The 46,561-nt window shown below is 52.3% G+C and carries 43 protein-coding genes, 1 other RNA gene and 1 other annotated feature; of the genes, 27 read left to right on the forward strand and 17 right to left on the reverse strand.

All coding sequences use genetic code 11. From position 1 onward, the window contains the following. The first annotated feature begins 1,100 nt into the window (after positions 1-1,100). The 6 genes from WCC56_RS12165 (at position 1,101) to spy (ending at position 8,117) form a co-directional block, all read left to right on the forward strand. Positions 1,101-2,321, forward strand: coding sequence for an aspartate aminotransferase family protein (locus WCC56_RS12165; RefSeq protein ID WP_424692615.1), 1,221 nt, complete (start codon positions 1,101-1,103; stop codon positions 2,319-2,321). After that, positions 2,318-3,349, forward strand: a complete 1,032-nt coding sequence (gene astA / locus WCC56_RS12170; protein WP_424692616.1) for an arginine N-succinyltransferase — start codon at positions 2,318-2,320, stop codon at positions 3,347-3,349. The genes WCC56_RS12165 and astA overlap by 4 nt, the downstream gene beginning before the upstream one ends. Continuing rightward, a complete protein-coding gene (astD, locus tag WCC56_RS12175) occupies positions 3,346-4,815 on the forward strand; it encodes a succinylglutamate-semialdehyde dehydrogenase (RefSeq protein WP_424692617.1) in 1,470 nt (489 codons plus the stop codon). Before astA ends, astD begins: the two co-directional genes overlap by 4 nt. Then, a complete protein-coding gene (gene astB / locus WCC56_RS12180) occupies positions 4,812-6,140 on the forward strand; it encodes an N-succinylarginine dihydrolase (RefSeq protein ID WP_424692618.1) in 1,329 nt (442 codons plus the stop codon). Before astD ends, astB begins: the two co-directional genes overlap by 4 nt. A gap of 85 nt (positions 6,141-6,225) precedes the next feature. Further along, positions 6,226-7,227, forward strand: coding sequence for a succinylglutamate desuccinylase (astE, locus tag WCC56_RS12185; protein ID WP_424692619.1), 1,002 nt, complete (start codon positions 6,226-6,228; stop codon positions 7,225-7,227). Between the two features lie 392 nt (positions 7,228-7,619). Then, positions 7,620-8,117: an ATP-independent periplasmic protein-refolding chaperone Spy gene (gene spy, locus WCC56_RS12190; protein WP_424692620.1), complete on the forward strand. Its 498-nt coding sequence runs from the start codon at positions 7,620-7,622 to the stop codon at positions 8,115-8,117. A 91-nt stretch (positions 8,118-8,208) separates the two neighbouring features. On the opposite strand, the gene cho is transcribed toward spy, so the two are convergent. From cho to WCC56_RS12215, 5 genes are all read right to left on the reverse strand, one after another. Beyond that, positions 8,209-9,072: an excinuclease Cho gene (gene cho, locus WCC56_RS12195; protein WP_424692621.1), complete on the reverse strand. Its 864-nt coding sequence runs from the start codon at positions 9,070-9,072 to the stop codon at positions 8,209-8,211. Positions 9,073-9,137: 65 nt separating this feature from the next. Then, positions 9,138-10,022, reverse strand: a complete 885-nt coding sequence (gene yddG / locus WCC56_RS12200) for an aromatic amino acid DMT transporter YddG (protein WP_424692622.1) — start codon at positions 10,020-10,022, stop codon at positions 9,138-9,140. Between the two features lie 59 nt (positions 10,023-10,081). After that, on the reverse strand, positions 10,082-10,909 hold the full coding sequence (gene nadE / locus WCC56_RS12205; protein ID WP_424692623.1) for an ammonia-dependent NAD(+) synthetase: 828 nt from the start codon (positions 10,907-10,909) through the stop codon (positions 10,082-10,084). Positions 10,910-11,031: 122 nt separating this feature from the next. Further along, positions 11,032-12,225, reverse strand: coding sequence for a multidrug effflux MFS transporter (locus tag WCC56_RS12210; protein WP_424692624.1), 1,194 nt, complete (start codon positions 12,223-12,225; stop codon positions 11,032-11,034). Then, positions 12,222-12,806, reverse strand: coding sequence for a TetR/AcrR family transcriptional regulator (locus tag WCC56_RS12215; protein WP_424692625.1), 585 nt, complete (start codon positions 12,804-12,806; stop codon positions 12,222-12,224). Before WCC56_RS12215 ends, WCC56_RS12210 begins: the two co-directional genes overlap by 4 nt. A gap of 210 nt (positions 12,807-13,016) precedes the next feature. Here WCC56_RS12215 and osmE point away from each other — a divergent pair, with 210 nt between their 5' ends. Next, positions 13,017-13,352, forward strand: a complete 336-nt coding sequence (gene osmE, locus WCC56_RS12220) for an osmotically-inducible lipoprotein OsmE (RefSeq protein WP_424692626.1) — start codon at positions 13,017-13,019, stop codon at positions 13,350-13,352. Between the two features lie 114 nt (positions 13,353-13,466). On the opposite strand, the gene WCC56_RS12225 is transcribed toward osmE, so the two are convergent. From WCC56_RS12225 to hxpB, 6 genes are all read right to left on the reverse strand, one after another. Continuing rightward, positions 13,467-13,868 (reverse strand): DUF6515 family protein, encoded by a 402-nt coding sequence (locus WCC56_RS12225; protein ID WP_424692627.1) that lies wholly within the window; start codon positions 13,866-13,868, stop codon positions 13,467-13,469. A gap of 129 nt (positions 13,869-13,997) precedes the next feature. Next, positions 13,998-15,332, reverse strand: coding sequence for an MFS transporter (locus WCC56_RS12230; RefSeq protein WP_424692628.1), 1,335 nt, complete (start codon positions 15,330-15,332; stop codon positions 13,998-14,000). Positions 15,333-15,523: 191 nt separating this feature from the next. Further along, positions 15,524-17,788 carry a catalase HPII gene (gene katE / locus WCC56_RS12235; protein WP_424692629.1) on the reverse strand — a complete coding sequence of 755 codons (2,265 nt, stop codon included), beginning with the start codon at positions 17,786-17,788 and terminating at the stop codon, positions 15,524-15,526. 155 nt (positions 17,789-17,943) lie between these two features. Next, positions 17,944-19,341, reverse strand: a complete 1,398-nt coding sequence (locus WCC56_RS12240) for an L-cystine transporter (protein ID WP_424692630.1) — start codon at positions 19,339-19,341, stop codon at positions 17,944-17,946. Between the two features lie 164 nt (positions 19,342-19,505). Then, positions 19,506-20,096: a metal-dependent hydrolase gene (locus WCC56_RS12245; protein ID WP_424692631.1), complete on the reverse strand. Its 591-nt coding sequence runs from the start codon at positions 20,094-20,096 to the stop codon at positions 19,506-19,508. 877 nt (positions 20,097-20,973) lie between these two features. After that, the gene (gene hxpB / locus WCC56_RS12250) at positions 20,974-21,645 is read right to left on the reverse strand and encodes a hexitol phosphatase HxpB (protein ID WP_424692632.1); all 672 of its coding nucleotides are present in this window, start codon (positions 21,643-21,645) and stop codon (positions 20,974-20,976) included. 170 nt (positions 21,646-21,815) lie between these two features. Between hxpB and WCC56_RS12255 the strand changes: the two genes are divergently transcribed. Continuing rightward, positions 21,816-22,355 carry a YniB family protein gene (locus WCC56_RS12255; RefSeq protein WP_424692633.1) on the forward strand — a complete coding sequence of 180 codons (540 nt, stop codon included), beginning with the start codon at positions 21,816-21,818 and terminating at the stop codon, positions 22,353-22,355. Positions 22,356-22,376: 21 nt separating this feature from the next. On the opposite strand, the gene WCC56_RS12260 is transcribed toward WCC56_RS12255, so the two are convergent. Both WCC56_RS12260 and ghoS read right to left on the reverse strand, forming a co-directional pair. Beyond that, complete coding sequence (locus WCC56_RS12260; protein WP_424692634.1) at positions 22,377-23,270, reverse strand: fructosamine kinase family protein; 894 nt, start codon at positions 23,268-23,270, stop codon at positions 22,377-22,379. Positions 23,271-23,377: 107 nt separating this feature from the next. Then, the gene (ghoS, locus tag WCC56_RS12265) at positions 23,378-23,671 is read right to left on the reverse strand and encodes a type V toxin-antitoxin system endoribonuclease antitoxin GhoS (protein WP_424692635.1); all 294 of its coding nucleotides are present in this window, start codon (positions 23,669-23,671) and stop codon (positions 23,378-23,380) included. A gap of 147 nt (positions 23,672-23,818) precedes the next feature. Between ghoS and WCC56_RS12270 the strand changes: the two genes are divergently transcribed. From WCC56_RS12270 to WCC56_RS12345, 16 genes are all read left to right on the forward strand, one after another. Continuing rightward, the gene (locus WCC56_RS12270) at positions 23,819-24,952 is read left to right on the forward strand and encodes an ABC transporter substrate-binding protein (protein WP_424692651.1); all 1,134 of its coding nucleotides are present in this window, start codon (positions 23,819-23,821) and stop codon (positions 24,950-24,952) included. 375 nt (positions 24,953-25,327) lie between these two features. Continuing rightward, entirely contained in the window at positions 25,328-26,083 is a 756-nt protein-coding gene (locus tag WCC56_RS12275; protein ID WP_424692636.1) for a DUF481 domain-containing protein, read from the forward strand. Positions 26,084-26,416: 333 nt separating this feature from the next. Next, a complete protein-coding gene (gene thrS, locus WCC56_RS12280; RefSeq protein ID WP_424692637.1) occupies positions 26,417-28,345 on the forward strand; it encodes a threonine--tRNA ligase in 1,929 nt (642 codons plus the stop codon). A gap of 3 nt (positions 28,346-28,348) precedes the next feature. Then, positions 28,349-28,900 carry a translation initiation factor IF-3 gene (infC, locus tag WCC56_RS12285; RefSeq protein WP_071822113.1) on the forward strand — a complete coding sequence of 184 codons (552 nt, stop codon included), beginning with the start codon at positions 28,349-28,351 and terminating at the stop codon, positions 28,898-28,900. Positions 28,901-28,990: 90 nt separating this feature from the next. After that, positions 28,991-29,188, forward strand: coding sequence for a 50S ribosomal protein L35 (rpmI, locus tag WCC56_RS12290; protein WP_424692638.1), 198 nt, complete (start codon positions 28,991-28,993; stop codon positions 29,186-29,188). A gap of 39 nt (positions 29,189-29,227) precedes the next feature. Beyond that, positions 29,228-29,584 carry a 50S ribosomal protein L20 gene (gene rplT / locus WCC56_RS12295; protein ID WP_338563233.1) on the forward strand — a complete coding sequence of 119 codons (357 nt, stop codon included), beginning with the start codon at positions 29,228-29,230 and terminating at the stop codon, positions 29,582-29,584. A gap of 80 nt (positions 29,585-29,664) precedes the next feature. Beyond that, positions 29,665-29,788: a sequence feature (Phe leader region), on the forward strand. Beyond that, positions 29,670-29,714 carry a pheST operon leader peptide PheM gene (gene pheM, locus WCC56_RS12300; RefSeq protein ID WP_001386830.1) on the forward strand — a complete coding sequence of 15 codons (45 nt, stop codon included), beginning with the start codon at positions 29,670-29,672 and terminating at the stop codon, positions 29,712-29,714. It overlaps the preceding feature by 45 nt. A gap of 80 nt (positions 29,789-29,868) precedes the next feature. Further along, on the forward strand, positions 29,869-30,852 hold the full coding sequence (pheS, locus tag WCC56_RS12305) for a phenylalanine--tRNA ligase subunit alpha (RefSeq protein WP_424692639.1): 984 nt from the start codon (positions 29,869-29,871) through the stop codon (positions 30,850-30,852). 15 nt (positions 30,853-30,867) lie between these two features. After that, a complete protein-coding gene (gene pheT, locus WCC56_RS12310) occupies positions 30,868-33,255 on the forward strand; it encodes a phenylalanine--tRNA ligase subunit beta (RefSeq protein WP_424692640.1) in 2,388 nt (795 codons plus the stop codon). A gap of 4 nt (positions 33,256-33,259) precedes the next feature. Next, positions 33,260-33,559: an integration host factor subunit alpha gene (gene ihfA / locus WCC56_RS12315; protein WP_004157378.1), complete on the forward strand. Its 300-nt coding sequence runs from the start codon at positions 33,260-33,262 to the stop codon at positions 33,557-33,559. 53 nt (positions 33,560-33,612) lie between these two features. Continuing rightward, on the forward strand, positions 33,613-34,596 hold the full coding sequence (gene btuC / locus WCC56_RS12320) for a vitamin B12 ABC transporter permease BtuC (RefSeq protein WP_424692641.1): 984 nt from the start codon (positions 33,613-33,615) through the stop codon (positions 34,594-34,596). Between the two features lie 42 nt (positions 34,597-34,638). Then, on the forward strand, positions 34,639-35,184 hold the full coding sequence (locus tag WCC56_RS12325) for a glutathione peroxidase (protein ID WP_424692642.1): 546 nt from the start codon (positions 34,639-34,641) through the stop codon (positions 35,182-35,184). Further along, positions 35,185-35,925 carry a vitamin B12 ABC transporter ATP-binding protein BtuD gene (gene btuD / locus WCC56_RS12330; protein WP_424692643.1) on the forward strand — a complete coding sequence of 247 codons (741 nt, stop codon included), beginning with the start codon at positions 35,185-35,187 and terminating at the stop codon, positions 35,923-35,925. It abuts the gene before it with no gap. Between the two features lie 72 nt (positions 35,926-35,997). Then, positions 35,998-36,456: an NlpC/P60 family protein gene (locus WCC56_RS12335; protein ID WP_424692644.1), complete on the forward strand. Its 459-nt coding sequence runs from the start codon at positions 35,998-36,000 to the stop codon at positions 36,454-36,456. A 388-nt stretch (positions 36,457-36,844) separates the two neighbouring features. After that, positions 36,845-37,585 (forward strand): EAL domain-containing protein, encoded by a 741-nt coding sequence (locus tag WCC56_RS12340; protein ID WP_424692645.1) that lies wholly within the window; start codon positions 36,845-36,847, stop codon positions 37,583-37,585. A 107-nt stretch (positions 37,586-37,692) separates the two neighbouring features. Further along, positions 37,693-39,132, forward strand: coding sequence for a protein adenylyltransferase SelO (locus tag WCC56_RS12345; RefSeq protein ID WP_424692646.1), 1,440 nt, complete (start codon positions 37,693-37,695; stop codon positions 39,130-39,132). Between the two features lie 674 nt (positions 39,133-39,806). On the opposite strand, the gene WCC56_RS12350 is transcribed toward WCC56_RS12345, so the two are convergent. After that, complete coding sequence (locus WCC56_RS12350) at positions 39,807-40,853, reverse strand: 3-deoxy-7-phosphoheptulonate synthase (RefSeq protein WP_424692647.1); 1,047 nt, start codon at positions 40,851-40,853, stop codon at positions 39,807-39,809. Between the two features lie 131 nt (positions 40,854-40,984). Next, positions 40,985-41,818, reverse strand: a complete 834-nt coding sequence (gene ppsR / locus WCC56_RS12355) for a posphoenolpyruvate synthetase regulatory kinase/phosphorylase PpsR (protein WP_424692648.1) — start codon at positions 41,816-41,818, stop codon at positions 40,985-40,987. A gap of 472 nt (positions 41,819-42,290) precedes the next feature. On the opposite strand from ppsR, the gene ppsA reads away from it, so the two are divergent. Continuing rightward, entirely contained in the window at positions 42,291-44,672 is a 2,382-nt protein-coding gene (ppsA, locus tag WCC56_RS12360; protein ID WP_424692649.1) for a phosphoenolpyruvate synthase, read from the forward strand. Positions 44,673-44,731: 59 nt separating this feature from the next. Here ppsA and rprA read toward each other — a convergent pair. Then, positions 44,732-44,841, reverse strand: an RNA gene (gene rprA / locus WCC56_RS12365) — antisense sRNA RprA. Between the two features lie 108 nt (positions 44,842-44,949). Here rprA and WCC56_RS12370 point away from each other — a divergent pair. Then, entirely contained in the window at positions 44,950-45,114 is a 165-nt protein-coding gene (locus WCC56_RS12370) for a hypothetical protein (protein ID WP_424692650.1), read from the forward strand. Here WCC56_RS12370 and ydiK read toward each other — a convergent pair. Continuing rightward, a complete protein-coding gene (gene ydiK / locus WCC56_RS12375; protein ID WP_424692652.1) occupies positions 45,099-46,220 on the reverse strand; it encodes an AI-2E family transporter YdiK in 1,122 nt (373 codons plus the stop codon). The two genes, WCC56_RS12370 and ydiK, sit on opposite strands and share 16 nt — an antisense overlap. A 221-nt stretch (positions 46,221-46,441) precedes the next feature. Between ydiK and WCC56_RS12380 the strand changes: the two genes are divergently transcribed. Then, a partial coding sequence (locus WCC56_RS12380) for a hypothetical protein (RefSeq protein WP_424692653.1) occupies positions 46,442-46,561 on the forward strand: 120 nt, incomplete at its 3' end.

Genomic DNA, 46,561 nt, shown 5'->3' on the forward strand with positions numbered 1-46,561 from the left:
ATGTAAATGGTAATTTTAGGTCGCTTGTTTGATGTTGTATTCTCTATTTATTGATTAGTATATATCTTATATTTGGTGCGATTTTTACGTAGTGAATTCAATTAAATAACTGATTTAATTGGTTTTAATGGGCTGTGGTTATCTGGGGTTTGATTGATCTTTTGGGATGACATCAGAATTATAAATTTGAGGAGTTCATCTCATTTTTAGGTGGTTAATATTTTTTGTTTTTACGTTACTGGAAACGGTTAATGGTTCGTTTAAATTAAGTAGGTAATAAGGCGACGGGAATGCCTCTTGAACATTCAGATAACTTCAATGTAGTGTTTTACACGTATACACCGGAAGACAGAAGATTGTCGAGTTTATATTGCCGCCTCATTACCCGAGAAAAATATAGAGGGTTAACTCTGGATGAGGGTCTTGAGCCCAAAGGCTACGGACAACGAGGTTTTATGGATAGGCAGCTATTCGCCTACGATGCCCGTCATCATCGCATGATCCCGGTTGAGCGTTAGCTCGAAATACAAAAGGGCTTTACAGGCCCTTTCCTGATTAACCTTCCTTCCACACAGCCAGAAGGTGATGAGGATTCAACCTGTTGATCAGAACGGGTAAGGCATACCTATTAGGGTAATGCCATTATCCATCGTCATCGTCATCGTCATCGCCATTGTTACCGTCATCATCTGAACAAAACTGGCTAACATCACATTTATATGAAAATCAGTGCAACAACCGGTCGGCGCGTTGCCGCATATTGGTGCTTAAAGCCCGATTTTGGTGCGCTAAATGCCTCTTTTTAAAACCTAATCCCGGCTTTGATCACAAAAGCGATATTTTATTTTCTCCTTGCATAATTCTTCTCTTTTTTATTCGGCAAAGCCACTGCAATCAGAATGTTATTCACTTTATATGCATTAAGTGTGCATAGGGTGGTGATGTAACTTGTTGATATTGGGTGCCTGAGATCGGTTTATGCATTTTTATCGCTGGCTGGCACGCTGCGTGCAATCTACAGTAGAGCCGCAATGAATCATTTCATTAACATTATTTAAACTTTTAAGTTACCTGCCAGTGAGCAGTAAACAGAGGCCGTTATGAACCCGTCAGTATCTCGCGAGAATTTTGATCAGTGGATTGTGCCAACTTATGCGCCAGCCAGCTTTGTGCCAGTGCGTGCGGAAGGCTCAACACTTTGGGATCAGCAGGGCAAGTCGTATATCGATTTCGCCGGCGGTATTGCGGTTAATGCGCTGGGTCATGCCCATCCGGATTTGCAAAAGGCGTTACAACAGCAGGCAGCCAAACTCTGGCATACCGGTAATGGCTATACCAACGAGCCGATTTTGCGTCTGGCTAAGCAACTGATTGATGCCACATTTGCCGACCGGGTGTTTTTCTGTAACTCCGGTGCGGAGGCCAATGAAGCTGCACTGAAACTGGCGCGTAAATACGCCCACGACCAGGCTGGCGAGCAGAAAAGCGGGATCGTAGCGTTCAAAAATGCCTTCCATGGTCGCACCTTATTTACCGTCTCTGCGGGCGGCCAACCGGCTTATTCTAAAGACTTCGCTCCGCTTCCTGGCGGCATTGAACATGCGGTTTATAACGATCTGGCCTCTGCTGCTGCGCTGATCAATGACCAGACCTGTGCGGTGATTGTTGAGCCGATTCAGGGCGAAGGCGGCGTGGTTCCCGCTGAACCTGCATTCCTTCGTGGGCTGCGTGAACTCTGCGACAAACATCAGGCGCTGCTGATTTTTGATGAAGTACAAAGCGGAGTGGGCCGTACCGGTTCCCTCTATGCCTATATGCATTACGGCGTGACGCCTGACGTGCTCACCACCGCTAAAGCGCTGGGCGGCGGTTTCCCAATGGGTGCGATGCTGACTATCGACACACTGGCTGCGGTGATGGGTGTTGGCACCCACGGCACCACGTACGGCGGCAACCCGCTGGCTGGGGCTGTCGGCGGCAAAGTGATGGAGTTGATTAACACCCCGGAAGTGATGGCAGGCGTGGCGCTTCGTCATCAGTGGTTTGTTGAGGGTCTGAATGAGATTAACCAACGTCTGCATCTGTTCAGTGAAATCCGTGGGCTTGGTTTGCTGATTGGCTGCGTGCTGAATCAGGACTTCAACGGCCAGGCAAAACTGTTTAATCAGGCTGCGGCGCAGGAAGGATTGATGGTGCTGATTGCCGGGGCCAGCGTCATTCGCTTTGCGCCTTCACTGATTATCTCCGAGGCGGAAGTGAAAGAGGGCCTGGCCCGTTTTGAAACGGCCTGCCGTAAAGTCATCGAAGGAGCCGCAAAATGATGGTCATCCGTCCTGTTGAACGTGACGATCTCGCTCAACTGATGGCCCTTGCCAGCAAAACGGGCGGGGGATTGACTTCATTGCCTGCTGACAGCGACACGCTGTCAGCCCGTATCGATCGCTCTATTCAGACCTGGCAGAACGAACTGCCGAAGGCGGAACAGGGCTATGTGTTTGTGCTGGAAGACAGTGACACTGGCAAAGCGGTGGGGATCTGCGCCATTGAAGTGGCCGTGGGATTACAGGATCCCTGGTATAACTTCCGCGTGGGCACCCAGGTTCATGCGTCTAAGGAACTGAACGTTTACAACATGCTGCCCACGCTGTCACTCAGCAACGATCATACCGGCAGCAGCGAGCTGTGTACGCTGTTCCTCGACCCGGATTACCGCAACGGCAAAAATGGCTATCTGTTATCTAAATCCCGCTTCCTGTTTATGGCTGCCTTCCGCGACCGTTTTATGCAGAAGGTGGTGGCTGAAATGCGTGGTGTGATCGACGAGGTCGGTCACTCACCGTTCTGGGAAAGTGTCGGCAGCCGATTCTTCTCCATGTCGTTCAGTGAAGCAGATTACCTGTGCGGCACCGGGCAAAAGGCGTTTATCGCTGAGCTGATGCCGAAGCATCCGTTATATCTCGACTATTTGTCTGAAGAAGCCAAAGCCGTCATCGGCAAAACCCATCCGCAAACGGCACCGGCGCGCGCTGTGCTGGAAGCGGAAGGGTTTGAGTACAGGAACTACGTCGATATTTTTGACGGTGGCCCAACGCTTGAGTGCGATATCGATCGCGTTCGCGCCATCCGTAAAAGTCGACTGATTGAAGTCAGCCTCGGTGAGCAGCTGGATGACTCACTGCCGTTATGCCTGGTGGCTAACGACAGTTACGAAGATTTCCGCTCCATCCTGCTAAACGTCGATCCTAACGGCGACAGAATTATCCTCAGCGCGGAACAAGCTGAAATTTTACGCTGCGGGCAGGGCGATGCGCTGCGCGTGGTGACACTGAATGCGGAGAGTAAAGCATGACGCACTGTATTGAAGGTCAATGGCTGACTGGCGCGGGCGAAAATTTCAGCAAGCTGGATCCGGTGACCGGTGAGCTGCTGTGGCAGGGGAAAGCGGCCAGTGTTGGTCAGGTTTCGGCGGCGGTTGAAGCTGCCCGCGCTGCCTTTACGGCATGGGCGCGTCGCCCCTTCGCTGAGCGCCAGGCTATTGCCGAGAAATTTGCCGCTCTGCTGGAAAAAAACAAAGAAGAGCTGACGGTGACTATTGCCACAGAAACCGGCAAACCGCGTTGGGAATCCGCCACTGAAATTCAGGCGATGATCAACAAAGTCGCTATCTCTGTGAAGGCTTATCACACCCGCACAGGGACGACGGTTGAAGCTGAAAGTTCGCTGCGCCACCGCCCGCACGGTGTGATGGCTGTGTTCGGTCCTTACAACTTCCCTGGTCATCTCCCGAACGGTCATATCGTGCCTGCCTTGCTGGCCGGAAATACTGTGGTCTTTAAACCCAGCGAACTGACGCCAATGATTGCCGAAAAGACCGTCAAATTGTGGCAAAGCGCTGGCTTACCGGATGGCGTGCTGAATATGGTGCAGGGCGGTCGCGAAACCGGGCAGGCCCTGTCGAAGGAACCTCTGGTTGATGGTGTGCTGTTCACGGGCAGCGCGGCGACGGGCTATCAGTTGCACAGCCAGTTTGCCGGACGTCCCGATAAAATGCTGGCTCTGGAGATGGGCGGCAATAACGCGCTGATCGTGGAAGACCCGGATGATATTGACGCCGCGGTGAACCTTGCCATTCAGTCGGCCTTTATTACGGCTGGACAGCGTTGTACCTGCGCACGCCGGATGCTGGTGAAACGTGGAGAGGCCGGCGATGCGTTTCTTGCCCGGCTGAGCGAAGTGGCGGCCAGGATTAAGCCCGGTGGCTGGGACGATCAACCGCAGCCTTTTATGGGCAGCGTGATTTCACTGCAAGCGGCGGAGCGCATTTTTACAGAATGGCAGGCGCGGGTGGACGCAGGCGGCACAGTTCTGTTGCCTATGCACTGGCCAGCCCGTGACAGTGCGATCCTGACGCCAGGTATTATTGATATTACGGCCCTGAAAAACGTCCCGGATGAAGAAGTGTTCGGGCCGCTGCTTACGGTTATTCGCTATGACGATTTTGATCAGGCCATTCACCTGGCCAATAACACCCGTTATGGCCTCTCCTGTGGGTTGATCTCGCCGAAGCGTGAGCTGTTTGAACGCCTGCTGATTGAGTGTCGTGCCGGTATCGTTAACTGGAACAAACCGCTGACTGGTGCCGCCAGCAGCGCACCTTTTGGCGGTATTGGCGCTTCAGGGAATCATCGTGCCAGTGCTTTCTATGCGGCTGATTACTGTGCCTGGCCGATGGCTTCGCTGGAGTCGGCTGACTTATCGCTGCCCGTGACGTTGTCACCTGGTCTGGACTTCAGCCCGGCGGGAGGAGAGCGATGAGCGCACGTGAAGCGAACTTTGATGGCCTGCCGGGTCTTACGCATCATTACGCCGGGTTGTCTTTCGGCAATGAAGCCTCGACCCGTCACCAGCATCAGGTGTCCAATCCTAAACTGGCCGCGCTTCAGGGCTTAATGAAGATGAAAGCTCTGGCCGATATGGGCTATGTTCAGGGCGTTATTCCTCCTCATGAACGTCCTAACGTGACCGCCTTGCGCCAGATTGGCTTCAGTGGCACAGATGCCGAAGTTGTTGCGAAAGCGGCCAAACAGGCTCCTCAGCTGTTGTCTGCCGCGAGTTCAGCTTCCGCTATGTGGGTGGCTAACGCGGCAACCGTTTCCCCCTCTGCCGACAGTGCAGATGGGCGCGTGCATTTGACCGTGGCCAACCTGAACAACAAATTTCACCGTGCGATGGAGGCCCCGACAACAGGTGCTTTGCTGAGAGCTATTTTCCGCGATCCGCAGCATTTCAGCGTGCATGATGCTCTGCCGCAGGTCGGCATGTTTGGCGATGAAGGGGCGGCAAACCATAACCGCTTCAGCCAGTCTCACGGCGATGCGGGCGTGCAGCTTTTTGTTTATGGACGTGAAGAAGGCAAAACCAGCGCGGCACCCGCGCGTTATCCAGCCCGTCAGACCCTGGAAGCGAGCCAGGCTGTCGCCAGACTTCACCAACTTGATCTGCAGCGGACTGTGTTTGCTCAGCAGAACCCAGAGGTAATCGATCAGGGTGTTTTCCATAACGACGTCATTGCGGTCAGTAATCAACAGGTCCTGTTTTGCCATCAGCTGGCGTTTCAACATCAACCTGAGTTACTGGCCTCGCTGGCCGAAAAAATACCGGGATTCACCCCGATTGTCGTGCCGGATAATCAGGTCAGCGTGGCAGATGCAGTGGCAACCTATCTGTTTAACAGCCAGCTGCTGAGTAAACCCAATGGTAGAATGCTGCTGGTGCTGCCTGAAGAGGCTCGTCAGCATCCGGGCGTCTGGCGCTATCTTTGCACACTGGTGGAAAGCGGTGGGGCAATTGATGAGCTGAAGGTGTTCGACCTGCGTGAAAGTATGTGTAATGGCGGTGGCCCAGCCTGCTTGCGTCTGCGGGTGGTGCTGACTGAACCACAGCTTGTGGCAGTGAATCCTTCAGTGATGATGAACGACAAGCTGTTTGCCACGCTGAATGGCTGGGTTGGACGTCATTATCGCGACAGGCTGTCACAAAATGACCTTGCAGACCCGCAATTGCTTACCGAAGGACGGGAAGCACTGGACGAACTGACGAAGCTGCTAAACTTAGGGAATGTCTACAGCTTTCAGCAGTAATCACGGATGAAGCGAGGCGCGACATGCTACCCTGTGAAGCGCCTTGCCTTATTGAAGGAGCAGAAACTCACAACAAGGAGAACGTATGCAGGACTTCCTGAAACAGACCCTCAGCGGAGAGCCACCCGAACAGACTGCCGGTCGTAATGACCAGTTGAGCTGGCAGTGGCTCGATGAAGGGATCCTTGAGATGACCCCGATTAACAGCACGTCGCAGGCGTTGGTGGTCTCAGCGGGTATTCATGGGAATGAAACCGCCCCGGTCGAAATTCTGAATCAGCTGATCGGCCAGTTGTTACGCGGTGAAAAACCCTTACTTCCCCGCTTGCTGGTTATTTATGGTAATCCGGCGGCTTTACGCTGCAATAAACGCTATCAGCGCTGCGACATTAACCGGATGTTTGGTGGCCGCTGGCAGCAGTATGAAGACTGCCCCGAAGCGCGCCGGGCGTGGCGGCTTGAGCAGGCGATGGAAACCTTCTGGCAGGCTGGCAGCAGTGAAGAAGTTCGCTGGCACCTGGATCTGCATACGGCGATCCGTGGGTCTTACCACACGCGATTTGGCGTGATGCCGCTGCGGACGACCCCGTGGCCGGAAGATTTCCTTCACTGGCTGGGAGCGGCAGGTCTGGAGGCGTTGGTCTTTCATCGTTCCGCAGGCGGAACCTTTACCCACTACAGCGGAAAACACTTCAGTGCGGCCAGCTGTACGCTGGAGTTGGGCAAAGCCCTGCCGTTCGGCAGCAATGATTTAACCCAGTTTAGTGCCGCTCAGCATGCTCTGGCTGCAAGTCTCTTTGGCGAAGCCCTACCTGAAGTGGTTACACCGCCATTGCGTTATCGGGTTTCCCAGCAGCTGACCCGTCACACAGAAGCTTTTAAGCTGCATATGAGTGTTGATACGCTCAACTTCACGGCCTTTCCTCAGGGCCGTTTACTGGCTGAAGATGGCGAAGAGCGTTTTTATGTGCAGCAGGCGCGCGAGTACGTGATCTTCCCTAACCCCAGTGTGGCGCTGGGACAGCGAGCAGGTTTGATGCTGGTTGAAGATAATGCGCACAATGAAGCCTTAGGCTCCACTCAATAATTCCAGGCATCTGGCCTGATAAAGGGCGATCGTTATTGCGGTCGCCTGTTATTTCCTCTTTCTACTTCCTTTGATTGTTATATCCGGCTCATCTTATTTAACCCGCTATTTATTTCAGCAATAAGAGGGTGAGCTCTGCTTACTTTTCCCTTCCTGGATCCTGTCAAACGTATTACACTTCTCCATAATTCCTGCACGAATCGTTATAAATTCATATCTGTTAGCAATTCCTCACGATAATCTTCGCATTCTCTCCATGATTGCCGCCTTTTTGTCTTTTATGCTTTCAGGGCTTTACCCAGGCTCTGAGTACTTGACGTTCAGCGCCCTAAACTGAGTTCCGACATCGCGACATTGTTGTCGTAACAGAACTGAAAAGTAAGGATAAAAAGATGCGTAAATTAACTTCTCTTGTTGTTGCAATGACACTGGCCCTGGGTGCTGCGAATATCGTTCACGCTGCGGCTGATAATATGACTCCTCCTCCAGCCGGAGCAGATAAAACTATGATGCATAAGCCACCGCGTCACGGCGGCATGCACCACGACATGTTTAAAGGTCTGAACCTGACCGACGCGCAGAAAACACAAATGCGCAGCATCATGAAAGATGCCCATAAAGACATGAAGCGTCCTTCACTGGAAGAGCGTCGCACAATGCACAGCATTATTGCTTCAGACAGCTTCGACCAGTCTAAAGCGGAAGCTCAGGCGACTAAAATGTCTGAGAATGGCAAAGACCGTGCGATGAAGATGATGGAAACCCAGAACAAGATGTATAACGTTCTGACGCCTGAGCAGAAGAAGCAGTTCAACCAGAACTTTGAGAAACGTCTGACAGAAAAGCCGAAGCAGGAAGGTAAAATGCTTCCACCGGACGCAGAAGGCTAAGCCCTGCCGATCTTAGGCTAAATTGAGACCGCCGACGTTGTTCACACTGGCCAGGAGCCGTGGACAGCGTCGGCGGTTTCGTTTGTGCGGCTTAAGAAAGCGGAAGGACAGGGTACTTTCCGCTGAGCAGAGGCTTGCAGAGGATTTTGTAACCATCACTGTCGAACCCTTGCGGCGTAGTGGTTAGCTCGCTGGCCTGAGCCAGATCCTCGACAGTGCCAAGATAAAACCAGTTATTGATGATGTGGATCTGCTGGTGGTTGAGCCCCTGCTCGACAATACCTACCGCACCTTGCCACGGCCAGCACTGCACCCGCACTTTTTCCAGCGCCGCCATCAGACGTTGCTGGTGATCTTCCAGACTCTCTTTCCCGCAGCAGGCTCCGGCACAGCGTCCCAGACTGGCACGGAAACAGGCCCGTCCTTTATTCACCTTCTCCAGCCCTAAAATTCCCAGACAGAGACTCTCCTCATCGGCAATTTTCTGTAATTTTTCCAGCGCGGCGTGACGGCTGGCATACAAGCCAAACAGATTGGGCGTGTGGGAGAAATCCAGTTCTTTGGCGTACACCACTTTCGGTTTGCCGTCAGCAATATGCAGCGAGCAAAGCTGACGGTTTTTGCGCAATCGCTTGTTAAACAACGGCTGCTGCACCTTGATCATCTGCGCTTCAAGCAGCAGAGCACCGAGTTCGCCAGCCGTGGGGATAAAGGTCACTCGCTTCGCCTGACGCAGCATTTTAGCCTCGTCAGTGGTTCGGAAATGGGACATTACCCGGCTGCGTAGATTGACGCTTTTACCAATGTAAAGCGGCAGAGTTTCACTCTCGCCGTGAAAGACATACACGCCAGGCAGCGAAGGTAAGCCTTCAAGATAAGGTCGGAGATGGTCGGGATATTGGTAGATCGCCGCGGGTTCAAATTCCAGGCGAGGGCTTGCTGAACGTCTTGCCACACTGCACTCCAGTTACTGGTTACTTGTACAGTATAGCAGGACGTCTGCGGATAAAAAAGCCGCAGTTAGCGGGTGGCGCGCCAGCAAATCAATGAACCCAGAGTCACCATCACCACGCCTTGCCAGAAACTGAAGGCAGGCGTGAGCTGTAACCAGAGCGTGGCAAGCAGGGCAGAGAAGACTGGCGTGAAGTAGGACGCGGTGGCCAGCAGAGTCATGTTGCCCTGCTGAATACCGCTATTCCACGCTGAGTAAGCTATCGCGGTTGAGGCGGCCATAAACAGCACTTCGGCTATGACGGACGGGGAAAAATGCATGGGCTCAGGCTGGCCGCCAAGGGCGAATTTCAGCCACAATGCCACCGCGGTGATCACAAAGAATAAGGTCACTCCACTCTGACCTTCGGCATAGCGGCGGGTAACGTTGTTATACAGCGCCCAGGCAATAGCAGCAAAGAAGGCGAGGCCATACGCCAGCGGGTTGTCCATCACGTTGTGCCACAGCAGTTGCGGTGTCCAGACGCTGTTGCCTTTCAGTACCCAGATGATGCCGCCCAGCGTCAGCGCCAGACCCGGCCACAGCCACCAGCGGAAGCGCTGCTGATTAAACGGGATAGCAAAGACAATGGTCAGGCTGGGCCAGAGGTAATTGATCATCCCCAGTTCCAGCGCCTGAGGGCGGTTGTGCGCCAGGCCGATCGAGACCGCCAGGCATATTTCGTAACTGACAAACAGCGCGCCACCCCACCATAAATAGCGTGGCGGCAGGTTTCGCCAGCTGGGAAGGCCGCGGGCCAGACACAAGAACAGCGCGCTGGCACTGTAAATAAGTGCTGCGCCACCGGTGGCGCCAAGAGATTCAGAGATGCTGCGGATCAGCCCTACGGTGGTGCTCCATAAAACTATGGCGCACAGGCCTGTCAGCGTAGCGCGTTGCGGTGTCAGTGCCATCAGAGTCCATTGCGATCAAAAAAGGGCGGTTATAGCCGCCCGGAATGACAAAGTAATAATCACTTCTTCCAGAAGTCGTCGAACACGGTGATCGGTGGGCGACGCTTGTGCTCAGTTTTCAGATACCAGCCTTCAATGATTTTGGCTGCGGCAACGTCGATGGTTTTCCCTTCAAGATACTGGTCGATCATCTCGTAGGTCACACCCAGCGCTACTTCATCCTGCAAGCCAGGACGGTCATCTTCCAGATCGGCCGTTGGCTGTTTCAGGTAAAGGTGTTCCGGGCAGCCCAACTCTTTCAGCAGCTGTTTGCCCTGGCCTTTGTTCAGGCGGAAAATAGGGTTGATATCAGTCCCGCCGTCACCGTATTTGGTGAAGAAGCCGGTTACCGCTTCTGCAGCATGGTCGGTGCCAACCACTACGCCGGCGTTCATCCCGGCAATGCTGTACTGCGCCTTCATGCGCTCACGGGCTTTTTCATTACCCCGGATGAAGTCAGACAGCGTCACGCCGGCCTCACGCAGTGCTTTCTCGCTGGCCAGAATCGCTTCTTTGATATTCACCGTCAGTACGCGGTCCGGTTTAATGAAGTCGATGGCGTCCTGGCAATCCTGCTCATCAGCCTGCACGCCATAAGGCAAACGCACGGCAATAAACTGGTAAGCGCTGTCACCGGTCTCTTCACGCAGTTCCGTCATCGCGATCTGGCTCAATTTACCGGTCAGGGTCGAATCCTGGCCGCCGCTGATGCCCAACACCAGTGATTTGATAAACGGATAGGTTTTCAGATACGACTTAAGAAAGTCGACGCTGGTGCGGATTTCCTGCTTAACCTCAATGGTGGGTTTAACACCCAGCGCTTCGATAATTTCCTGTTGCAGAGCCATTTACCTCTCCTCAAAGTCATTCCCCGCGATCCGCGGCAGTGGCAAAAACGTCTGCGGTAAAACTAACGTGCCCGGCGGGAAACAACAAGAATCAATCCTGCTGTTTCGCCCCCTTTTACTGATTAATCAGACGTTTTTGGTTTTTTCGTCAGCAGGATGAACATGATGATTGCCAACATATAGCAGCCAAAGATCGTCGCGGTCATGGTCAGAACCGAGGTGCCGCCAATGCCGGTGACCGGAACAGCGATGCCGCCAAGGGTGAACATGGTTACGCCCATCACCGCTGAAGCACTTCCGGCTCTGTGTCCCTGACTTTGCATCGCCAGCGAAGCCGCCGCCACACCTACAGCCCCATTACTGGCAACGCTGAAGAACAGGGCTACCAGCACAATCGGTAATGCCGCGCCACTCAGTCCGGTAATCAGCAGGCTGCCGGAAGCGACAAATGCCAGCGTCAGGGCGCCTTTGACTACGCGATATTCGCCGAACAGTGGGCTCAGGCGGGCACTGATTTGTGATGCAAGGATCAGGCCAACGCCGTTGGCCGCAAAGCAGAAACTGAATGCCTGCGGAGATAAACCATACAGCTGTTGCAGGACAAAAGGGGACGCGCCAATGTAAGCAAACATGCCGGACATCATAAAACCCTGAGTCAGGCAGAAGCCCATAAAGGGACGGTGTTTGATCACCGACCCCAGCGCGGCCCAGGCCGAGAACAGGCTGCCCTGGCTGCGTCGCTCGGGAAGTAATGTTTCCGTCAGTTTCACTTTTGCCAGCACAAACAGCAGGGCAGCAATGGCCGCAATCACCATAAACAAGCCACGCCAGTCCAGCACGGCCATCAACACGCCACCCATTACCGGGGCGGCAATCGGAGCCAACCCATTCACCAGCATCAACAGGGCGAAGAAACGGGTCAGTTCATGGCCGCTGTACATGTCACGGGCGATGGCCCTCGACAGCACCGCACCGCCGGCACCGAACAACCCTTCACACAGGCGAGCCAGTAACAGTTGATTGATATTTTGGGCCAGCGCACAGGCGACAGAGGCGATCAGCAGCAGCACCAGTGAAATCAACAGCGGTTTGATACGGCCAAACTTGTCGCTCATTGGACCAAAGATGAGCTGACCCAGACCCAGGCCAATCAGGCCTGCTGTCAGGCTTAACTGTGCGGTGGCAGTCGGCGTCTGTAAATCCTTTGCCAGAGAAGGCAGGGCAGGAAGATAGAGATCGATGCAAAGCGGCCCGAGTGCCGCAAGAAGTCCCAGCGTAATGGCATAGCCGATACGGTTACGATGTGTAGGTGTCATTTTTCCTCAGTCTTATAAAGGAGATCCATTAATTGTTGGTAAACAACGTATAGCCTGTCCGCTGACGCTTTCTGTGGGGTCAGTCGGCGGTACGAAGTCCCTTCGGCCAGCACAGCAAACACTTCCACGCAGGCGCGGATGTGTTCTTCACTGAGATGGGGATGGTTTTTTTTCACATTTTGACAGGCATGAGAGAACATCCGCTCATCGGCTTCCACCATCATTCTGGCGACCGCCGGGTTGCGTGTGGATTCTGCGGCCACTTCCAGCATCAGAGCTTCATCATCCTCATCCAACGCATGACGCCACGCGAGCAATTGTGGCAGGTTAAGTGCAGTGGTCGTTGCCTCAATAAACACCAGACGGGTATCGATAATCCTTTTGACGATCTCTTCAATGATCGCGTCTTTATTGGTGAAGTAACGGTAAATCTGCCCAACGCTCAGGCGGGCTTCTACCGCCAGCTGAGCCATGCTGGCAGCGTGAAAACCAGACTGACGGAAACAGCGGCGTCCGGCGGCAATAATCTCATCCTGGCGCTGACGATGGCGGGCATCGCGGGCTTCATTAGGCGTACTCATCTTGACCTCAGCCAATATTCAGTGGGCAATCGACCAAAAAATCTGGCGAATGTCTTTCTGAGAGCGAACGTTCATTCTCACGGCGGGCATTATAAGCCTGTGAACAAGGAAGAAGTAAGTATTTTGGGCATTTGGTTGCCATAAAGTTGATAAATCAGCGTTTATGCACCAGGCTTAACGCCACATGGAAAATAAATGAGGAATAAAAACATGAATAAAGTCACAGGATTTATTGGTGCTGCGGTGGCTCTGGCTGTGTTGTCTGGATGTTCGGCCTATGACCGTGCAGAAAGCTACGTGACCAAACCGGTTGTACAAGACGTGAAGAAAGGAATGACCCGCCAGCAGGTTCGTGATATTGCCGGTCCTCCTTCTACCGAAATTACTATGGTTCATGCCCGTGGGACTTGCCAGAGCTATGTGCTGGGCGAGCGTGACGGCAAAATCCAGACCTACTTCGTCAGCTACGGTGATACTGGCAAAGTCATGAACTATGGCTTCCAGAGCTGTAAAGAGTACGATACTGACCCGCAAGCCGCTCAGTAATCGTTCCAGCTTAATGAAAAACGGTCACCTCAGGGTGGCCGTTTTTTTTGCCTGATCAGGCTGCTTCAGCTTCACATATAAAAAGCCCCGAGCAGTGTCGGGGCTTTTTATCGATTACAGTCCCGGAGGGCGAGGGACTTCCAGATAGCGACCGTCGATGTCACGACGGTAATAGTGACCCTCCTGCACATAGAAGCGTTCACCCTCGTAGTCCAGCGAACGCATGTCTCTGCTGACGCGTTCGACCGGTGGCTGCACAACGACATAAGTGTTGTCGTTCTGCCGCTGATAGTAATTCCCGTTCAGCGCATAGTAAGTCAGGCCGCCAATTAATACGGCTGCCGCCGCTTCCGGCAGGAAAGAGAGGCGGCCTGGCCTGTGACCATAATCCCAGCCAGGTCCAGGCCCCCTGTGCCAGCCCGGACCTGGGCCAGGCCCCCAACCACCCGGATGGGCAAAGGCAAGGGCAGGCGACAATAACGATACGACTAACAGTGCACTCATCACCTTTTTCATAAGGATCCTCCTGGTTCTGACTGACGCTAACATTACGCCGCGCCGGTCGAAACGCAAGAACCAGTGACCCGCTATTGTGGGTTGCTAACAGTGCTTAACGCTTCCTTAACGTTTCCTCCATTAACCCTGTCATATCGCGGTTTCGCGGGCAGATGAAAAGCGGTCAGCTTGCGGTTTCAACCGTTTTTCCGGCTGCAATAGGGTCATTGCTAACATGCTGCAGAAGGCAATCGCCGCGGTAGCGGTAAACATCGCATTGTAGCCATAATTTTGTGCCAGCCAGCCACTGAGCATCGGAGAAATAATCGAAGCCAGATTAGCTATTGCCAGGGTAATACCGCTGTAAGTGCCAACCGTAGACCTGGGCGTAACGTCAATGACCACCGACCAGTAGACATTGTTCACCAGGGCGTTGAGTGCATTTCCCAACGTCATCATCAGGATGATCCCGGCCGCGGAAGGCATCCAGGGAATGGCCATAAAGCAGGCCGCAGTGAGTAACAGCGTAACCGAGGCAAAAACGTTACGGGCCAGGCGAAGGTTATTGAAGCGCCTCAGCAGCGTATCCGCTATACGTCCCCCCAGCAGAACGGTAATGCAGGCGCCACTCCACGGGATCATCGCCACGTACCATAACGAATGCAAATCATAGTGGAAGCTGTCCTGCAGGTATTTAGGACCCCAGGTGACCAGAGTGAAGGTAATGTAAAGGAAGGAGAAATACCCCAGTGCGTTACAGACCAGCGTGCGGTTGGTAAAGAAGCGCCACCAGGGCAGGCGTGGGCCTGAGGCATTTTCTTGTTGACCATTTTGGATCAGGGCGCGCTCAAACTGATTCGCGCGGGGTTGCTGATCGGGCGTATCGGTAAACAGACGAGCGAACAGCAGCATTGCGGCCAGCGAGAAGATACCGAGCAAGATAAACATCACCCGCCAGTCTCCAGTCAGCAGCAGCAGACCCACGGCAATCGGTGCGGTTAACAGCGCGCCAACCTGAGTGCTCAACAGGCCGATACCCAGCGCAATGCCGCGTTCATTGTCAGGAGCCCAGTTAGCAATGGCTTTGTTCATCAACGCATAAGCCGGACCTTCCGCAAACCCGAACAGCACCCGCATCACGGCAAAACCCATAATGGCGGAGCCGCTGAACAGAGCCATTCCCACTTCACCCGCCCAGGCGGTGGCAATTTCCAGCAGTGACCAGAGGATCCCAGCCATCAGCCACACTTTTTTGGTCCCCAGCCTGTCAGCCAGAAAACCGCCGCATAACGATCCAAACAGATACCCAAAGCCGAAATAGCTTAGTACCACACCCAGTTGCACCTTACTGAAAGCGAACTCTTGTGAGATGGCATTGGCGGCAAACGAGAGGGCTCCACGGTCGATGTAATTGATCAGGGCAATAAAAAACAGCATCGCAAAAATGCGGTAGCGATAACGGCTGTCAGTCGCAGCAACTCTCATAAACGTTCTCCCTCACTCCAAATGTAAGGGAAGAGAAGCAACATTAATGCCAGTTGTTTTGACCAAACGGTAAAAGAGAGGGAAGCAGGAATCTTGCTGACAGGAGTTGAGAGGTGCAGCAGGCTGTATTTTAGTCTGCTGCACTCTGATGGATCGATAAGATAGGGTTAACTGCCACCTGAAGGAGCAAGTTAAGCGGGCACGCTCAGCGCTTTTTGGCTGCGGGACCAGATACGGTGTGCGGCCATCGCTGAAAGAAACTCGCTCATAAATACGCCTTCGGCTTTACTGTCTTCAATCACGCCTTCTTCCTGTTGATCGTCAGCCAGGCCAAACTGGGATTTGAAGCGGCGGGCATCGCCACTCAGGCCGATCACTTTCAGGTGTTTGTAGGCTTCCAGCAGGAAATAACGCGCATCGCCGCTCAGCAGTAACGCATCTATGTTGCCATCCGGGACGATGACCGCATCAAAGGTCAGTGAAGGAAGACCGCTGAAAGTGGCATCAATCGGCAGGTCCGAACCATCATCAGCCCTTACCTGGCCCATATGCGGAGCAAGCAGTTTGGCGTGAACGCCGTGTTGTTTCAGCTCAAGCAAGATCGCCAGCGTATCTGCAGCCACCACACCATCGCTCATTAACAGCGCGACCTGACGACCTTTGACAGAACCGCTGGGAACAGCATACAAGCTCAGGCTGGCGTCCTTCTTTAGCCCGTTGACATCTTTAGGGGGAGCGGTGTGCATCTTTTCGTCGGAGAGGGAGATCCCCAGATGTTCCGCCACGCCGTTAGCCAGCGAGATATCAATATGCACCAGATGGTCAACAACCCGTTCACGGATGTATTTTCGGGCGACTTTGCTCAGCTCAAACGAGAAGGCATCAACAATATGCTGTTGCTCGACAGGCGTCTGACTGTTCCAGAACAGCCTTGGCTGTGAGTAATACTCGCCAAAGGAAGGGCTGCGCTCGCGGATTTTGTGGCCTTCAATCCGTTCCTGATAGCTGACGAATCCTCCCCGATGAGGTGAAGGCGGGGTTTCGCGTGGCCAGTTGTCATTGATTGAGTTCGGCTCATAGTTAGCCGGGTTGGTATCAATATCCATCCTGTGCATGCCCTGGCGCTGGAAGTTGTGGTACGGGCAGACCGGGCGGTTGATCGGAATTTCGTGGAAATTTGGCCCGCCAAGACGACTGATTTGGGTATCGGTATAAGAGAACAGGCGGCCTTGTAGCAGCGGGTCGTTAGAGAAGTCCATACCTGGGACAATATGCCCGGGATGAAAAGCGACCTGCTCAGTTTCGGCAAAGAAGTTATCAGGATTACGGTTGAGCACCATTTTGCCTATCAGCTCCACGGGCACCAGCTCTTCCGGGATCAGCTTTGTGGCATCGAGAATATCGAAGTCGAATTTGAATTCGTCTTCTTCCTGGATCAACTGTACGCCAAGCTCGTATTCCGGATAGTCTCCCGCTTCAATGGCTTCCCACAGGTCGCGTCGATGGAAGTCCGGATCGCGGCCGGTCAGTTTTTGTGACTCATCCCACAGCAATGAAGCCTTTCCAGCGACAGGCTTCCAGTGGAAGCGAACAAAAGTGGATTTCCCTTCAGCGTTAATAAACCGGAAGGTGTGGATCCCAAACCCCTCCATGGTGCGATAGCTGCGGGGAATGCCACGATCGGACATCGCCCACATCACGTTGTGCAGGGTTTCTGGCTGGAGAGAAACATAATCCCAGAAGGTGTCATGGGCACTTTGTCCCTGCGGGATTTCATTGTGGGGCTCCGGTTTAACCGCATGCACAAAGTCCGGGAATTTATGGGCATCCTGAATAAAGAAGACCGGCGTGTTGTTGCCGACCAGATCAAAAACACCTTCATCGGTATAGAACTTTGTCGCCCAGCCGCGAATGTCTCTGACTGTATCTGCCGACCCTGCGCCGCCCTGAACAGTAGAAAAGCGGACAAAGACGGGGGTGATTTGCTCAGGATTGCGCAGGAAGTCTGCTTTGGTCACTTCACTCATATCGCGATAAGGTTGGAAATAGCCGTGAGCGGCGGAGCCCCGTGCGTGAACTATGCGTTCAGGAATGCGTTCGTGGTCGAAATGGGTGATTTTTTCACGCAGGATAAAGTCTTCTAACAACGTTGGCCCGCGAGTTCCTGCCCGAAGGGAGTTCTGGTCATCGGCAATACGGGTGCCTTGATTGGTGGTGAGCGGGAAGTTTTCGCTCCCTTTACGGAAGGACTCCAGCGAATCGAGTTTGGCGTTATGGGTATCCGGAGCCTTCAGGCTGCCGGGTGCGGTTGGCTGTTTCCCCGGCGCGCTGGGCTCAGCCACCGGCTTATGAGATCCGTCTTCAGGGGCCAGTGAGTCAAGTCCAGGTCGGGCAGAATCGGGGCCGGTAGACGGGGCGTTGTGACTCAGTTCCTTATTATCGGTTTCTTTCGACATGCTCACTTACTCCTGCAATTGTCGTTTCAGACTCCAGTAACTATAGAACAGAGAAGCGGGTACGCCCGGAAAGAGCAGGGATAGGCGACAAGGTGAGGCAAGGAAGGGAAGGGAATAAAATAAACGGGCTGGCGAGGTGCCAGCCCGAAGTGCTATCAGCGGTGAGCCAGTTCTACTTCGTTAGCCGCATCGGCATCCAACAATGTTTTGTCGGTTTGCTTCATCCACTGGCTGGTTAGCATCCCGGCAGTCATTGAGCCGTTAACGTTTAACGCGGTGCGGCCCATATCAATCAGCGGTTCAATGGAGATTAACAAAGCAACCAACGTGACCGGCAAGCCCATGGTTGGCAGCACAATCAGCGCTGCGAAGGTTGCTCCACCGCCAACGCCAGCGACACCAGCGGAACTCAGCGTGACGATGCCGACCAGAGTAGCAATCCACATTGGATCGAACGGATTGATACCCACGGTTGGCGCAACCATCACCGCCAACATGGTTGGGTAGAGGCCGGCACAGCCGTTCTGACCGATAGTGGCACCGAAAGAGGCAGAGAAGCTGGCAATGGATTCAGGAATGCCAAGGCGACGGGTCTGCGCTTCAACGCTCAGCGGGATAGTTGCCGCACTGGAACGACTGGTAAAGGCGAAGGTAATCACCGGCCAGACTTTGCGGAAGAAGCGGCGTGGATTAACGCCGTTTACCGACAACAGCAGTGCATGAACAGCAAACATGATCGCCAGACCAAGGTAAGAGGCGATCACAAAGCCACCCAGTTTGATGATGTCATTCACGTTGGAACTGGCGACCACTTTGGTCATCAGCGCCAGCACACCGTAAGGGGTGAGCTTCATGATCAAACGAACCAGTTTCATCACCCACGCCTGCAGCACATCAATGGCTGCCAGCACGCGTTCACCTTTGGGTTTGTCGTCGCGCAGCAAATGCAGAGCAGCAACACCCAGGAAGGCGGCAAAAATCACCACGCTGATGATTGACGTCGGGCTTGCGCCGGTCAAGTCAGCAAACGGGTTTTTCGGCACGAAGGAGAGCAGGAGCTGCGGTGTGGAAAGATCAGCAACTTTTCCAACATAGTTATTTTGCAGCGCGGCCAGACGAGCCGTTTCCTGTACGCCCTGAACCAGGCCGGTGGCGTTCAGGCCAAACAACCAGGTCACAAACACGCCAACCAGCGCGGCGATGGCGGTAGTGAACAGCAGTACGCCAATGGTCAGTACGCTAATTTTGCCCAAGGAAGAGGCATTATGCAGACGGGCAACGGCGCTGAGGATTGAAGCGAAGACCAGAGGCATCACAATCATTTGCAGCAGTTGCACATAGCCGTTACCGACGATGTTAATCCAGCTGATGGACTCTTTCAGCACCGGGCTGTCAGAACCATAAATAGTGTGCAGGCCAAGGCCAAACAGTACGCCAATAACCAGTCCAACCAGGACTTTTTTCGACAGGCTCCAGTTGGCGCCGCCGGTTTTGGCCAGAATCACTAACAGGGCTACAAACGCGGCCAGGTTAGCTAATAGTGGAAGGTTCATCCCCAGATCTCCAGTCAATATGGCGTAATTCCTTACGCCGGTAAGCATCAGATAATTTTTATCGCGCACTAAGTACGGCAAGTGCGTGAAGGATATCAGCTCAGACTGGTGCTGCCATATATCCAAAAGATATGGGTTATAACAATTTGCGTTTAATTGGTGGTTTAGTGAACTGATTGCGAGTTTATCAGGCGGTTCATGCTGCTTTGCACAGAATTAACCATTTGTGCAGGCCAGCCTGATGCACCAAAGGGAGGCATACCTTGCGGAAACCACATGGCATACCCTACCAGCGCGAGGCATAAAGCGCGCTCCAGCTGATTCCCTTTCTGGCTGTTTAATAAAGGCAGGCGAAAGCGCCAGCGACAGGGCCAGAGCAAGGGAACGCCAGCAGGGGTAAGCATATCAGCGGCTATATGGCTCAGATAGCCCAGAACTAACCCCTGGAAAACATCAGCGGGGATCACCCAGTCTTTGGGAACCTGCAGATGAAATAGCGCCACACCACCCAGCACGGCGAGCAGGCTATGGGTAAACCCACGGTGCCCAAACACTCGCGCTATAGGTTGAGAGATCCATTTAAATCTTTGGCCAAGAGTGGATTTGGGGTGATCGATATCCGGCAGCAGGCAGGTGAGCAGTGTTGCGGGCACGATGTGCCACCAGTCGCCGTTAGCCAGTTCAGGCGTCAGGTCGGCGCGTTTGGCAAAGATGGCACTGGCAATGGCAAAAATGAGATGGCCTTCGGCCGTCATGGGAACACCTGGCTGCGGAACTGTCGATGTATACAGTATAGGGGATATATACAGTAGAAACTATACGTTACGCTGTAACTAAAGATGACTATTTTTACTTTTATTGAAGGAGTTAAGAGTAAAACAGGCGGTTGGACGTTTGAGTTAAGAGCAAAACAGGGTGCGGTAGTACGGCGTCGGCATAGAGCGCGTTGTTAAGGCTGCAACTTCAAGGACGGCTGCGGTGGTGCGGCGTCAGCATAGAGCGCATTGCTAAGGCTGCAACATCAAGGACGGCTGCGGTAGTTCGGCGTCAGCATAGAGCGCGTTATCCGAGACGCTCGTAGGGGAAAATGTAGCCTCTCCTAAACTCGCAACATTTGTGGAAGCCTGGATGCAGCATCCCTGCTGCATACACTCGGCTAACGCGCTCTATGCCGCCACCCAATAATTTCAGCGTTGTGGGTGGGTATGTGGATACACACTTCAAAACCCACTCGTCGGGTTGCAACTCAGTCTGCCAATATCGTTCTTTCTGATAGCAATTATTACTCATATTACAATGATTTGATTGATTTGATTTTGAAGTGTGTTGCCCCATTTGAACAGGCAACATTGAAGCTGACGGGAAGGGAGAGAAGGTTGATAAGCAAAGTATCTGCGACAGGGACGTCGCAGCTAAGCCTCCAGGGAGGATTCACGGCGTCTTTGTGTTCAACCTTCTCTCCCTGACCTTATGCCAGACCATTCAGACAACTTACGATCCAGCAGCAGCAAGCTCTCCCTGACCTGCTCTCTGAGCATCCAGACAACTTGCGTCATTCCAGCATCAAATCATCCTGATCCGCTTTCTGAGCACTCAACAACTCTCAGCCAAAAAAGCTTCAATGCCGACCTGTTACTTGCCGTGCAGGTCGGTGGAAGTCAGTTCGGTCAGCGAGCTAAGTTTAACGTTAGCCAACGCCCAACGGGCATCTTCTGCATGTTCTTTGGCCGGGATAACAATTGAACGCATACGGGCAGCTTTGGTGGCGATCATACCGTTAAATGAATCTTCTAACGTCACGCAGTTCAGCGGATCAACCCCTAAGCGGGCTGCGGCATCAAGGTAAACCTGTGGATGCGGTTTGCTGTAAGGCAGCGCCTCAGCAGAGACAACGGTGTCAAAGTAGTTGCGCAAATTGAACATCTCCAACACGCGTTCGAGCATATGCAGCGGGGAGGCTGAAGCCAGACCGATCTTCAAGCCCTCAGCTTTGCATAACCTTAATGCCTGTTCCACGCCTGGCAGAAGTGGCCGACTCTCTTCGACTAAATTCAGTGCGCGGGCGATGATCCGTTGGGTGACTTCCTCCTGAGAAGGGCCGCTCCACGGCAGCGTGTCATGCCACATTCTGACCGTCTGGTCGATGCGCAAACCCAGCGTATCCGGTAACTCGTTGCGGCGGGTCAGATCAATATCCAGGGTGGAAAACACGTCCATCTCTGCTCGATCCCAAAGAGGTTCGGAATCAATGAGCAGGCCATCCATATCGAAGATGGCGGCAAGGACTGGGCGGGAATAGGCCATTTTGCGGCTCCTTTTGAAAAATTAATTCACCATAGCATGAAGTTTTGCCAGACAACATTGATCGGGCGGTGGCTGATCCGCTCATTTTAACGAGACGCTAACACTTTTTTCAGGCACATTTCGTTCCCTGCAGGTAAACTTAACACCTTAAACCTTAGTCAGGAGAAAGCATGACTTATCAACAAGCTGGCCGAGTCGCGATCCTCAAGCGAGTCGCTGGCTGGATTATTTTTATACCGGCGCTCATTTCAACGCTGATTTCACTGATGACCTTCCTTGAGAAGAGCCGGGAAAAGCGCGAAGGGATTAATGCGGTAATGCAGGATTTCTCCCATGTGATGATCGACATGATCCGCTTTAACACCGAGTTCCTGAATGCGTTCTGGCATAACTCGCCGCAGCCAGATTTTAATCACGGCAGCAACGTGACCTTCTGGATCATCTACTGGCTGATTTTTGTCGGACTGGCTCTACAGGCATCCGGCGCAAGAATGTGGCGACAGTCTCGCCATCTGCGTGAGGGGATTGAGGATCAGCTGATTCTGGAAAATGCCAAAGGACCAGAAGGGCGCAGTCGCCAGCAGCTGGAAGAGAAAATTGTTGTGCCACGCCACACTATTTTCCTGCAGTTTTTCCCACTGTATATTTTACCGATTGTGATTGCCGTTGCGGGTTACTTCGTCCTTAAATTGCTCGGCTTTATCTTCTGACACCCCGGCCTGAAGACGACATCAGGCCGGACGGGCATTTTTCTTGCCCAACTCATCGGCATCCAGCAGTGCACCTACCGCCTGCTGGGCTTCGCCAAACCAGTGCCCGCCAAAAACGTTGGCCCGATTAAGCAAATAATAAAGCTGATACACCGGCTGACGCTGCAGGTAATCGGCTGGCAATGGCCAGACCGACTCGTAACCTTCATAAATTTGTGACGGCAAATCCACATACCAGGACAGCATCGCTAAATCACATTCCCTGTCACCCCAATAGCAGGCTGGATCAAAGATCCAGGGACCGCTGCTGCTGCCACCGCAATTGGCCGGCCAGAGATCGCCATGAAGCAGTGAAGGTTGCGGGTGATGGCTGCCCAGTGCAGTTTGAGCGCAATGAATGATCAGCTCGATATCGCCGTACTGGATGCCTTTTTCGGCTGCCAGCTGGAGTTGCCAGCCAATTCGCTGCTCCGCGAAAAATATCGACCAGCGTTTAAGCCAGCTATTAGGCTGAGGAGTAGTGGTGAGGTTGTTATCATAATCAAGACCGAACTGCGCCTGCTCACTCCATTGATGCAAATGAGCCAGCTGTTGGCCCAATTGCCGGGCGCTGTGCTCATCAAGCGGCTGCAGGGGGATGTATTCCAGCAGAAGAAAACTCATTTCGCGATCGCTGCCTACGCCATAAACAGCAGGAACCCGAACGGTTTTCGTGCGTGCCAGTAACTGAAGCTGATCCGCCTCCCAGGCAAAGAGATTCAGCATGTCGCGATTGTTGCACTTCACAAAGACATCATATTCGCCATAACGAATATGCCATGCCGGGTGAACGTCGCCTCCCGGTAACTCGGTACGCTGGCTGATTTCAGCATCGCCTAACTGCTCACTCAACAGACGACTAATGGCTGACCACATGGCGGCTTCCTCTTTTCGCTGTGTCTTGCGGGACTAACGGATAATAGCGCTTAAAGAATAATCAAAACCAGCGCTTGCGCAAAGCATGGCGCATTTTTTACACAATCTCAGCTTTTATTGTCCTGCAAAAAGGCTTCCAGGGTCTGAACGTCAACGTCTGGTTTCTGGTCCAGAGCCACTTCGGCTAGTTTCTCCGCCTGTTCGCGGACCTTCTCTTTATCTTGCGGGCTGGTGAGACCAAACGTGTTGGTGCCCAGTTCATGAGCCAGGCCTTCAGCATCGTGCAGCGTCGTAGTAAAACCGGCGTTAGTCAGCACGCTATTGAGTTCAAGAATGTCTGAAAGACCTTCTTCCTGGTAACGAAAGGTCACAACATACTGCGTGATATCCGATGCACTCATAATTCACCTCATTGTTAATCCGTGGTTTTCAGCATAGTCCATTGGCAGGAAAGGGGATCGAGGCAGGGTGAATGTTGATAATGCAATTAATTATCATTACTATTGTGGCCCTTTGTTCTGACACTCATTCTGGAGCCCAACGTGCTACTGAAGCCTCAATTCGCCACCCTTGCCACTCTTCTGGCGCTTTCCACCGCGACTTTTTCTGCCTTTGCTACCACCTATCCGGTGACGTTGACCGACAGTGATGGTCAGCAGGTCACCTTGAAGCAGGAACCAAAACGTGTCGTTTTACAGGATGGACGCGATATTTTGACGCTGGCACTGTTGGACCGTGACGATCCTTTCCAGCGTCTGGTTGCCTGGAACAATCTGTTGAAGAAAAGTGATGGGCCAACCTGGGAGCTGATGGAGAAGAAATGGCCGGAAGCGAAAAAAATTATCGACATGGGTTTTAGCGATAAAGGTGAAGTGAATCTGGAGAGTGTGGTCGCTGAACATCCTGACCTGATGATTGCTCAGCTACGTTCTAAACCTTCGCTCAGTCAGGGCGGCGTGCTGGATAAAATGAAGCAGCTCGGCATTCCAGTTCTGTTTATTGATACGTTTGAGCATCCCGTTATCGATACGCCGAAGAGTATCACTTCACTGGGCGTTGCCCTGAACCGTGAATCTGAAGCTAAAGCCTATACCGACTATTATCAGCAACACTATCAGGCCATCATTAATAAGACCCGTAACGTTCAACCGCAGCCAAAGGTCTTTATGGAAGCTAAAGCCGGTCTCGGCGGCATGGAATCATGCTGCTTTACTCATGCGCACGTTGGCTGGGGCGCAATGGTCGAAGCTGTTGGCGCGAAGAATCTCGGATCCGGCCTGTTGCCTGGCGCTACCGGCGATATTTCGCTGGAAAAAGTGATCGCCATGAAGCCTGACGTCTATATCGTTTCCGGTTCTCAGTGGGCGAGCAAAAATAATGCGGCTGTCCCGTTCGGGTATAACGTGACGCAAACTCAGGTTGATCAGGCCTTTAACAACATGAAGCAACGTCCTGGTTTTGCCCAGGTCTCGGCAATCAGCCACGATCGCTTTTACGGGCTGTATCATAATTTCTACAACCATCCTTACAACATTGTTGGGCTGGAGTATCTGGCGAAATTCATCTATCCGCAGCAGTTTACTGAACTTGACCCAGCTAACACCTGGAAAGAAATTGTCACTCGCTTCACTAAAGTGCCTTTAGGTGAGGGTGTGCTCGGATCAAAAGCTCCGGCAAAATGATTTTTTGCTTCCGCGCATGAAGGCGATAAATGAGCAGGGTGGCCGAAAGGGGCCACCCTTTTTTATTAAGTTATCTTTAGTCCGGAAAAACCAATAAGCCCCCATTAACATTAAGAGACGCCTTGTCACTCTTTGACATCTTTGGGGGCACTTTAGGAGATGAGTCTTATGTACACTGTGCTGGCTTCTGCCTAAATAACCATTATACTGCGCGGCGTTAATGAGAATCCTCTCATTCAGAGTCTGAATTGCCCCCTGTGCCAGGTAAAAAGAGCGATTTCATAAAATGTTACGTTTCTTACCATAAAAGGCATTGATCGTCTTGCAAAACCCTTCAGACTCCCTCTTTTCAAATTGTCGTATGGGTCACACTTAATGAAAGCGCTTAACAAGCTGTCTGTAGTTCTTTTGCTCTCCGGGGGAGCTCTTTGCCAGCAAGCTCTGGCGGACAACAACGTCTTTACGGTCATGGATGACCCTTCCACGGCAAAGAAGGATTTTGATGGCAATGCTTCTGCGGGTTACCTGGCTCAGTCCGGTAACACCACCAGCTCCGCCGTGACCGCCAATACCAACATGACCTGGTATCAGCCAAACACCGCATACAGCCTGTGGGGCAATGCCAGCAATACATCGTCTAATGACGAGCGTTCTTCAGAAACCTATCAGGTTGGTGGCCGTACACGTTACAACCTGAACAGCTATGACTACCTGTTCGGTCAGGCTAGCTGGCTGAGTGACCGTTTCAACGGTTACGACGGTCGCTCCTTCCTGGCGGCTGGTTATGGTCGTCAGCTGTTGAACGGCCCGGTGCATTCACTGCGTGTGGAAGCCGGTCCTGGTGTGCGTTATGACGATTACCACGACGGTGGCCATGATACTACTGCACTGGCTTACGGTGCTTTGAGCTACCAGTGGCAGCTGACCGACACCACGAAATTCATTCAGGGTGTTTCCGTTTTGGGTAGTGACGATACGACAGTCAACTCCGAAACCGGTCTGCAGGTTGCTATCAACCAGGACTTCTCACTGAAACTGGCTTACAACGTGACCTGGAACCAGCACCCACCTGAGTCTGCGCCCGATAAAACAGACACTAAAACAACAATTATGTTGTCCTACGCGATGTAATGCGTCTCGGGCCGAGGTAGCCTCGGCCCGTCTCTTCTTTTTGTACAAAGTCCTGTCACTTTTCCTCTTGCCATTCTCTTTTCTGTCCTCATCTTACGATTACCAGACATTATCTATTTTTGCTCACACTTTGACGTACCGTTCATTGCGTGTAAGATGTTCGTCCCTCAGAAGTTTTTTGCATTGAGCTACCTTCTGATAATGTGTACCAGGCTGAGTACCAAACTGACAACTGTGAGTCGGTTTCAAGTCTCTTACCCCTGAGGTATATGAATAAACCAATTTTTGTATGTAGCCTTTCGTGTGGGTTACCACTGCAATTAAGGATGTAAAATGCCCGTTATTACTCTTCCTGATGGAAGTCAGCGTTCTTTTGACCACGCCGTTAGCGTGATGGATATTGCTCAGGACATCGGTCCTGGCCTCGCGAAAGCCTGTATTGCCGGCCGCGTGAATGGTGAACTGGTAGATGCGGTTGATCCGATCACCGAAGACGCCAATGTCGCTATCATCACCGCGAAAAATGACGAAGGTCTGGAGATTATTCGCCACTCTTGTGCTCACCTGCTGGGACACGCTATCAAACAGCTGTGGCCTGACACCAAGATGGCTATTGGTCCAGTTATCGATAACGGCTTCTATTACGACGTTGATATCGACCGTACCCTGACTCAGGAAGACATTGAGCAGCTGGAAAAGCGTATGCACCAGCTGGCTGAAACCAATTACGATGTCATCAAGAAGAAAGTGAGCTGGCAGGAAGCGCGTGATGCGTTTGCCGCGCGTGGCGAAACGTACAAAATGATCATTCTTGATGAAAACATCAGCCATGATGACCAGCCTGGTCTGTATCATCATGAAGAATATGTCGATATGTGCCGTGGTCCGCACGTGCCGAATATGCGCTTCTGCCACCACTTCAAGCTGCAGAAGATTTCTGGCGCTTACTGGCGTGGCGACAGCAACAACAAAATGTTGCAGCGCATCTACGGTACAGCCTGGGCGGATAAAAAGCAGCTGGCTGCTTATTTACTGCGCCTGGAAGAAGCGGCCAAGCGCGATCACCGTAAAATCGGTAAGCAGCTTGACCTGTATCACATGCAGGAAGAAGCGCCGGGCATGGTGTTCTGGCATAATGACGGCTGGACTATCTTCCGCGAACTGGAAGTCTTTGTGCGCAGCAAACTGACTGAGTATGACTATCAGGAAGTGAAGGGCCCATTGATGATGGACCGCGTGCTGTGGGAAAAAACAGGTCACTGGGAAAACTACAAAGAAGCCATGTTCACCACCTCTTCGGAGAACCGTGAATATTGCATCAAACCCATGAACTGCCCAGGCCACGTGCAGATTTTCAATCAGGGTCTAAAATCATACCGCGACCTGCCGTTACGTATGGCGGAGTTCGGTAGCTGCCACCGTAACGAACCCTCAGGGGCGTTGCACGGTCTGATGCGTGTTCGTGGCTTTACTCAGGATGATGCCCATATCTTCTGTACAGAAGAGCAGGTGCGGACTGAAGTGAACAGCTGCATCCGCATGGTGTATGACATGTACAGCACCTTCGGATTTGAAAAAATCGTGGTGAAGCTGTCTACCCGTCCGGTAAAACGCATTGGTACTGAAGAACAGTGGGATCGTGCTGAGGCCGATCTGGCTGCCGCGCTGAAAGAGAACGATATTCCGTTCGAATATCAGCCGGGAGAGGGTGCCTTCTACGGGCCTAAGATTGAATTTACCCTGCATGACTGCCTGGATCGCGCATGGCAGTGTGGCACCGTCCAGCTCGACTTCTCTTTGCCGAGCCGTTTGAGTGCCTCATACATTGGTGAAAATAATGAGCGTCAGGTGCCGGTGATGATTCACCGTGCCATTCTGGGTTCAGTGGAGCGCTTTATCGGTATTTTGACCGAAGAGTATGCCGGGTTCTTCCCGACCTGGTTGGCTCCTGTACAAGTTGTGGTGATGAATATCACCGATGGCCAGTCCGAATATGTTGCAGAATTGACCCGAAAACTGCAGAATGCGGGCATTCGGGCAAAAGCGGACTTGAGAAACGAGAAGATTGGCTTTAAAATCCGTGAGCATACTTTACGACGTGTCCCGTATATGTTGGTCTGTGGTGATAAAGAGGTGGAATCTGGCAAAGTTGCCGTTCGCACCCGCCGTGGTAAAGACCTGGGTAGCATGGACGTAAACGAAGTGATCGCGAAACTGCAAGATGAAATTCGCAGTCGCAATCTTCATCAATTGGAGGAATAAAGTATTAAAGGCGGAAAACGAGTTCAACCGGCGCGTCCTAATCGCATTAACAGAGAAATCCGCGCCACAGAAGTACGACTGACTGGCGTCGATGGCGAGCAGATTGGTATTGTCAGTCTGAATGAGGCTTTGGAAAAAGCTGAGGAAGCAGGCGTTGATTTAGTTGAAATCAGCCCTAACGCCGAGCCGCCCGTTTGTCGTATCATGGATTACGGCAAATTCCTTTACGAAAAAAGCAAATCTTCTAAAGAACAGAAGAAGAAGCAAAAAGTTATCCAGGTTAAGGAAATTAAATTCCGTCCTGGTACCGATGATGGCGACTATCAGGTAAAACTACGCAACCTGATTCGCTTTCTCGAAGAGGGCGACAAAGCCAAAATCACGCTGCGGTTCCGTGGACGTGAGATGGCGCACCAGCAGATCGGCATGGAAGTGCTTAACCGCGTCCGTAAAGATCTGTGTGAAGACATCGATTTGGCAATAGTCGAATCCTTCCCTTCGAAGATCGAGGGTCGTCAGATGATCATGGTGCTGGCTCCGAAGAAGAAGCAGTAGGCCCTAAAGTAATCGAAGTCCGGGCTTCGGCCCGGGCTTTTATTCGCCTGTCTGGTTCATTTTATTAACAATGCGAAGTGGATATTTTTAATGCCGAAGATTAAAACTGTACGTGGCGCGGCCAAGCGCTTCAAGAAGACCGGCTCTGGCGGCTTCAAGCGTAAACACGCTAACCTGCGTCATATTCTGACCAAAAAATCTACTAAGCGTAAACGTCACCTGCGCCCTAAAGGCATGGTTTCACAGAGTGATCTGGCTTCGGTAATTAACTGCCTGCCATACGCATAAGTCTATTTTTTTTAACAGAATATTAAACAGGAGAGCTAAATGGCTCGTGTAAAACGTGGTGTAGTTGCTCGCGCACGTCACAAGAAAATCTTAAAACAAGCTAAAGGTTATTACGGCGCACGTTCACGTGTATACCGTGTTGCCTTCCAGGCTGTTATCAAAGCTGGTCAGTATGCTTACCGTGACCGTCGTCAGCGGAAGCGTCAGTTCCGTCAGCTGTGGATCGCGCGTATCAACGCAGCGGCACGCACTAACGGAATTTCTTACAGCCGTTTCATTAATGGCCTGAAAAAGGCTTCTATTGAAATCGACCGTAAGATTCTGGCTGACATCGCCGTCTTCGACAAAGTGACCTTCACGGCACTGGTTGAGAAAGCGAAAACAGCTCTGGCGTAAGTCAGGTGAAAGAGGGAGCTTGTCTCCCTCTTTTATTTTTGTTCACTAAAGCCACAACCGTTCTTTTGTACAAGGTATCGCAAGCATGAATGCTGCTATTTTCCGTTTCTTTTTTTACTTTAGCACCTGAATCTCGGGGCTTGTGCGCAAAGAAAAGAAACGAAAAATCGCGCTTAAAGCCTCCCCAGTGGAGGCTTTTTTGTTTCTGGCGTAGCTGATAACGGACGAATGCTCGTCCACATAAAAAAACAGACCGGCCACGGCGGCTGGAAGAAGAGGAAAGCATGTCACATCTCGCAGAACTGGTGGCGAACGCGAAAGCGGCCATCGCTGATGCTCACGATGTTGCCGCGTTAGACACGGTACGCGTTGAATATCTGGGGAAAAAAGGACATCTGACGCTGCAGATGACAACACTGCGTGAACTGCCTGCGGAAGATCGCCCGGCAGCTGGTGCAGTCATCAATGAAGCCAAGCAACAGGTGCAGGAAGCGCTGAACACGCGTAAAGACTCGCTGGAATCGGCTGCGCTGAATGCTCGTCTGGCAGAAGAGACGATTGACGTCTCCCTGCCTGGTCGCCGCATCGAGAACGGCGGCCTGCACCCGGTGACCCGCACCATCGATCGTATTGAAACCTTCTTTGGTGAGCTGGGCTTTGCCGTGGAAACCGGCCCGGAAATCGAAGATGATTACCATAACTTTGATGCGCTGAATATTCCTGGCCATCACCCGGCACGCGCCGATCACGATACCTTCTGGTTTGATGCGACCCGTCTGCTGCGTACCCAGACTTCTGGCGTGCAGATCCGCACCATGAAAAACCAGCAGCCGCCGATTCGTATTATTGCTCCTGGCCGCGTGTACCGTAATGATTACGACCAGACCCACACCCCAATGTTCCACCAGATGGAAGGGCTGATTGTTGACAAAAACATTAGCTTTACCAACCTGAAAGGCACGCTTCACGATTTCCTGAACAATTTCTTTGAAGAAGATTTGCAGGTCCGTTTCCGTCCTTCTTACTTCCCGTTCACCGAACCGTCCGCAGAAGTGGATGTGATGGGTAAAAACGGCAAGTGGCTTGAAGTGCTGGGCTGCGGCATGGTTCACCCTAACGTTCTGCGTAACGTCGGTATCGATCCAGAAGTTTACTCTGGCTTTGCCTTCGGGATGGGGATGGAGCGTCTGACCATGCTGCGCTATGGCGTGACCGATTTACGCGCCTTCTTCGAAAATGATTTACGTTTCCTCAAACAGTTTAAATAAGGGCGGGTCAAACCAATGAAATTCAGCGAACTCTGGTTACGTGAGTGGGTTAACCCGGCTATTGATAGTGCAGCACTGTCAGAACAGATCACCATGGCAGGCCTGGAAGTGGATGGCGTTGAAGCTGTCGCCGGGGCGTTCCATGGCGTGGTAGTGGGTGAAGTGGTTGAATGTGGCCAGCACCCAAACGCAGATAAACTGCGTGTCACTAAAATTAACGTCGGCGGCGACCGCCTGCTGGACATCGTTTGTGGCGCGCCTAACTGCCGCCAGGGACTGAAAGTAGCGGTAGCGACCGTGGGTGCGGTGCTGCCAGGCGACTTTAAGATTAAAGCAGCCAAGCTGCGTGGCGAGCCTTCAGAAGGGATGCTGTGCTCCTTCTCAGAGCTGGGAATTTCCGATGACCATGACGGGATCATTGAGCTGCCGCTGGATGCTGCCGTGGGTACGGACATCCGTGAATTCCTGAAGCTCGATGACAACACCATTGAAATCAGCGTCACGCCTAACCGCGCAGACTGCCTGGGCATTATCGGTGTAGCACGAGATGTGGCCGTACTGAACAAGATGACTCTTACTGAGCCAGATATCTCGCCTGTTGCGGCAACGGTGCAGGACACCTTCCCGATCCGTGTTGAGGCAAAAGAAGCGTGTCCGCGTTACCTTGGCCGGGTGGTCAAAGGCATCAACGTGAAAGCCGCTACGCCACTGTGGATGAAAGAGAAACTGCGTCGTTGTGGTATCCGCTCAATCGATCCGGTTGTTGATATCACCAACTTTGTGTTGCTCGAACTCGGCCAGCCAATGCACGCCTTCGACCTTGACCGTATTGACGGCGGTATCGTGGTGCGTATGGCAGAAGAGGGTGAACTGCTGACTCTGCTGGATGGGACTGAAGCCAAACTGAAAGCTGACACGCTGGTGATTGCCGATCACCAGAAAGCGCTGGCAATGGGCGGCATCTTTGGTGGTGAGCACTCAGGCGTTAACGAAGAAACCTGCAACGTGCTGTTTGAGTGTGCTTTCTTTAGCCCGCTTTCAATCACTGGTCGTGCACGTCGTTACGGTTTACACACTGATGCTTCTCATCGCTATGAGCGTGGTGTAGATCCGCAGCTGCAGTTCAAAGCCATTGAACGTGCCACTCGTCTGTTGCTGGATATCTGTGGCGGTGAAGCTGGCCCGGTAATTGATGTTACTAATGAAGAGACCTTACCTGAGCGTGCCACCATTACGCTGCGCCGTGAGAAGCTGGATCGCCTGATTGGTCACGTTGTAGCGGATAGCGAAGTCAGCGACATTCTGCGTCGTCTGGGCTGTGAAGTCACCGAGGGTGAGGGAGTCTGGCAGGCTGTGGCACCGGGCTGGCGTTTCGATATGGAAATCGAAGAAGACCTGGTCGAAGAAGTGGCTCGCGTGTACGGCTATAACAATATTCCAGACGTGCCTGTTCAGGCCGGTCTGATTATGACTAAGCACCGTGAAGCGAATCTTTCTCTTAAGCGCGTAAAAGCCCTGCTGGTAGACAAAGGTTACCAGGAAGCGATCACTTACAGCTTCGTCGATCCTAAGGTCCAGGCGATGCTGCACCCAGGCGAAGAGAATCTGGTGCTGCCAAGCCCAATCTCCGTAGAAATGTCGGCAATGCGTTTGTCGCTGTGGACTGGCTTGCTGTCTGCGGTGGTGTACAACCAGAACCGTCAGCAAAACCGGGTGCGTTTGTTCGAAAGCGGCCTGCGCTTTGTGCCTGATACTCAGGCAAACCTTGGTATTCGTCAGGATGTTATGCTGGCAGGCGTGATCAGCGGAACCCGCAATGAAGAGCATTGGGATCTGGCGCGTCAGGCAGTTGACTTCTATGATTTAAAAGGTGATTTGGAGTCTGTCCTCGACCTGACCGGTAAATTGCCTGAGATTCAGTTCCGTGCTGAAGGCAATCCTGCTTTGCATCCAGGACAGAGCGCTGCAATTTATTTACAAGGCGATCGCATCGGATTTATCGGAGTGGTGCATCCAGAACTTGAACGGAAACTGGATCTTAACGGTCGTACTGTGGTGTTTGAACTGGAGTGGGACAAGGTGTCAGACCGCGTCCTGCCTGACGCGAGCGGCATTTCTCGTTTCCCGGCAAACCGTCGTGATATCGCCGTTGTGGTAGCTGAAAACGTCCCTGCAGCAGATATCATCACAGAGTGTAAGAAAGTTGGCGTAAATCAGGTAGTTGGCGTAAACTTGTTTGACGTGTACCGCGGTAAGGGCGTAAATGAAGGTTTTAAGAGCCTCGCTATCAGCCTGATTTTGCAAGATACCGCCCGGACACTCGAAGAAGATGAGATTGCCGCTACCGTTGCAAAATGTGTAGAGGCACTGAAAGAGCGATTCCAAGCATCCTTGAGGGATTGAACCTATGGCGCTTACAAAAGCTGAGATGTCTGAATACCTGTTTGAGAAGCTGGGGCTTAGCAAACGGGATGCCAAAGAACTGGTTGAACTGTTTTTCGAAGAGGTACGTCGTGCTTTGGAAAACGGTGAACAGGTGAAACTGTCAGGATTTGGCAACTTCGACCTTCGCGACAAAAACCAACGTCCGGGACGAAACCCCAAGACTGGTGAAGATATTCCAATCACGGCGCGTCGTGTGGTCACTTTCCGTCCCGGCCAGAAACTGAAGAGCCGGGTTGAGAACGCAACACCGAAAGAAGACTGATTTCTGCTAGTTAAAAAGGCCGCTTATGCGGCCTTTTTCATATGAAGTGAACCATGACGCTGCTTTCTGAACAGATGAACAGTGCCCGGCAGCACCAGCGGCGCTGGCTGGCAGGCTTGATGGTCTTTAGCCTGCTGATGATAGTCCTGAGTTTATCCGCCGGGGATCGCTGGCTGCTGCCCGCAGACTGGTTTACCCCGGAGTATTCGCTGTATGTCTGGCAGCTACGCCTGCCCAGGACGCTGGCCGTGCTGCTGGTAGGGGCATCGCTGGCTGTGGCTGGTGCAGTGATGCAGGCGTTGTTTGAAAATCCACTGGCCGAACCTGGTCTTTTAGGCGTTTCGAACGGGGCCGGTGTCGGGCTGGTGCTGTGTATTTTTGCCGGGGCGGCCGGACTGTGGGAAATCAGCCTTTGTGCCATTCTTGGTGCGCTGGTGGTGACACTTATTCTGCTCAGGTTTTCCCGTCAGCACCTTTCTAACAGCCGCCTGCTGCTGGCAGGGGTGGCGCTGGGGATCATTTGCAGTGCAGTGATGACCTGGGCCGTCTATTTCAGCACAGACCTCGATCTGCGCCAGTTGATGTACTGGATGATGGGGGGATTCAGTGGTGTGGACTGGCGTTATCGCTGGTTAATGCTGGCCTTGCTGCCGGTGCTGATGTGGCTTTGCTCGTTGTGGCGGGTCATGAATCTGATTGCGCTGGGCGAGATTTCTGCCAGACAATTAGGGCTGCCTTTGCTGCTGTGGCGCAACCTGCTGGTGCTGGGCATCGGTTGGTTAACCGGCGTCAGCGTGGCGCTGGCGGGCGCTATCGGCTTCGTTGGGCTGGTTATCCCGCACATCCTGCGCCTGAATGGCATTAACGATCATCGTATGCTGTTACCTGCCTGCGCACTGGCGGGTGGTGCAATCTTGCTGGCAGCCGATGTGCTGGCCAGAGTCGCGATGTCTTCAGCAGAATTACCGATTGGGGTGGTGACGGCAACGCTCGGCGCTCCGATTTTTATCTGGTTACTGATACGCAACCGGCCTTAATGGCCTCCCTCTTTTTCACTCTCTACTGAACAGGAATAATCGATGACTATTTTCGACACAAAACTGGAAACGCTGGATGGCGAACAGACTTCTCTGGCGAACTGGCAGGGCGACGTGCTGTTAGTGGTGAACGTGGCATCAAAATGCGGCCTCACGCCTCAGTACGAGCAGTTAGAGGCCTTACAAAAAAGCTGGCAGGACAAAGGGTTCTCCGTACTGGGTTTCCCTTGCAATGCTTTCCTGGGCCAGGAACCGGGCAGCGCAGAAGAGATTAAAACCTTCTGTAGCACCACCTATGGGGTGACCTTCCCGATGTTCAGCAAAATCGAGGTCAATGGCCCGGAACGTCACCCTCTTTACCAGCAGTTAGTGGCGGCTCAGCCAACGGCCAGCGCACCGGATAACAGTGGTTTCCTGGAGCGTATGACCAGCAAAGGGCGTGCGCCAAAAGAGCCCGGCGATATTTTGTGGAACTTCGAGAAGTTCCTGATTGGCCGCGACGGCACCGTTGTTCAGCGTTTCTCGCCGGATATGGAACCTGCCGACCCGCTGATTGACAGTGCCATTAAGCAAGCTCTGGCAAAATAGATGCTGTTGAAGTGTGAGGGCGTTGCGATTGCGCAGCGCCTTGCGCCTTTTAGCGCTGAAGTTAACAGCGGGGAGCTAATCCATCTGTTGGGGCCTAATGGTGCCGGCAAGAGCTCTCTGTTGGCTTGTCTGGCCGGCTTATTGCCTGGAGAGGGAACAATTTTGCTTTCCGGGCAGCCTTTGCAAGACTGGGCAAGCACCGCGCTGGCCAGGACGCGAGCCTATCTGGCTCAACAGCAGGTTCCTGCTGGCAGAATGCCTGTCTGGCAGTACCTGACACTGCACAATACTGCCGGGGTTGAGGCTGATGAGGGAGCGTTAATGGCACTCTGTCAGACCTTCCAACTGCTGGATAAACTGGCAAGGCCATTGAGCCAGCTCTCTGGAGGGGAATGGCAGCGCGTTCGTCTGGCGGCAGTGTTATTTCAGATAACCCAGCCAGAAGGGAAACTGCTGCTGCTTGATGAGCCTCTGACCGGATTGGATCTGGCACAGCAGGCCGCATTTGATGGCTATCTTGCCAACTGCGTGGCGCAGGGGCTGACGGTAATCATGAGCGGACATGATATCAATCACAGTCTGCATCATGCTCATCATGTCTGGTTAATGAAACAAGGGACGCTGGTTCAGCAGGGAACCGTTGATGAGGTTCTCCAACCCGAGAGTCTGAGCAAGGTCTTTGAAGTGCCGTTCCGTCGATTGAGTGTCGAAAATCACGATATTCTCACTACATTTCTTTGATTAGCCGGACATTCTTGTCTGAAAACACCGTTTGCAGGTAGAGTAAGACGTCACCTCCGAAGGATCTCCGTTATGCGCTACTGGCTGTTGCTGATCGTCATTATTCTTGCGGGCTGTAGTAGCCATGCACCCCCACCGAATGGTCGCCTGTCCGATTCGATCACGGTTATCGCTCAACTGAATGAACAACTCAGCCACTGGCGTGGTACACCTTATCGCTATGGCGGCATGGGGCGGGGCGGCGTAGACTGTTCTGGTTTTGTCTACCTGACCTTCCGCGATCGTTTTGATCTGCAGCTTCCCCGCACTACGGTGGCACAAACGGACATTGGCACGCGTATCAGCAAAGAGGAATTGTTACCAGGCGATCTGGTCTTTTTCAAAACGGGCAGTGGTGAAAATGGGCTGCATGTTGGCATCTATGATACCGATGACCAATTTATCCATGCTTCAACCAGTCAGGGGGTGATTCGTTCTTCCTTAAATAACGTTTATTGGAAAAAAGTGTTCTGGCAGGCAAGGCGGATTTGAGGAAGATAAATATTTAGCTTGCTAAGCATTTACAGATAAAGCGCATTTATTCGTTATAAGATTTATGGGATGATATTAAGCCTTCGCTCGATTCGGTTCTGGCAGAATAAATTAATTTACCTTAAGTCTCTTTTTATGTCAGCATTACGTCAAATTTTAGTAAAGAGATGTTGAAGTGAATGACAAGATAATGCTTAAACGTCGGTGACGCTATAAACTGACCAGCATCTTTCTTATCAATTGTGTGATAGTTTATGGTTTCGCAACGGGCCTCATCCTGCCTGATTTACTTTTTTTGCTGCAACTTCACTTTATGATGGCACGGTTAATTGCCATTGAACGGTGAGGCAGGGTGCACGAATTGGCACTTCATCATGGCTAGATAAAAATGAAAATCCATCTGGAAGCGGATTATAAAAGTTACACTGCATTCTACCCAGTTTACAGCTTTGACGGCCTTTTAATCGCTGTCGAGTTGCTTACGCATTTTTCCCATACCACAGCCAACGTTGCCATACCGCAAGAGATGCTGTTGCCACAAATGGATAACGAGCAACGCATCCTGCTGTTACAGAGCCAAATAGCCAGTATTGAAAAGCATCATGACTTCTTTCGCCAGCAGGGCGTTAAAGTGACGCTTAAAATTGATGAGATTATTTCACAAGCGATTCTTGAAAGTGACTTTCTGGCTAAAAAGCTGGACGCGCTGGAATGGCTTGAACTGGAAATTAATGAAAGCTTTCCGAATTTAAAAATGGGTAAAGACCATCCGACGCTAATGGCATTAAGTGAGCGATTTGACTTAAGTCTGGAGAACTATGGTGCGGGTAAAGCCCCTTCAAAAGCAGTGTATGACGATCTTTTCTATCGTATCAAGCTGGACAAAGGCTTTATCAAACACAATATAAACAAGCTCTCCTTTAAACCATTTATAAGTACAGTGCTGGATCACATCAAACCGCATTGTCATCAAATAATCGTTCAGGGAATTGATGATTTATCGGGTTTAGAGAAGATCAGCCATTACCAATTTGATGGGATACAAAGCTCGCTTTTTTCACCCGTAAGCGAAGATGCGCTGTCGTCATTGATTCACCCGCCTAAAGAGTTACAGGGCCTGCCACAGTAATACCCCCTTTACGAATCTGTGTTAACCGCTGGCGAGGCGGTTTACACTAAGCGATAACCTGCCAGCGGTCCGATCGCGACCGCACAGGCAAATCGCAAGGGGATCTCATGCAGTTTACTAACACCTGGCACCAGGAGCTTGAAGGTTTTTACACAGCCCTTCAGCCAACGCCGTTAAAAAATCCACGTTTGCTCTACCACAGTACTGCTCTGGCCGGCGAGTTGGGGCTGGACGACAGTTGGTTTACGGCGGATAAAATCGGTATCTGGAGTGGCGAGTCTCTGCTCCCTGGTATGCAGCCTCTGGCGCAGGTTTACAGTGGTCATCAGTTTGGCGTCTGGGCCGGACAGTTAGGAGACGGAAGAGGTATTTTGCTGGGTGAACAACGGCTGGAAGATGGCCGTAAAATGGACTGGCATCTGAAAGGCGCAGGACTGACCCCTTATTCGCGCATGGGTGATGGCCGCGCTGTTTTGCGTTCCTCTCTCCGGGAGTTCCTGGCCTCTGAAGCGATGCATCACCTTGGCATTCCAACATCCCGTGCTTTGACCGTAGTGACCAGCGATGAGCCTGTTTACCGTGAGACCACTGAGCGCGGTGCGATGGTGCTGCGCGTAGCGGAAAGCCATCTGCGTTTTGGTCATTTTGAGCATTTTTTCTATGCTCAACAGCCAGAGAAAGTTCGTCAGTTGGCCGATTATGCCATCCGTCACCACTGGCCTCAGTGGCAAGAAGAGCAGGATCGCTATCTGCTGTGGTTCAGCGATGTTGTCAGAAGAACAGCGCGTCTGATCGCTCACTGGCAAAGCGTGGGCTTTGCACACGGTGTGATGAACACCGACAATATGTCGATTCTGGGTCTGACGCTGGATTATGGTCCTTACGGTTTCCTGGATGACTACAAGCCAGATTTTATCTGCAATCATTCTGACTACCAGGGACGCTATAGCTTTGAGAATCAGCCGGTGGTGGGGTTGTGGAACCTTAATCGTCTGGCACATTCTCTTTCGGGTCTGATGACCACTGAGCAGCTGAAGCTGGGATTGTCTGAATACGAGCCCGAGCTGATGCGTTGTTGGGGCCAGCAGATGCGAGCCAAACTGGGTTTTTCAACTCAGGGACAGCATGACAACGATATCCTGACCGGATTGCTGGCGCTGATGACCAAAGAGGGCAGCGATTACAGCTGGACCTTCCGTCAGCTTTCTTATTCGGTGCAGCAGGAATCGACTTCACCTCTGCGCGATGAATTTATTGACCGTGAAGCGTTCGACAGCTGGTACAACATCTGGCGTCAGCGTGTGCTGGAAGAAGGTCGCAGCGATGAAGAACGTCAGCATCAGATGAAGCAGGCCAATCCAGCCATCGTACTACGCAATTATCTGGCCCAGCAGGCGATAGAACTGGCAGAAAAAGATGACATCAGCGCGCTTAGCCGATTGCATCAGGCTTTAAGCAAGCCCTACGAAGAGGCGCCGGAGTTCGCCGATTTGATGCAGCGCCCACCAGACTGGGGCAAAAAGCTTGAAGTGAGTTGTTCCAGCTGATGCCTGATTCAGGCCAGGGGCAGATGCCCGGTTAGGCGGGGTTTGACGCAGAGATTCAGCAAATTGTCTGGATGATCAGGTGGCCAGGCCAGGGAGATCTTGCTGCTACTGGATCGTTTAGTTGTCTGAATGTTCAGGTGGCAGGTCAGGGAGAGCTTGCTGCTACTGGATCGTTTAGTTGTCTGAATGTTCAGGTGAAAGGTCAGGGAGAGAAGGTTGAACACAACGTCGCCGTGAACCCATCCGTGGGGGCTCAGCTGCGGCGTCCATGCCGCAGAAGACTAGCTTTCAACCTTCTCTCCCTTCCCATCAAGCTTCAATGTTGTCTGTTCAATTGGGGCAACACACTTCAAAACATTGTTCGAGCCGGGTTTTGACCTGTGCATCCACCAAACCTTCCATCGTCACTGAAGCTATTGGGTGGCGGCATAGAGCGCGTTAGCCGAGTGTATGCAGCAGGGATGCTGCATCCAAGCCTAAAGGGATGTATTTACGGCGTCTCGGATAACGCGCTCTATGCTGACGCCGTTCCACCGCAGCCGGTTTTGACCTCAACCACGCGCTCTATGCCGACGCCTTACCACCTCAGCCGTCCTTGACCTTACAGCCTCAACCACGCGCTCTGTGCTGACGCCTTACCACCGCAGTCGTCCTTGACGTTGCAGCCTCAATCCTCAGAAGCGACAATCAACCGCCTCGGCCAGTTGCGCTAACACTTCTTCGCTGTCTTCCCAGCTCAGACAAGGATCGGTAATCGACTGGCCGTAAACCAGCGGTTTACCCGACTCAACCTTCTGTGTGCCCTCCTGCAGGAAGCTCTCAATCATCACGCCAGCTATCGCCCTTGAACCTTCGCAGATCTGCTGCGCCACTGAAGTCGAGACCGCTTTCTGAAGACGGTGCTGCTTCAGACAGTTGCCGTGACTGAAGTCGATCACCAGATTCTCAGGCAGTTTGAACTCGTGCAGGTTAGCTGCGGCTGCCGCAATGTCTTCTGCATGATAATTGGGCTGCTTACCGCCACGCATAATCACATGCCCGGAAGGATTGCCGCTGGTCTGGTAAATCGTCATCTGACCGTGCTTGTCCGGTGACAGAAACATATGGCTGGCTCTTGCGGCCCGGATCGCATCTACAGCAATCTGAATGTTGCCATCGGTGCCATTTTTGAAACCAACAGGGCAGGACAGGGCAGAAGCCATCTCGCGGTGGATCTGGCTCTCTGTGGTGCGGGCACCGATTGCGCCCCAGCTGATCAGGTCGGCGATAAATTGCCCTACGACCATATCCAGGAACTCAGTCGCGGTCGGCATGCCCAGAGCATTGATATCCAGCAACAGCTTACGGGCAATCTCAAGACCGTGATTTACCCGGAAACTGCCATCCAGATCCGGGTCAGAAATCAATCCTTTCCAGCCGACAACGGTTCGCGGCTTCTCAAAATAGGTGCGCATAACGATTTCAAGACGCGACTGATGCTTTTCTCTGAGGACAGTCAACTTGCGGGCGTAATCTACCGCCGCTTCAGGATCATGCAGGGAACAGGGGCCAATAATCACCAGCAGACGTGGATCTTCGCCGGAAAGAATACGGGCAATACGCTTACGGGAGTCGGTGACGTTGGCTGCGATGGCCGGGGTGATCGGGTGCCGTTTTGCCAGTTCATCAGGCGTAATCAGGCTCTCGATGCGCGCGGTCCGCAGTTCATCTGTTTTGTTCATAACCATCTCTAAATTTTTTTCTTCGCAGCGGCAGGAGTACCGGGAAGTGATGGCGATCACAATAAACCAACCAGCGCTGATTTCAACCGTAAACGCCCGTTAAACGGGCGTAACGCGATAAATATCACTGTTTAATACATTCGGCGGGTCAGTCCCATGATGTCGAGGATCTTGGTGGCGATCTCTTCTACCGAGTAATTGGTACTGTTGAGGTAACGAATTTGTGTGGTGCGGAATAGCGCCTCCACTTCTCCCACTTCAAGACGACACTGACGCATGGAGGCGTAATGCGTATTCTCGGCTCGCTCCTGACGAATGGCGGCCAGACGCTCCGGATCAATCGTTAACCCAAAACACTTGTTCTGGAAAGGCTTCAACGCGGGGGGCAACTTCAGGTTATCCATATCATCGGCAATGAAGGGATAGTTGGCAGCGCGAATCCCAAACTGCATGGCCAGATACAGACTGGTCGGTGTTTTACCACAGCGCGAAACGCCCAATAAAATCACCTGAGCGTCTTCCAGTCCGCGTAGAGAAATACCGTCATCATGCGCTAGCGTGTAATCGATGGCGGCGATTCGTGCATCGTACTTACCCAGATTGTTGGCTGTCAGACCGTGCGTACGGTTTGCCACGGGAGCAGGAGCAATGCCCAGCTCTTGCTGCAACGGCGCCACCAACGACTGAACAATATCCTGACAAAATCCGTCGCTCTGCAAAATGATCTCACGGATTTCTGGGGTCACGATTGAGATGAAGACCAGAGGACGCACGCCGCTTTTAACATATAAGGCATTGATCTGAGCCTTCACCGCCTGGGCCCGCTGTACGTTCTCAACAAAGGGAAGGGTCACGCTGTTAATGCCGACCGGAAACTGAGACAACACCGCATGACCAAGCACCTCTGCAGTGATCGCCGTGCCATCAGAGATATAAAAAACACTTCTTTCGCTGTTCACGTCCATTTTCACTCCAGAAACCACACATTATTTCAGACTAAATTAATCCACACCCAGAAAGCAAATAGTGATGTTGCCTGCAAAATAAAATAAACGCTCCATAAGATAATGATATGAACTTTTTATTTTTATAAACTCAAAGGAAAGCGAAAAATCGCAATTTATGAAATGACGTTTCCTTTTAGTATGCCTAAAAATAGCCCTTAGTTAAAAAATCATTCTAATTCTTCATCAAGGTTTGTTGCGCAAACCGTTTTCTCTGATAAAGAGAGAAGTGTGAGCAGGCTCATGAAAGATATAGAATTATCTTATTTAACGCGTTGCGCAACGCCACAAAAGACCGCGGAGTTTTCTTAAAATCACCTTTTTAATCAGCTTGATCGATTCAACAGTTTCTTTCCCACACCGTAATGTGCCAGGCTCAAACCGCACTACTCTGTCCTCATATTATTAATTAAATCTCAAAAGGATTGCTTCAATGTCCAATAAAGGCGAACTGCCGCTTGTGCTCTGGTATAACCAGCTTGGCATGAACGATGTTGATCGGGTGGGGGGCAAAAATGCTTCCCTGGGTGAAATGATTACTAATTTGTCCTCGCTCGGCGTTTCTGTACCGAACGGCTTTGCGACGACCTCAGATGCATTCAATCAGTTCCTCGATCAAAGCGGCGTCAATCAGCGTATCTACGATCTGCTGGATAAGACCGATATTGATGATATTGATGAACTGGGAAAAGCAGGCAAGCAAATCCGCCAGTGGATTGTGGAAACGCCTTTCCAGCCTGCGCTGGAACAAGCTGTACGTGAAGCTTACGAACAACTCTCCTCTGATGATGCGGAAGCGTCGTTCGCGGTGCGTTCTTCGGCCACGGCAGAAGATATGCCGGATGCCTCTTTCGCCGGTCAACAGGAAACCTTCCTGAACGTGCAGGGCTTTGAGGCGGTGCTGATCGCCATAAAGCATGTGTATGCTTCCTTATTTAATGACCGCGCAATCTCTTACCGCGTGCATCAGGGTTACGATCATCGTGGCGTTGCGCTGTCCGCCGGTGTTCAGCGTATGGTTCGTTCGGACCTCGGTTCCGCAGGCGTGATGTTTACCATTGATACCGAATCTGGTTTCGACCAGGTGGTGTTTATCACAGCGGCTTATGGCCTGGGTGAAATGGTGGTGCAGGGCGCAGTTAACCCTGATGAATTTTACGTGCATAAGCCTACGCTGGCTGCCGGACGCCCGGCGATCGTTCGCCGGAATATGGGGTCGAAAAAAATCCGTATGGTCTATGCCGACTCTCAGGAGCACGGCGAGCAGGTGAGGATTGAAGACGTTCCGGAAGAAGAGCGCGATCGCTTCAGCCTGACCAGTGAAGAGATCGAAGCCTTAGCGACTCAGGCGATGCTGATCGAGAAACACTACCAACGTCCGATGGATATTGAGTGGGCGAAAGATGGCCACACCGGCAAGCTGTTTATCGTGCAGGCTCGTCCTGAAACCGTGCGGTCGAACGGCCAGGTCATGGAGCGCTATACGCTGCAGGGCAAAGGGAAAGTGGTGGTGGAAGGGCGCGCAATCGGCCACCGTATTGGTGCCGGTGAAGTAAAAGTCATCCATGACATCAGCGAAATGAACCGCATTGAAAAGGGTGATGTGCTGGTCACCGACATGACCGACCCGGACTGGGAACCGATCATGAAGAAAGCCTCTGCCATCGTTACCAACCGGGGTGGCCGAACCTGCCACGCGGCAATCATCGCGCGTGAGTTGGGTATTCCTGCGGTAGTCGGTTGCGGCAACGCGACAGATATCCTGAAGGATGGCCATAAAGTGACGGTCTCCTGTTCAGAAGGGGATACCGGCTACGTCTATCAAGACCTGCTGGACTTCGAAGTTAAGAGCTCACAGGTCGATGAACTGCCCACTCTGCCGCTGAAAATCATGATGAACGTCGGTAACCCCGATCGTGCCTTCGATTTTGCCTGCCTGCCAAATGAAGGCGTGGGCCTTGCTCGTCTTGAGTTCATCATCAACCGGATGATCGGCGTGCACCCTAAAGCGCTGCTTGAGTTCGACCAGCAAGCGCCGGAGCTGCAAAAGCAAATCCGCTCGATGATGAAGGGCTTCGATGATCCGGTTGAGTTCTATATCGCTCGCCTGACTGAAGGGATCTCCACTCTGGGTGCAGCCTTCTCACCGAAGCGGGTCATCGTTCGTTTGTCCGATTTTAAAACAAACGAATACGCTAACCTGGTCGGTGGCGAACGCTACGAGCCAAAAGAAGAGAACCCAATGCTCGGCTTCCGTGGCGCTGGGCGTTATGTGGCCGACAGCTTCCGTGATTGCTTCGCCCTGGAGTGTGCAGCCGTCAAGCGTGTGCGTAACGATATGGGGCTGACCAACGTCGAAATCATGGTGCCGTTCGTGCGTACAGTGGCTCAGGCTAAAGCGGTGGTGGAAGAGTTAGGACGTCAGGGGCTTAAGCGTGGAGAGAATGGCCTCAAGCTGATCATGATGTGCGAAATCCCGTCTAATGCGCTGCTGGCAGACCAGTTCCTGCAATATTTCGACGGTTTCTCTATTGGCTCCAATGATATGACTCAGTTGACGTTGGGACTGGACAGAGACTCCGGCGTGGTTTCCGAACTGTTTGACGAGCGTGATGAGGCGGTTAAAGCGTTGCTTTCTATGGCCATCCGCGCGGCGAAAAAAGAAGGGAAATATGTAGGTATCTGCGGACAAGGTCCATCCGATCATGAAGACTTTGCAGCGTGGCTAATGGATGAGGGAATCGACAGTCTTTCTCTTAACCCAGATACGGTGGTTCAGACCTGGTTAAGCCTGGCGGAAATGCCTAAAAAGTAGCAGATTCGTCTGTGATAACACCAAAGGCCAGTTTATCTGGCCTTTTTGTTTTTCTACAGGCAAAAAAAAGCCCATCACATGGGATGGGCAAAGACTACACACAGCAATTCTTTACTTTACTCAGGGGAAAAAGGTTGTTTAGAAATCAGCAGTTTGATCGTAAACATGTGGTTCATACTATTCAGCCGGGCAGGGTGAGTCATTAAGAATCCTCTTATTAGTTTAAAACCCATAACCTTTTGTGACAGATTACGCCGAACCTCGCTGAGGAAACTGTATGTATCGTAATCAATTACCAGGCGTTATCTGCCAAAAGGGCAAAAATGACGCTTTTCTGGTAAAAAATCTTAATGAAAGTGATTTAAGACGTGACGCACATTTTTTTTACTGCGAAAGCGGCCAGACTGGCTGGCCGCAGAGGGAAGGTTATTTTGATGCCTGATCGTGTTCAATCTCAGCCAGCACTTCGACCACGGCCTGAGCGTCTTCTTCCGGGGCTGGGGCTTCATGTACCCAGACAGACACCAGACGATAAGAAACGGCCAGCACTACCGGGCCGATAAACAGGCCGATCATGCCGAAGGCAACCAACCCACCAATGACGCCTGACAGGATCAGGATCATCGGTAAATCAGCGCCCATCCGAATTAGCATCGGTCGCAGCACGTTATCCAGCGTGCCGACAACGCAACTCCAGACCAGCAGCACCGTTCCCCAGGTGGTGTCACCTGTCCAGTACAGCCAGACAATGGCCGGGATTAACACCACTAAGGGCCCCAGCTGAACCAGACAGGAGAGGATCATCACCACGGTCAGCACCGTGGCATAAGGAATGCCTGAAATAGCCAGACCAATGCCACCCAGCAAGCCCTGAACCAGCGCAGTCACCACCACGCCAAGGGCGACCGCGCGAATCGCCTGACCGGCCAACAGAACGGCCGCATCGCCCCGGCGGGAAGCCAGACGGAAAGCGAAGTGTCGGATACCATGGCCAACCTGTTCGCCACGCGCATACAACAGCACGCTGAATAACAGCATCAGACCCAGGTGCAGCATAAACCGCCCAAAATGCCCGGCCTGTGCAAACAGGAAACCGCTAGTGCGCCCGATATAAGGCTGCACTTTGGTCATCAGCGCACTTCCGCCCCCCTGCACAAGGTTGTGGTAAGCAGAAAATAACTTTTTACCGACCAGCGGGATGCTGTTCAGCCAGTGCATATCCGGCAGTTGAATATGGCCGGAAGAAGCCCAGGCAATGACAGGCCCGCTGCTGTCGATCAGGCTGTTCACCAGCACGGAGACAGGCAGCACAAACAGCAGGATCAGCAGCAGCGTCATGGCAATCACAGCCAGCGAACGACGCCCCCACAGCAGCCCCTGAAGTTTGATCATTAATGGCCAGGTGGCGATCACCACCATGCTTGCCCAGGCAAAGCCCAGCACGAAAGGCTGAACCACCCAGAAGCAGGCCACAATCATCAGGATGATAAACATCAGCGAGAAGACGATTTGCGGCAAATCCCAGCCTTTTTTTGGCACATTCTTTATGGTTGACACGGTAACCTCAGCGAGAAAAACAGACGGGACAGGTCAGGAAGACAGCTTGTCCTCCCGATCCCCTTAGCATGATGCATTAAACGCATTTTCGACAGAAACGGCACGCTATTCTTTTCAGCTATATTGTTGAGATCGCGACAGGTCATAAAAAAATGTGATAAAAACAGAGTCAGCAACAGCAATCGTTTACCCAACATTCTGGTCACCCGATAATGATCCCACAGATTTCCCAGGCGCCAGGCCTCGTTCAACTGGTGCTGAATTTTTTGCAGGCGTTAGAGCAGCAGGGTTTTAACGGCGATACCGCCACCAGCTATGCCGATCGTCTTACC

This window comes from Erwinia sp. (assembly GCF_049696395.1).
Classification (GTDB): Bacteria; Pseudomonadota; Gammaproteobacteria; order Enterobacterales; family Enterobacteriaceae; genus Erwinia.

Coding starts and splice junctions, on each gene's coding strand:
- WCC56_RS12165 (WP_424692615.1), top strand. CDS start 1,101: ATGAACCCGTCAGTATCTCGCGAGAATTTTGATCAGTGGATTGTGCCA.
- astA (WP_424692616.1), top strand. CDS start 2,318: ATGATGGTCATCCGTCCTGTTGAACGTGACGATCTCGCTCAACTGATG.
- astD (WP_424692617.1), top strand. CDS start 3,346: ATGACGCACTGTATTGAAGGTCAATGGCTGACTGGCGCGGGCGAAAAT.
- astB (WP_424692618.1), top strand. CDS start 4,812: ATGAGCGCACGTGAAGCGAACTTTGATGGCCTGCCGGGTCTTACGCAT.
- astE (WP_424692619.1), top strand. CDS start 6,226: ATGCAGGACTTCCTGAAACAGACCCTCAGCGGAGAGCCACCCGAACAG.
- spy (WP_424692620.1), top strand. CDS start 7,620: ATGCGTAAATTAACTTCTCTTGTTGTTGCAATGACACTGGCCCTGGGT.
- yddG (WP_424692622.1), bottom strand. CDS start 10,022: ATGGCACTGACACCGCAACGCGCTACGCTGACAGGCCTGTGCGCCATA.
- nadE (WP_424692623.1), bottom strand. CDS start 10,909: ATGGCTCTGCAACAGGAAATTATCGAAGCGCTGGGTGTTAAACCCACC.
- WCC56_RS12210 (WP_424692624.1), bottom strand. CDS start 12,225: ATGACACCTACACATCGTAACCGTATCGGCTATGCCATTACGCTGGGA.
- WCC56_RS12215 (WP_424692625.1), bottom strand. CDS start 12,806: ATGAGTACGCCTAATGAAGCCCGCGATGCCCGCCATCGTCAGCGCCAG.
- osmE (WP_424692626.1), top strand. CDS start 13,017: ATGAATAAAGTCACAGGATTTATTGGTGCTGCGGTGGCTCTGGCTGTG.
- WCC56_RS12225 (WP_424692627.1), bottom strand. CDS start 13,868: ATGAAAAAGGTGATGAGTGCACTGTTAGTCGTATCGTTATTGTCGCCT.
- WCC56_RS12230 (WP_424692628.1), bottom strand. CDS start 15,332: ATGAGAGTTGCTGCGACTGACAGCCGTTATCGCTACCGCATTTTTGCG.
- katE (WP_424692629.1), bottom strand. CDS start 17,788: ATGTCGAAAGAAACCGATAATAAGGAACTGAGTCACAACGCCCCGTCT.
- WCC56_RS12240 (WP_424692630.1), bottom strand. CDS start 19,341: ATGAACCTTCCACTATTAGCTAACCTGGCCGCGTTTGTAGCCCTGTTA.
- WCC56_RS12245 (WP_424692631.1), bottom strand. CDS start 20,096: ATGACGGCCGAAGGCCATCTCATTTTTGCCATTGCCAGTGCCATCTTT.
- hxpB (WP_424692632.1), bottom strand. CDS start 21,645: ATGGCCTATTCCCGCCCAGTCCTTGCCGCCATCTTCGATATGGATGGC.
- WCC56_RS12255 (WP_424692633.1), top strand. CDS start 21,816: ATGACTTATCAACAAGCTGGCCGAGTCGCGATCCTCAAGCGAGTCGCT.
- WCC56_RS12260 (WP_424692634.1), bottom strand. CDS start 23,270: ATGTGGTCAGCCATTAGTCGTCTGTTGAGTGAGCAGTTAGGCGATGCT.
- ghoS (WP_424692635.1), bottom strand. CDS start 23,671: ATGAGTGCATCGGATATCACGCAGTATGTTGTGACCTTTCGTTACCAG.
- WCC56_RS12275 (WP_424692636.1), top strand. CDS start 25,328: ATGAAAGCGCTTAACAAGCTGTCTGTAGTTCTTTTGCTCTCCGGGGGA.
- thrS (WP_424692637.1), top strand. CDS start 26,417: ATGCCCGTTATTACTCTTCCTGATGGAAGTCAGCGTTCTTTTGACCAC.
- rpmI (WP_424692638.1), top strand. CDS start 28,991: ATGCCGAAGATTAAAACTGTACGTGGCGCGGCCAAGCGCTTCAAGAAG.
- rplT (WP_338563233.1), top strand. CDS start 29,228: ATGGCTCGTGTAAAACGTGGTGTAGTTGCTCGCGCACGTCACAAGAAA.
- pheS (WP_424692639.1), top strand. CDS start 29,869: ATGTCACATCTCGCAGAACTGGTGGCGAACGCGAAAGCGGCCATCGCT.
- pheT (WP_424692640.1), top strand. CDS start 30,868: ATGAAATTCAGCGAACTCTGGTTACGTGAGTGGGTTAACCCGGCTATT.
- ihfA (WP_004157378.1), top strand. CDS start 33,260: ATGGCGCTTACAAAAGCTGAGATGTCTGAATACCTGTTTGAGAAGCTG.
- btuC (WP_424692641.1), top strand. CDS start 33,613: ATGACGCTGCTTTCTGAACAGATGAACAGTGCCCGGCAGCACCAGCGG.
- WCC56_RS12325 (WP_424692642.1), top strand. CDS start 34,639: ATGACTATTTTCGACACAAAACTGGAAACGCTGGATGGCGAACAGACT.
- btuD (WP_424692643.1), top strand. CDS start 35,185: ATGCTGTTGAAGTGTGAGGGCGTTGCGATTGCGCAGCGCCTTGCGCCT.
- WCC56_RS12335 (WP_424692644.1), top strand. CDS start 35,998: ATGCGCTACTGGCTGTTGCTGATCGTCATTATTCTTGCGGGCTGTAGT.
- WCC56_RS12340 (WP_424692645.1), top strand. CDS start 36,845: ATGAAAATCCATCTGGAAGCGGATTATAAAAGTTACACTGCATTCTAC.
- WCC56_RS12345 (WP_424692646.1), top strand. CDS start 37,693: ATGCAGTTTACTAACACCTGGCACCAGGAGCTTGAAGGTTTTTACACA.
- WCC56_RS12350 (WP_424692647.1), bottom strand. CDS start 40,853: ATGAACAAAACAGATGAACTGCGGACCGCGCGCATCGAGAGCCTGATT.
- ppsR (WP_424692648.1), bottom strand. CDS start 41,818: ATGGACGTGAACAGCGAAAGAAGTGTTTTTTATATCTCTGATGGCACG.
- ppsA (WP_424692649.1), top strand. CDS start 42,291: ATGTCCAATAAAGGCGAACTGCCGCTTGTGCTCTGGTATAACCAGCTT.
- WCC56_RS12370 (WP_424692650.1), top strand. CDS start 44,950: ATGTATCGTAATCAATTACCAGGCGTTATCTGCCAAAAGGGCAAAAAT.